This is a genomic window from Phenylobacterium sp. (genome assembly GCF_004297125.1).
GTDB lineage: Bacteria > Pseudomonadota > Alphaproteobacteria > Caulobacterales > Caulobacteraceae > Phenylobacterium.
In genome coordinates, this window is record NZ_SCVD01000030.1 from 55,506 (window position 1) to 111,277 (window position 55,772).

General features: G+C 70.3%; 54 protein-coding genes (1 of these 54 only partly in view). 30 read left to right on the forward strand and 24 right to left on the reverse strand.

What is annotated here, in order from left to right; translation table 11 throughout:
* Both EPO51_RS21780 and EPO51_RS21785 read left to right on the forward strand, forming a co-directional pair.
* On the forward strand, positions 1-158 hold the end of the coding sequence (locus EPO51_RS21780; protein ID WP_293354539.1) for a glutathione S-transferase family protein. It extends 754 nt beyond the left edge of the window; only the last 158 of its 912 coding nucleotides appear in the window; its start codon lies beyond the left edge, outside the window; the stop codon is at positions 156-158.
* Between the two features lie 10 nt (positions 159-168).
* The gene (locus EPO51_RS21785) at positions 169-1,026 is read left to right on the forward strand and encodes a crotonase/enoyl-CoA hydratase family protein (RefSeq protein WP_293354541.1); all 858 of its coding nucleotides are present in this window, start codon (positions 169-171) and stop codon (positions 1,024-1,026) included.
* 6 nt (positions 1,027-1,032) lie between these two features.
* Here the strand turns inward: EPO51_RS21785 and EPO51_RS21790 are convergent, their stop codons facing one another.
* Both EPO51_RS21790 and EPO51_RS21795 read right to left on the reverse strand, forming a co-directional pair.
* Complete coding sequence (locus EPO51_RS21790) at positions 1,033-1,311, reverse strand: hypothetical protein (protein ID WP_293354542.1); 279 nt, start codon at positions 1,309-1,311, stop codon at positions 1,033-1,035.
* Positions 1,312-1,573: 262 nt separating this feature from the next.
* Positions 1,574-2,317 carry an SDR family oxidoreductase gene (locus EPO51_RS21795; protein ID WP_293354544.1) on the reverse strand — a complete coding sequence of 248 codons (744 nt, stop codon included), beginning with the start codon at positions 2,315-2,317 and terminating at the stop codon, positions 1,574-1,576.
* Between the two features lie 63 nt (positions 2,318-2,380).
* Here EPO51_RS21795 and EPO51_RS21800 point away from each other — a divergent pair, with 63 nt between their 5' ends.
* Together EPO51_RS21800 and EPO51_RS21805 are read left to right on the forward strand one after the other, a co-directional pair.
* Entirely contained in the window at positions 2,381-4,387 is a 2,007-nt protein-coding gene (locus tag EPO51_RS21800) for a TonB-dependent receptor (protein ID WP_293354546.1), read from the forward strand.
* 41 nt (positions 4,388-4,428) lie between these two features.
* Positions 4,429-4,845 carry a hypothetical protein gene (locus EPO51_RS21805; RefSeq protein ID WP_293354548.1) on the forward strand — a complete coding sequence of 139 codons (417 nt, stop codon included), beginning with the start codon at positions 4,429-4,431 and terminating at the stop codon, positions 4,843-4,845.
* On the opposite strand, the gene EPO51_RS21810 is transcribed toward EPO51_RS21805, so the two are convergent.
* The 3 genes from EPO51_RS21810 to EPO51_RS21820 form a co-directional block, all read right to left on the reverse strand.
* Positions 4,842-5,657: an arylamine N-acetyltransferase family protein gene (locus EPO51_RS21810; protein WP_293354550.1), complete on the reverse strand. Its 816-nt coding sequence runs from the start codon at positions 5,655-5,657 to the stop codon at positions 4,842-4,844. The genes EPO51_RS21805 and EPO51_RS21810 overlap by 4 nt on opposite strands.
* 56 nt (positions 5,658-5,713) lie before the next feature.
* The gene (locus EPO51_RS21815; RefSeq protein ID WP_293354552.1) at positions 5,714-6,928 is read right to left on the reverse strand and encodes an LLM class flavin-dependent oxidoreductase; all 1,215 of its coding nucleotides are present in this window, start codon (positions 6,926-6,928) and stop codon (positions 5,714-5,716) included.
* A gap of 83 nt (positions 6,929-7,011) precedes the next feature.
* Positions 7,012-8,022, reverse strand: coding sequence for a DNA topoisomerase IB (locus EPO51_RS21820; RefSeq protein ID WP_293354554.1), 1,011 nt, complete (start codon positions 8,020-8,022; stop codon positions 7,012-7,014).
* Between the two features lie 71 nt (positions 8,023-8,093).
* Between EPO51_RS21820 and rlmJ the strand changes: the two genes are divergently transcribed.
* From rlmJ to EPO51_RS21850, 6 genes are all read left to right on the forward strand, one after another.
* Entirely contained in the window at positions 8,094-8,921 is an 828-nt protein-coding gene (rlmJ, locus tag EPO51_RS21825; protein ID WP_293354556.1) for a 23S rRNA (adenine(2030)-N(6))-methyltransferase RlmJ, read from the forward strand.
* A 70-nt stretch (positions 8,922-8,991) separates the two neighbouring features.
* Positions 8,992-9,537: a hypothetical protein gene (locus EPO51_RS21830; RefSeq protein ID WP_293354558.1), complete on the forward strand. Its 546-nt coding sequence runs from the start codon at positions 8,992-8,994 to the stop codon at positions 9,535-9,537.
* A gap of 31 nt (positions 9,538-9,568) precedes the next feature.
* Positions 9,569-10,132, forward strand: a complete 564-nt coding sequence (locus EPO51_RS21835; protein ID WP_293354560.1) for a sugar transferase — start codon at positions 9,569-9,571, stop codon at positions 10,130-10,132.
* A gap of 45 nt (positions 10,133-10,177) precedes the next feature.
* Positions 10,178-12,289 carry an AsmA family protein gene (locus EPO51_RS21840; RefSeq protein ID WP_293354562.1) on the forward strand — a complete coding sequence of 704 codons (2,112 nt, stop codon included), beginning with the start codon at positions 10,178-10,180 and terminating at the stop codon, positions 12,287-12,289.
* A 46-nt stretch (positions 12,290-12,335) separates the two neighbouring features.
* Positions 12,336-12,842, forward strand: a complete 507-nt coding sequence (locus EPO51_RS21845; RefSeq protein WP_293354564.1) for a c-type cytochrome — start codon at positions 12,336-12,338, stop codon at positions 12,840-12,842.
* A 2-nt stretch (positions 12,843-12,844) separates the two neighbouring features.
* Positions 12,845-13,516, forward strand: coding sequence for a cytochrome b/b6 domain-containing protein (locus tag EPO51_RS21850; RefSeq protein WP_293354566.1), 672 nt, complete (start codon positions 12,845-12,847; stop codon positions 13,514-13,516).
* Here the strand turns inward: EPO51_RS21850 and EPO51_RS21855 are convergent.
* A complete protein-coding gene (locus EPO51_RS21855; protein WP_293354568.1) occupies positions 13,513-13,845 on the reverse strand; it encodes a hypothetical protein in 333 nt (110 codons plus the stop codon). The genes EPO51_RS21850 and EPO51_RS21855 overlap by 4 nt on opposite strands.
* A gap of 173 nt (positions 13,846-14,018) precedes the next feature.
* On the opposite strand from EPO51_RS21855, the gene EPO51_RS21860 reads away from it, so the two are divergent.
* The 4 genes from EPO51_RS21860 (at position 14,019) to EPO51_RS21875 (ending at position 17,002) form a co-directional block, all read left to right on the forward strand.
* Entirely contained in the window at positions 14,019-14,774 is a 756-nt protein-coding gene (locus EPO51_RS21860; RefSeq protein ID WP_293354570.1) for a hypothetical protein, read from the forward strand.
* Positions 14,775-14,827: 53 nt separating this feature from the next.
* Positions 14,828-15,970 carry an L-lactate dehydrogenase gene (locus EPO51_RS21865; protein WP_293354573.1) on the forward strand — a complete coding sequence of 381 codons (1,143 nt, stop codon included), beginning with the start codon at positions 14,828-14,830 and terminating at the stop codon, positions 15,968-15,970.
* 111 nt (positions 15,971-16,081) lie between these two features.
* Positions 16,082-16,261, forward strand: coding sequence for a hypothetical protein (locus EPO51_RS21870; protein WP_293354576.1), 180 nt, complete (start codon positions 16,082-16,084; stop codon positions 16,259-16,261).
* 39 nt (positions 16,262-16,300) lie between these two features.
* A complete protein-coding gene (locus EPO51_RS21875) occupies positions 16,301-17,002 on the forward strand; it encodes a phosphatase PAP2 family protein (protein ID WP_293354579.1) in 702 nt (233 codons plus the stop codon).
* Here the strand turns inward: EPO51_RS21875 and EPO51_RS21880 are convergent.
* Entirely contained in the window at positions 16,999-18,279 is a 1,281-nt protein-coding gene (locus tag EPO51_RS21880) for an amidase (RefSeq protein ID WP_293354582.1), read from the reverse strand. The two genes, EPO51_RS21875 and EPO51_RS21880, sit on opposite strands and share 4 nt — an antisense overlap.
* A 46-nt stretch (positions 18,280-18,325) precedes the next feature.
* Between EPO51_RS21880 and EPO51_RS21885 the strand changes: the two genes are divergently transcribed.
* On the forward strand, positions 18,326-19,744 hold the full coding sequence (locus EPO51_RS21885; protein WP_293354585.1) for a malonate--CoA ligase: 1,419 nt from the start codon (positions 18,326-18,328) through the stop codon (positions 19,742-19,744).
* A 10-nt stretch (positions 19,745-19,754) separates the two neighbouring features.
* On the opposite strand, the gene EPO51_RS21890 is transcribed toward EPO51_RS21885, so the two are convergent.
* Positions 19,755-20,159: a hypothetical protein gene (locus EPO51_RS21890; RefSeq protein ID WP_293354588.1), complete on the reverse strand. Its 405-nt coding sequence runs from the start codon at positions 20,157-20,159 to the stop codon at positions 19,755-19,757.
* A gap of 156 nt (positions 20,160-20,315) precedes the next feature.
* Between EPO51_RS21890 and EPO51_RS21895 the strand changes: the two genes are divergently transcribed.
* The 4 genes from EPO51_RS21895 (at position 20,316) to EPO51_RS21910 (ending at position 26,649) form a co-directional block, all read left to right on the forward strand.
* Positions 20,316-21,134: an acyl-CoA thioesterase gene (locus tag EPO51_RS21895; protein WP_293354591.1), complete on the forward strand. Its 819-nt coding sequence runs from the start codon at positions 20,316-20,318 to the stop codon at positions 21,132-21,134.
* Between the two features lie 103 nt (positions 21,135-21,237).
* Positions 21,238-23,358, forward strand: coding sequence for a M13 family metallopeptidase (locus EPO51_RS21900; protein WP_293354594.1), 2,121 nt, complete (start codon positions 21,238-21,240; stop codon positions 23,356-23,358).
* Between the two features lie 5 nt (positions 23,359-23,363).
* Positions 23,364-24,176 carry a TrmH family RNA methyltransferase gene (locus tag EPO51_RS21905; protein ID WP_293354597.1) on the forward strand — a complete coding sequence of 271 codons (813 nt, stop codon included), beginning with the start codon at positions 23,364-23,366 and terminating at the stop codon, positions 24,174-24,176.
* A 70-nt stretch (positions 24,177-24,246) separates the two neighbouring features.
* A complete protein-coding gene (locus EPO51_RS21910; RefSeq protein WP_293354600.1) occupies positions 24,247-26,649 on the forward strand; it encodes an ATP-binding protein in 2,403 nt (800 codons plus the stop codon).
* Positions 26,650-26,729: 80 nt separating this feature from the next.
* On the opposite strand, the gene EPO51_RS21915 is transcribed toward EPO51_RS21910, so the two are convergent.
* Both EPO51_RS21915 and EPO51_RS21920 read right to left on the reverse strand, forming a co-directional pair.
* Positions 26,730-27,530: a DODA-type extradiol aromatic ring-opening family dioxygenase gene (locus EPO51_RS21915; RefSeq protein ID WP_293354603.1), complete on the reverse strand. Its 801-nt coding sequence runs from the start codon at positions 27,528-27,530 to the stop codon at positions 26,730-26,732.
* A 31-nt stretch (positions 27,531-27,561) separates the two neighbouring features.
* Positions 27,562-28,137, reverse strand: coding sequence for an NADPH-dependent FMN reductase (locus EPO51_RS21920; RefSeq protein ID WP_293354606.1), 576 nt, complete (start codon positions 28,135-28,137; stop codon positions 27,562-27,564).
* 237 nt (positions 28,138-28,374) lie between these two features.
* Between EPO51_RS21920 and EPO51_RS21925 the strand changes: the two genes are divergently transcribed.
* Positions 28,375-29,304 carry a LysR family transcriptional regulator gene (locus EPO51_RS21925; RefSeq protein WP_293354609.1) on the forward strand — a complete coding sequence of 310 codons (930 nt, stop codon included), beginning with the start codon at positions 28,375-28,377 and terminating at the stop codon, positions 29,302-29,304.
* 2 nt (positions 29,305-29,306) lie between these two features.
* Here EPO51_RS21925 and EPO51_RS21930 read toward each other — a convergent pair whose 3' ends face one another.
* The 3 genes from EPO51_RS21930 to EPO51_RS21940 all read right to left on the reverse strand — a co-directional run bounded on the left by EPO51_RS21930 (position 29,307) and on the right by EPO51_RS21940 (position 31,411).
* A complete protein-coding gene (locus tag EPO51_RS21930; RefSeq protein WP_293354612.1) occupies positions 29,307-30,137 on the reverse strand; it encodes a DUF6644 family protein in 831 nt (276 codons plus the stop codon).
* A complete protein-coding gene (locus EPO51_RS21935) occupies positions 30,134-30,748 on the reverse strand; it encodes a DUF6644 family protein (RefSeq protein ID WP_293354615.1) in 615 nt (204 codons plus the stop codon). Before EPO51_RS21935 ends, EPO51_RS21930 begins: the two co-directional genes overlap by 4 nt.
* A gap of 141 nt (positions 30,749-30,889) precedes the next feature.
* Positions 30,890-31,411: a CinA family protein gene (locus tag EPO51_RS21940; protein WP_293354618.1), complete on the reverse strand. Its 522-nt coding sequence runs from the start codon at positions 31,409-31,411 to the stop codon at positions 30,890-30,892.
* Positions 31,412-31,488: 77 nt separating this feature from the next.
* Between EPO51_RS21940 and EPO51_RS21945 the strand changes: the two genes are divergently transcribed.
* Positions 31,489-32,505, forward strand: coding sequence for an NAD(P)/FAD-dependent oxidoreductase (locus EPO51_RS21945; RefSeq protein WP_293354621.1), 1,017 nt, complete (start codon positions 31,489-31,491; stop codon positions 32,503-32,505).
* A gap of 2 nt (positions 32,506-32,507) precedes the next feature.
* Positions 32,508-33,677 carry an acyl-CoA dehydrogenase family protein gene (locus EPO51_RS21950; RefSeq protein ID WP_293354624.1) on the forward strand — a complete coding sequence of 390 codons (1,170 nt, stop codon included), beginning with the start codon at positions 32,508-32,510 and terminating at the stop codon, positions 33,675-33,677.
* 18 nt (positions 33,678-33,695) lie between these two features.
* On the opposite strand, the gene EPO51_RS21955 is transcribed toward EPO51_RS21950, so the two are convergent.
* A complete protein-coding gene (locus EPO51_RS21955) occupies positions 33,696-34,379 on the reverse strand; it encodes a TonB family protein (protein ID WP_293354626.1) in 684 nt (227 codons plus the stop codon).
* Positions 34,380-34,496: 117 nt separating this feature from the next.
* On the opposite strand from EPO51_RS21955, the gene EPO51_RS21960 reads away from it, so the two are divergent.
* Positions 34,497-35,345: a transglycosylase SLT domain-containing protein gene (locus tag EPO51_RS21960; RefSeq protein ID WP_293354629.1), complete on the forward strand. Its 849-nt coding sequence runs from the start codon at positions 34,497-34,499 to the stop codon at positions 35,343-35,345.
* Between the two features lie 24 nt (positions 35,346-35,369).
* Here EPO51_RS21960 and EPO51_RS21965 read toward each other — a convergent pair whose 3' ends face one another.
* From EPO51_RS21965 to EPO51_RS21980, 4 genes are all read right to left on the reverse strand, one after another.
* Complete coding sequence (locus EPO51_RS21965; RefSeq protein WP_293354632.1) at positions 35,370-35,756, reverse strand: response regulator; 387 nt, start codon at positions 35,754-35,756, stop codon at positions 35,370-35,372.
* A complete protein-coding gene (locus tag EPO51_RS21970; protein ID WP_293354635.1) occupies positions 35,753-37,090 on the reverse strand; it encodes a sensor histidine kinase in 1,338 nt (445 codons plus the stop codon). Before EPO51_RS21970 ends, EPO51_RS21965 begins: the two co-directional genes overlap by 4 nt.
* Before the next feature lie 114 nt (positions 37,091-37,204).
* Positions 37,205-38,401, reverse strand: coding sequence for a CaiB/BaiF CoA transferase family protein (locus EPO51_RS21975; protein ID WP_293354638.1), 1,197 nt, complete (start codon positions 38,399-38,401; stop codon positions 37,205-37,207).
* Between the two features lie 52 nt (positions 38,402-38,453).
* Complete coding sequence (locus tag EPO51_RS21980; protein WP_293354641.1) at positions 38,454-40,226, reverse strand: ATP-binding protein; 1,773 nt, start codon at positions 40,224-40,226, stop codon at positions 38,454-38,456.
* A gap of 172 nt (positions 40,227-40,398) precedes the next feature.
* Here EPO51_RS21980 and spbR point away from each other — a divergent pair, with 172 nt between their 5' ends.
* Together spbR and EPO51_RS21990 are read left to right on the forward strand one after the other, a co-directional pair.
* Entirely contained in the window at positions 40,399-41,550 is a 1,152-nt protein-coding gene (gene spbR / locus EPO51_RS21985; protein WP_293354644.1) for a SpbR family protein, read from the forward strand.
* 56 nt (positions 41,551-41,606) lie between these two features.
* Positions 41,607-42,410 (forward strand): NUDIX hydrolase, encoded by an 804-nt coding sequence (locus EPO51_RS21990; protein ID WP_293354647.1) that lies wholly within the window; start codon positions 41,607-41,609, stop codon positions 42,408-42,410.
* A gap of 5 nt (positions 42,411-42,415) precedes the next feature.
* Here EPO51_RS21990 and EPO51_RS21995 read toward each other — a convergent pair whose 3' ends face one another.
* The 3 genes from EPO51_RS21995 to EPO51_RS22005 form a co-directional block, all read right to left on the reverse strand.
* On the reverse strand, positions 42,416-42,877 hold the full coding sequence (locus tag EPO51_RS21995; RefSeq protein WP_465246621.1) for an Hpt domain-containing protein: 462 nt from the start codon (positions 42,875-42,877) through the stop codon (positions 42,416-42,418).
* A 95-nt stretch (positions 42,878-42,972) separates the two neighbouring features.
* Positions 42,973-43,749, reverse strand: coding sequence for an NAD kinase (locus EPO51_RS22000; RefSeq protein WP_293354653.1), 777 nt, complete (start codon positions 43,747-43,749; stop codon positions 42,973-42,975).
* A 50-nt stretch (positions 43,750-43,799) separates the two neighbouring features.
* On the reverse strand, positions 43,800-44,912 hold the full coding sequence (locus EPO51_RS22005) for a DUF2336 domain-containing protein (RefSeq protein WP_293354656.1): 1,113 nt from the start codon (positions 44,910-44,912) through the stop codon (positions 43,800-43,802).
* Positions 44,913-45,032: 120 nt separating this feature from the next.
* On the opposite strand from EPO51_RS22005, the gene glpK reads away from it, so the two are divergent.
* Positions 45,033-46,529 (forward strand): glycerol kinase GlpK, encoded by a 1,497-nt coding sequence (gene glpK, locus EPO51_RS22010; protein ID WP_293354659.1) that lies wholly within the window; start codon positions 45,033-45,035, stop codon positions 46,527-46,529.
* 56 nt (positions 46,530-46,585) lie between these two features.
* Here glpK and EPO51_RS22015 read toward each other — a convergent pair whose 3' ends face one another.
* Both EPO51_RS22015 and selD read right to left on the reverse strand, forming a co-directional pair.
* The gene (locus EPO51_RS22015) at positions 46,586-47,050 is read right to left on the reverse strand and encodes a hypothetical protein (protein WP_293354662.1); all 465 of its coding nucleotides are present in this window, start codon (positions 47,048-47,050) and stop codon (positions 46,586-46,588) included.
* A gap of 284 nt (positions 47,051-47,334) precedes the next feature.
* On the reverse strand, positions 47,335-48,375 hold the full coding sequence (selD, locus tag EPO51_RS22020) for a selenide, water dikinase SelD (protein ID WP_293354665.1): 1,041 nt from the start codon (positions 48,373-48,375) through the stop codon (positions 47,335-47,337).
* Positions 48,376-48,413: 38 nt separating this feature from the next.
* Here selD and mnmH point away from each other — a divergent pair, with 38 nt between their 5' ends.
* The 4 genes from mnmH to EPO51_RS22040 all read left to right on the forward strand — a co-directional run bounded on the left by mnmH (position 48,414) and on the right by EPO51_RS22040 (position 54,990).
* On the forward strand, positions 48,414-49,517 hold the full coding sequence (gene mnmH, locus EPO51_RS22025) for a tRNA 2-selenouridine(34) synthase MnmH (RefSeq protein WP_293354668.1): 1,104 nt from the start codon (positions 48,414-48,416) through the stop codon (positions 49,515-49,517).
* 11 nt (positions 49,518-49,528) lie between these two features.
* On the forward strand, positions 49,529-50,299 hold the full coding sequence (locus tag EPO51_RS22030) for a class II aldolase/adducin family protein (protein ID WP_293354671.1): 771 nt from the start codon (positions 49,529-49,531) through the stop codon (positions 50,297-50,299).
* A gap of 195 nt (positions 50,300-50,494) precedes the next feature.
* Positions 50,495-51,751, forward strand: a complete 1,257-nt coding sequence (locus EPO51_RS22035; RefSeq protein ID WP_293354675.1) for an efflux RND transporter periplasmic adaptor subunit — start codon at positions 50,495-50,497, stop codon at positions 51,749-51,751.
* Positions 51,751-54,990: an efflux RND transporter permease subunit gene (locus tag EPO51_RS22040; protein ID WP_293354741.1), complete on the forward strand. Its 3,240-nt coding sequence runs from the start codon at positions 51,751-51,753 to the stop codon at positions 54,988-54,990. The genes EPO51_RS22035 and EPO51_RS22040 overlap by 1 nt, the downstream gene beginning before the upstream one ends.
* A 240-nt stretch (positions 54,991-55,230) precedes the next feature.
* Here the strand turns inward: EPO51_RS22040 and EPO51_RS22045 are convergent, their stop codons facing one another.
* Positions 55,231-55,734: a c-type cytochrome gene (locus EPO51_RS22045; protein WP_293354678.1), complete on the reverse strand. Its 504-nt coding sequence runs from the start codon at positions 55,732-55,734 to the stop codon at positions 55,231-55,233.
* Between the last annotated feature and the right edge of the window lie 38 nt (positions 55,735-55,772).

A 55,772-nucleotide genomic window follows, 5' to 3' on the forward strand; every position in this document is an offset into this window, starting at 1 on the left:
CGGTGGTGGTCCAGGCCGACGACTATGGCCGCGACCCGGTGGAGGGGGTGCTGATACACCTCGGTCATGACCGCGTGACCCTGGCCCGCGAGTGCGGCGAGCTGGACGTGGTGCATGTGCATTTTCCGCGCGCAGGCTATGTGATCGCGCGCCGCTAGGAGAGACTCGATGAACGACCGCGTGAGCGTGGACATCCAGGACGGCGTCGCCGACGTCCGCCTGATCCGCACCGACAAGATGAACGCCCTCGACAACGCCATGTTCGAGGCCCTGATCCAGACGGGCGAGCGGCTGAAGGGCGAGCCTGGCCTGCGGGCGGTGGTGATGTCGGGCGAGGGCCGGGCGTTTTGCGCCGGCCTGGACATGGGCAACTTCCAACAGATGGCCTCGGGCGAGCGCGAGGGTGGCAAGGGCACGGCCGGGCCGCTGCTGACGCCCAAGCGCACACCGGGCGGCTCGAACCGGGCGCAGCACGCGGTGATGGTCTGGCGCGAGATCCCCGTGCCGGTGATCGCCGCGGTGCATGGCGTGGCGTTCGGCGGCGGCTTCCAGCTGGCCCTTGCGCCCGACATGCGGTTCGTCGCCTCCGACACCCGGATGTCGGTGATGGAGATCAAGTGGGGCCTGGTGCCCGACATGGCCGGCATGGTGCTGATGCGCGGCCTGGTGCGCGACGACGTGGCCCGCGACCTGACCTTCTCGGGCCGGATCTTCACGGGGGAGGAGGCGCTGGCCATGGGCCTGGCCACCCGCGTCTCGGAGCATCCGCTGGCCGAGGCGCTGGCCTTCGCCAGGGACGTGGCGGGGCGCAACCCGCACGCGATCCGCGCCGCCAAGCGGCTCCTCAACCTGGCGGCCGAAGGCGACCAGCACGAGGTGTTGCTCGAGGAAAGCCGCGAGCAAGCGGCGCTGATCGGCTCGGCCAACCAGATAGAGGCCGTGATGGCCAATATGGAGAAGCGGGCGCCGAACTTCGCCGAGGCCGAGGTCGAGACCCCGGAGCCGGTTCCGTTCGGCGCAGCTTAGGTCGGCTTAGCGCGAGGCCAGCTTGATGCCGGCGACGGAGGCCAGGGCCGGATCGTTGGCGCGGGCCACGGCGTCGGCCACGGCGTGCTTGTAGCAGGACGCGTACATTTCGCGCGGGAAGGACGCGCCGACAACGGCCTGCATGCAGACCTTCTTGGCCGCCTTGGTGATGTCCACGTGCAGCTGCTCGGTCGACTTGCCGGCGACCGCGACGCGCATCGATTGGGCGCTGGCGGGGGCGGCGACGAGGGCGGCGACGGCCGCGAGGGTCAGAATACGGATCATGGCGTTTGTTTCCGGGATCAGGGTTGAACCAACCCCTTTCCGGCGTTCCTCTCGACGGGCGTGGAGACTGGCGCTCCCGGTATCTCGTCCGTCGATGCGCCATGATTCCGCCCTCCTTCCCCTGACGCAAGCGTTAAGTTGCTGCGCCGCAGCAACAATGGTGCAATGCAAAGAGATCGACGGTAAGTTATCGCCGTTCGCTCTCGGGACGCCCTTAAATTAGGCGCCTTTCCATGGCCAAGGTTGCGACGCCCTGTCGCGCCTAGCCGCGCCCCACGTACGGCATCTGAGTCGCCATCACGGTCATGAACTGGACGTTGGCCGACAGCGGTAGGCCGGCCATGTAGAGAACCGCGTCGGCGACGGCCTGGACGTCCATCGTGGGCTCGACCTTCACCGAACCGTCGGGCTGAGGCACACCCTTGGCCATGGCCCGGGTCATGTCGGTGGCGGCGTTGCCGATGTCGATCTGCCCGCAGGCGATGTCGTAGGCGCGCCCGTCAAGGGAGGTGGAGCGGGTCAGGCCGGTGATGGCGTGCTTGGTGGCCGTGTAGGCGATCGACCGCGGTCGCGGCGCATGGGCTGAGATCGAGCCGTTGTTGATGATCCGGCCGCCGCGCGGGTCCTGGTCCTTCATCAAGCGGAACGCTGCGCGCGTACAGAGGAAGGCGCCCGTCAGGTTCACGTCGACGACCCGGCGCCAATGCTCGATGGCGTGGTCCTCGATGGGGGTGGGCGGCGCGCCGGTCCCGGCGTTGTTGAACAGCAGGTCGAGGCGGCCGAATCGCGCCTTCGTCGCCTCGAACAAGGCGTCGACGCTGCTGGGGTCCGCCACGTCGGACGGCTGGACCAACGTCGAGTCCGCATCCACCAGGGCGGCTGTTTCTTCGAGGACATTCGTCCGGCGTCCGGCGAGTGTAACGCTCCAGCCGGACCGAACGAGCGCCAAGGAAACCGCCCGCCCGATTCCGCTGCCCGCACCCGTGACGATGGCGACCTTTGCCATTGCGCTCTCCCTCTCGCCTGATTAGCCCTCGCGGCGCCCGCCGTACCAGCCTTACGAGTCATCATGCCCGATTTGCCGCCCCCTCCGGCCCCGGAAGTCGAGATCGTGGTCGTCCACCCGCCGCGGCTGGCGCCGCTGGGCGGGGAGGCGGCGTTCAGCGCGATGCAGATCGGCCCCGAGGTCCTGAAGGGCGAGCCGCGCCTGGACGAGGCCCTGAAGAGCGCGCCGGGCGTGTCGCTGTTCCGCCGCACGGGCTCGGGCGCGGCCAATCCAACGACGCAGGGGCTGTCGCTCAGGGCCATCGCGCCGTCGGGGGCGGGCCGGGCGCTGGTGACCCTGGACGGCGCGCCACAGAACGATCCCTTCGGCGGCTGGGTGATCTGGAGCGGCCTGCCGTCCGAGGGCATCGAGAGCGCCACGGTGGTGCGCGGCGCGGGCGCGGGACCCTACGGCGCCGGCGCCCTGACCGGCGTGGTGGCCCTGCAGGAGCGGGCGACGCCCGACGGCGTGGCGGCGACCGAGGTCTCGGCCGGCGGGCGGGGCAGCTATCGGGCGGCCGTGGCCGCGGGTGCGCCCGGCGTGCTGCTGACCGCCGCGGGGTCGCGGACCGACGGCTACTATGCGGTGCGGGGCCCGAGGCGCGGCGCGGCGGACACGCGGCTCAGGCTGGACGACGCCTCGGTGGCGCTCAGGCTCCAGCGCCAGTTGGGCGACGTGCAGGCGGCGGTCCGGGTCTCGGCCTTCCAGGTGAACCAGCAGGCGGGCCTAGTGGGCGCGCGCTCCAACACCACGGGAATGTCGGCGGCGGTGACCCTGGCGCAACCCGCGGCCGAGGGCGTGGGCGGCTGGCGGCTGCAGGGCTGGGTGCGTAGGAGCGACCTGGAGAACAGCTCGGTCGCCGTGGCGGCGGGCCGGGCCGCGACCACCCCAGCCAACGACCAGTACAACACGCCCGCCACGGGCTACGGCCTGAACGCGGCCTGGCAGGGCCGGCAGGGGCCGGTGGCCTGGGAGGTCGGCGCCGACATCCGCCTGACCGACGGGACCGAGCACGAGCGCTTCCGGTTCATGAACGGCGCCTTCACCCGCGACCGCGAGGCCGGAGGCAAGACCCTGGTGGCCGGCGCCTATGTGGAGGCCGCCCTGGACCAGGGCCCGTGGCTGCTGACCGGCGGCGTGCGGCTGGACCGCAGCCGCGCCTACGACGCGGTGCGCATCGAGCGCGACACGACCACCGGCGCGATCACCCTCGACCAGCCTTCGCCCAACCGCTCGGACACCACGCCGACGGGCCGGGTGGGGGTGCGCTACGCCCTGAACGAGGCGGTCTACCTGCGGGCGGCGGCCTATGCCGGCTTCCGCGCGCCGACCCTGAACGAGCTGCACCGGCCGTTCCGGGTGGGCAACGACATCACCGAGGCCAACCCGACCCTGAAGCCCGAGACGCTGCAGGGCGCCGAAGTGGGCCTCGGCGGCGACAACGGCTTCGCGCGCTGGTCGGCGGGGGTGTTCTACAACCTGCTGAAGGACCCGATCACCAACGTCACCATCGGCGTGGGACCGGGGACGTTCCCGGTGGCAGGCTTCGTGCCCGCCGGCGGCACCCTGCGCCAGCGGCGGAACGCCGGCGAGATCGAGGCGTGGGGCTTCGAGGGCGAGGCGTCCGGCGACCTGGGCGCGGCGCTTAGCTGGCGCACGGCCATGGCCTACACCGACGCCGAGGTGGATGGCGGGACCGCGGTCGCCCAGCTCACGGGCCTCAGGCCCGCGCAGACGCCGAAGTGGACCGTCACCGGCGGCCTCGGCTACCGGCCGCTGGACGCGCTGCGGCTCTCCGCCGACGTGCGCTACGAGAGCGCCCGGTGGGAGGACGACCTGAACAGCCGCCGTCTGTCGGCCGGGGTGCAGGTGGACGCCCGCGCCGCCTGGAGCTTCGCCCCGAACGCCGAGGTCTATGTCGCCGCGGAGAACCTCTTCGACGAGAACCTGGAGGTGGGCGAGACCGCGGACGGGGTGGAGAGCTATTCCGCGCCGCAGACGATCCGCGTGGGGTTCACCTACCGGCGATAGGCCGGCCGGGTTAGGGTGTCCGTCCGGACGCGGGGGCGGAGATGAAACCGATCGACTTCGGCAAGGCGGCGCTGGCCGGCCTGTTGGCCCTGATCCTGAACCTGCTGGCGACGACCGCCGTCATCTTCGCGTGGGCGATGCTGGTCGAGCCGGGCAGGTCGCAGGACTACTACAACGCCCTGGCGCCCCGGATCGGGGCGATCACCGGGCCGGCCGGCGGCGTGCTGCTGCTGTTCGGGGCGGCCTATCTGCTGGGCCGGCGGCGGCCGGAGCGCAACGCCATCGCCTTCGCCGCGGCCATCTGGGTTGCTTACGCCCTGCTGGACCTGGCCAGCGGCCTGCCGATGATGGCCTTGAAGGACCTCGTCACCATGCGGTTCGCCCTGTCGCTGCTCGCCGCCCTGGCCGCCGCGTTGACGGGCGGGGCCCTGGCCGCACGGCGCAATCGCTCAAGTTAGGTCGGCTGCGGCGCGAACAGTTCGTCGTGCCGGGCGACGATCCGGGGCCAGGCTTCGGCGGCTGCCGGCAGGTCGAGCTCGAACTCGCGCCGCAACAGGGCCACGAATTCATCGGCCGTGTCGATCAGACTCTCGGTCTTGGCGGCGGGCGTGAGCCGGCGGAAGGCGCGGCCGCGCAGCAGGCGGATCTCGTCACCCATGTGGCGCTGAGCGATGGCGGTCATGACGAACACCGAGGCCGGCGAGGTCTGCAACTCGTGGCACTTGGCCGCCAGCAGGGCCGGGTCGGCGGGCGCGAGGGTGAAGTCGAAGTTCGGCGCCCCGCCGGCCGGATGGTTGGTGAGGCGCCACCAATCGGGATCGACGCGGTCCAGCCGGTATTCGTAGCCGTCGGAGACGATGGGGCCTTCGCGAAGCGGGAAGGGGTCGCGCGACCCGTCGCCGAAACCCACGTCAGCGACCCAGGGCTCGCCGTCGAGGTCGACCAGCAGGACCAGGTGGTTGCCGACGGCCTCGTCGCCCCGGACCGAGCGCATCACGCCCCCGGCCAGGCGGGTCACCTTGAAGCCGATGTCGTCCAGCACCGCGCCCAAGACGCCGTTCATCTCGTAGCACCAGCCTCCGCGCCGGCGGTGGACGATCTTGTCAAAGGCGGCGGCCGGGTCGGTGGTCAGCGGGCGGCCGAGCTGGACGTCCAGGTTCTCGTAGCTGATCGCGAAGGCGTGCGCGCGGTGCAGCGCCTTCAGCGTCGCGAGGTCGGGGCGGGCGACGCCGGTGAAGCCGACCCGGTCGAAATAGGCCTGGATGTCCATGGCTGAGAGTTAGCGACCCCGGCCAAGCTCCGCCAGACCACTTCCGGCCCGGAGGCTCAGTCCGCTTTCGGGGGCGGCGCGGCCCCGCCCAGCATGGCGGCGAACTCGGGGCGGATGTCGGCCGCGCCCTTCTCGGCGATGTGCTGGGCGATGCGGGCGCCCATCGCGCCCATCACCTGGGCGGTGAATTCCGGCTTGTGCGCGCCGACCCAGGCGATGGAGGCGGTCCGGTTGTCGTTGAGCTGCTGGAACTGCGGGGCCACGTAGCGGGCGAACAGCTCGTAGGACTGCTTCTTCTGCGCCCAGGGCGCCCAGTTGTGGTCCATCAGCAGGAAGGCGCCGAAACCGCCGCTCTCGTCGACCAGCTGCTGGATGCGCGCCGCGGCGTCCTCGGGCGTGCCGATAACCGCCAGGCCGGTGTCGATCATGGCCTTCACCGGGTCCGGGCCCTCCGGGACGATGGGCAGGTTGGCGATCTCCTTGAAGTAGTAGATCCATTTCTCCAGGCCGAACTTCACGTCCTCCATGGCCTGTTCCCGCGTCGGGGCGATGTGCATGGGGCCGACCAGGCGCCAGCTCTGGCGGTCCATGGTCTTGCCGTGGTCGGCGGCGAGGTCGCAGGCGATGTGCCAGTTGGACGCGAGCGCGTTGAAGCCCGCCTGGCCGGTGGCGCCGATCGACAGCAGGCCCAGGCCGTGGCGGCCGGCAGCCCGCGCGCCGGTCGGCGAGACCTGGCTGGCGACGGCCATCTCCACTGAAGGGCGGGAATAGGGGGTCATCTGCAGGCGGGCCTGGTTCAGCTCGAACCAGTCGGACTTGTGGGTGACCTCCTCGCCGCGCATCAGCCGGACCAGGCAGTCCAGGGCCTCGTCCATGCGGTCGCGCTGGGCCGCCGGAGGGATGCCCATCATCATGGCGTCAGAGACCAGTGCGCCGGGTCCGACCCCGAACATCACCCGGCCGCGGGTCATGTGGTCCAGCTGGTTGATCCGGTCGGCCAGCATCATCGGGTGGTGGTAGGGCAGGGACGAGACGCCGGTGCCCAGCCGGATGTGCTTGGTCCGTTCGGCCGCTGCGGCGATGAACAGCTCCGGCGACGCGATCAGTTCGTAGCCGGCCGAGTGGTGCTCGCCGATCCAGGCCTCCTCGAAGCCCAGGTCGTCCATGTGCTGGACCAGCTCCAGGTCGCGCTGGATGGCCAGGGTGGGGTTCTCGTCCACCGGGTGAAAGGGCGCGATGAAGGCGCCGAAGCGCAGGCGCGGGCCGAACATATGGATCCTCCGAGGGCGCCGTCCCGCGCCTTAGCGAAGGTAGAATAGCCGGGGTTCACGAACGCCGCGAGCGTGCCGCCACGTCAGGGCGCCCGCTCGAGGAACCGTAGCACGGCCAGCTCGAAGGCGCGGTCCTCGCGGCCGGGCTTGAGGTCCAGCTTGCCCTCGGCATAGGCCTCCAGGATCGCCGGGTGGATATAGGCGCTGCGGGCCACGGCGGCGGTGTTGCCCAGCAGGCCGGCGACGGCCTTGACGCAGGTGTTGACGTTGCGCTTGGCGGCGCCGAGGTCGGCGCACTCCGGCATGGTCAGCGCCCGCGCCGCCGCGACCGTGCCGGCCCAGGTGCGGAAGTCCTTGGCCGAGAAGTCGTCGCCCAGGGTCTCGCGGATGTAGGCGTTGACGTCGGCGCTCTCGACCGCGCAGCGCCGGCCCTCGTCGTCCAGGTACTGGAACAGGCGCTGGCCCGGCAGGTCCTGGCAGGCCTTCACCACCCGGGCCAGCCGGCGGTCGCTGAAGCTGGTGCAGTGGGTCTTGCCGCTCTTGCCCCTGAACTCGAACGTCGCCTTGGCAGACCCGATCTTCGCGTGGCGGTCGCGCAAGGTCGTCAGGCCGAAGCTATTGTTCCGCCGGGCGTATTCCTCGTTGCCCACTCGGATCAGCGTCATCTCCATCACCTGGATCACGGCGGCCAGCACCTTCTCGCGCGGCAGGCCGCGGCGGGCCAGGTCCTCGTCCACGCGCTTGCGCAGCCGGGGCAGGGCGCGGCCGAAGGCGATGAGGCGGTCGTACTTGCCGGCGCCGCGCTCGGCCTGCCAACGCGGGTGATAGCGGTACTGCTTACGGCCCTTCACATCCCGGCCGGTGGCCTGGATGTGGCCGTTGGCCTTCGGGCTGATCCACACGTCGGTCCAGGCGGGCGGGATGGCGAGCGCGCGGATGCGGTCCAGGGTCTTCTCGTCGGCGACCGCCTTGCCGTCCCGGTCGAGATAGTTGAAGCCGTGGCCGCGCGCCGGCCTGCGGCGGATGCCCGGGTCCTGGTCGCTGACGTAGGCCAGGCCCTCCGGAACCGGCGTCGCGTTCATGTCCTTCGGCATCCCAGCCCTCCACCTGTTCGGCGGCAACGTGGTATGGCCACGCCGGTTCCTGCCCAAGCCCCTGGAGTCCCTTGAACTATCGCCACGCCTTCCACGCGGGGAACTTCGCCGACCTGGTGAAGCACGCCGCCCTGCTGCGCCTGCTGGCCGAGCTGACCGCCAAGGGGCCGCCGCTGACGGTGATCGACACCCACGCGGGCCGCGGCCTCTACGATCTGGCAGGCCCCGAGGCGCGCAAGTCCGGGGAGGCCGAGGCGGGGATCGTACAGCTCATGGCGGCGAGGGACGCGCCGGCCGATTTCTCGCCGCTGACGCGGGCGGTGGCGGCGGTGAACGAGGGCGCGGAGGTGCGGCGATATCCCGGCTCGCCATGGCTGATCGCCGGAGCCCTGCGCACGGCCGACCGCTATGTGGCCTGCGAACTGCGGCCCGACGAGCACGAGGCCCTGCGCGTGGCGATGCGCGGTCGGCAGAACGTCCGCACCCTGAACGTCGATGGCTATGCGGCGGCGGTCGCGGAGTGCCCGCGAGAGGGCCGCGTGCTGGTGCTGATCGATCCGCCGTTCGAGAAGCCGGACGACTACCGGCGGATCGTGGAGACGCTGGCGGCGCTGCGGCGGCGCAACGGCCAAGCGCGCGCCCTGGTCTGGCTGCCGGTCAAGGACCTGGAGACGCTGGACAGCTTCCTCCGCGACCTTGAGGACGAGGTGGCGGCGCCCATGCTGGTCGCCGAGACGCGGATCCGGCCGCTGACCGACCCGATGAAGATGAACGGCTGCGCCCTGCTGCTGCTAGACGGACCGGACCTGGAGGCGCCGCTTGCCGCCATCTGCGCCTGGGTCGCGCAAGCTTTGGGCGCCGGCGGAGGCGCACGGGTTTACGCGCTCTCGCCACAATAATTTCGCAACTGCGAAGTCGACGGGAGTGTTATGTTGCGGCGCACAATCTCGTGCCGACAGGAACTCTCCCATGGCGTCCTTCGACCTTCCCGAAACCTCGCAACCTCGCGTGAGCCCGGCGCTGCTGGTCGGCGTGGCCTCGCCCCTCTGGTCCTATTTCGCCGCCGCCGCCGCCGGGGGCATGGCCTATTGGTGGATGACCCAGTGGGCGCGCCCGGTGAACCTGGAGGCGATGTTCGCCCGCAGGAAAGCCCTGCCGGCTTCCCCGCCGGTCCCTGCGCCGCTGGTCGAGGCCGCCGAGGCGGTCGCCGAGGCCGTCGTGGAGGTCCCGGAGACCGTCGTCGAAGCCATCGTCGAGGCCGCCCTCGAAGAGGCGCCGCTCGCGGTGGGCGGCGAGTCCGCGCCCGTCAGCCCCGTGTTGGAAGCCTCGCCCCTGCCGGAGACGGAGCCTGAGCCTGTCGTAGAGCCCGAGATGGAGCCCGAGGTCGTCTTCGCCGTGGCCCCCGAACCCGTGATCGACGAGCCCGCGCCGGTCGCCGCGGAGAGCGCCGCCGAGCCTGCGTCGAAGTCGCGCGGGAAGAAGGCGTCGCCGCCAACTTCCGAAACCGACGCCTGACAGGGCGCCCGGCGGGCGCTAACAACGGGCGGTGCGGAAGCGGGCCTTCGATATCGTCGTGGCGGTGGCCGGGCTGGCCGTGGGCTGGCCCGTGCTGCTGGCGATCGGCCTGGCTGTGCGGCTGACCAGCCCGGGGCCGGCGATCCACTGGTCGCGCCGGGTGGGCCGCGGCAACCGCGAGTTCGCCATGCCCAAGTTCCGCTCGATGCGGACGGACACGCCGGACGTCGCCACCCACCTGCTGGAAGATCCTGCCCGCTGGGTGACGCCGCTCGGGCGGGTTCTGCGCCGGTCCAGCCTGGACGAGCTGCCGCAGCTCTGGAGCGTGCTGGTGGGCGATATGAGCCTCGTCGGACCCCGGCCCGCGCTGTTCAACCAGCACGACCTCGTGCAGTTGCGCACCGCCGCCGGCGTCGAGCGGCTGCGTCCCGGCGTCACCGGCTGGGCCCAGGTCAACGGTCGCGACGAGCTGCCGATTCCCGAGAAGGTGAAGCTGGACCGGGAATACCTGGAACGGCAGTCGTTCGGCTTCGACCTGGCGATCATCCTGGCCACGGCGCGGCAGGCGGTCAGCGGCCGCGGCGTAAGCCACTAGAAAATTCTGGGGAAACGGACGCTGTCGCGACGCGTTGAAGCGCCCGTGAGCCAGCAACCCGTTCCATCCGCCAAGCCCGCCCGCGGGCCCCAGCCGCGACGCCAGCCCCCCGGGGCCCGCCGCCCGCTGCGCGAGCGATTGGCGCATCCCCGGCTGACGCCGCCGACGTTCACGCCGCCGACCCGCAAGGCGCTCGGCTGGACCGGCGCGATCCTGGCGATCATCGCCATCGCCATCACGGTCCTGGTGCTCATCTGGGACTGGAATTGGTTTCGCGGACCCCTGGAGCGCGTCGCCTCGGGGCGGCTGCACCGCGAGGTGACCATCGCCGGCGACCTGAATGCGGACGTGTGGTCCTGGCGGCCCAGCGCCACCGTCGACGGCGTATCCATCGCCAACCCCTCTTGGGCGGGAACGGGCAGGATGGGCGCCATCGACCGGCTGCACGTGCGCGTGCGGCTGGTCCCGTTGCTGTGGGGCAAGGTCGATATCCGCGTCCTGGCGGTGGACGGGCCCAACTTCAGCCTGCTGGCCGACTCCAAGGGCCGCAAGAACTGGGACTTCTCCGACGGACGGGTGAAGGAACCCATGAACCTGCCGCCGATCCAGCGGTTCGTGATCCGCGACGGCAAGCTCAAGTACCTCGACGCCCGGCGCGACCTCCGGTTCGCCGGCACGATCAACGCCCGCGAGAAGCTGGGCGCCGACAATCGAGGGTTCGAGCTCATCGGCCAGGGCACGATCAATGGCGCGCCGTTCAAGGCCGAGGTGGTCGGCGGCCCGCTGCTGAACATCGATCGCGACAAGCCCTATCCGTTCGACGTCGATCTGAGGGCGGGCCAGACCTACATCACCGCCCGTGGCGCGGTGCCGAAGCCCTTCGACATGGGCCGGTTCTACATGAACGCCACGGCGCGCGGTCCGGACATGGCGCAGCTGTTCCCGCTGACCGGCGTGGCGCTGCCGAACACCCCGCCGTACAGCCTGCGCGGCCGGCTGTCGCGTGAGGGGCTGGTGTGGAAGATCGACAATCTGGGCGGCCGGGTCGGCGACAGCGACCTGTCGGGCGACGTTTCGGTGGACACCGGGCGCGAGCGGCCCTTCCTGAAGGCGAACCTCACCTCGCAGAGCCTGGACTGGGACGACCTGGGCGCCCTGTTCGGCGCGGCGCCCAAGGCTGGGCCGGGCGAGACCCTGTCGCCCGAGCAGGCGGCGATCGCGAAGAAGATGGTGGCCCAGCAACGGCTGCTGCCGGACGCCCCGCTGGATGTGAGCCGGATCCGCGCCATGGACGCCGACGTGACCTACAGCGCCCGTTCGATCCGCGACACGCCGGTGAAGCTGAACTCGGCCTCCGTACGGGTGCGCCTGGACGACGGGATGCTGCGGGCCCAGCCGCTGAAGTTGGAGCTGCCGCGCGGCGAGGTGGCCGGCTACGTGAACCTCGACGCCCGCAAGGCCGTGCCGGTTACCGACCTAGACCTGCGCATGACCAATGCGCGGATCGAGCAGATCATCCCGATGCAGTTCAACGGCTCGTCGCCCCTGACCGGTTCGCTGGTCGGCCGCGCCAAGCTGACCGGCACGGGCGACAGCGTTCACAAGGCCTTCGCCAGCGCCGACGGCGAGGTGATGCTGGTGGCGCCGGGGGGCGAGATCCGCGAGGCGTTCGCCGAGCTGATGGGCGTCAATATCGTCAAGGGCCTTGGCCTGCTGAACAAAACGGACACGACGCCGATCCGATGCGCCGTGGCCAACTTCCAGACCAAGGGCGGCGTCATGACCGCCAGCAACATCGTGTTCGACACCGGGCCGGTGCTGGTCACGGGCAAGGGCACGGTTAACCTCGGCTCCGAGCGGATGAACCTGCAGCTGCGCGGCCACGACAAGAAGTTCCGGCTGGTCCGGGTGTTGGTCCCGATCACGGCCAAGGGCCCGCTGATGGCTCCGAAGCTGGGCGTGGAGCCGGGCGCCGCGCTGGCGCAGGGCGGGGCAGCGGTGACCATGGGCGCTCTGCTCACGCCGCTGGCGGCGATCCTGCCGTTCATCGACGCGGGCCTGGCCAAGGACGCGAACTGCGCCGCCCTGCTGGCCGAAGCGCAAACCCAGGGCGCGCCGGTCAATTCCGCGCCGAAGCCGTTGACGGCCAAGCGCTGACGTCCTCAATCTCTACCGTAGCAGTTGGGTCAAAGAGGTGAGCTCCATGGCGTCGGTGATGAGCAAGGGTTGGGCGCTGGCGCTCGCCGTCGGGATCGGCGCGGCGGTGGCCGCCGGGGGCGCAGTGGCCCACGACGACAAGATGCCGGCCAACGCCAGCCCGGCGACCAAGGCCGCCTACGCTCGCCACGCCAACTTCGAGAAGATGGGCGGCGCCTTCAAGGCGCTGAACGACGAGCTGAAGAAGGGGGAACCCAGCAAGACCGTGGTGGCGACCAACGCCAAGACGATCGCGACGCTCGCCGGCGCGCTGCCCTCCTGGTTCCCGCGCGGCAGCGGCGTGGAGGCCCGGGCGATGAGCGAAGCCAAGCCGGACATCTGGCGAGACGCCGCCGGCTTCTCGACCGCCGCCTCGAACCTGCAGGCGCAAGCGACCAAGCTGAACCAACTCGCCGCCGCCGGCGACATCGGTGGCGTGAAGGGCCAGGTCCGCAACACCGGCATGGCCTGCAAGGGCTGCCACGACAAATACCGGGTCGAGAAGAAGGACTAGGCGTGGCCCACCCCTCGGGCGCCGTCCGCGTCAAGCTCTGGGACGGCCCGGTGCGGATCGTCCACTGGCTGTTGGTCGTCCTGATCGGCTTTTCGTGGTGGGCCTCCGAGGACCACCTGAACTGGCACCGCTGGAGCGGCTACACGATCGTCGGCCTGGTGCTGTTCCGCATCTATTGGGGCTTCGCCGGCGGCGGGGCGGCCAGGTTCTCCAGCTTCGTGAAGGGGCCGAAGGCGGTGGCCGCCTATGCCGCGACGGTGGGTAGGCGCGATGTCGCCACGACGCCGGGCCACAATCCGCTGGGCGCGCTCAGCGTGCTGGCGATCCTGGCCGTCCTGCTGGCGCAGGTGGGCACGGGCCTGTTCGCGGTGGATGTCGACGCCTTCGAAGCCGGACCGTTCTCGGACCGCGTCAGCTTCGAGCTGGGCCGCAAGATCGCCGAGTGGCACGAGCTCAGCTTCCGCGTCCTGCAGGCGCTGGTGGTGCTGCACGTCGCCGCGGTGCTGTTCTACTGGGTCTGGAAGCGCACCAACCTGATCGGCGCGATGATCACCGGCAGCCGGGCCCTACCCAGCGACCCCGGTCTGGCCGGGGCGCCGGTCTGGCGGCTGATCGTCGGCGTCGTGCTGGCCGCCGCGATCGCCTGGGTGCTGTCGAAGGGCCTGCGGTTCTAGCTGCGGTTCGCCGCGTCGCGCAGGCAGTTGAGCCAGGCGTCTTCCCGCAGCTTCTCGGCGGCGCGCAGGGCGGCCTCCGCGTCACGGACGCCGGCGTCGTGCTTGCGCCACTCGGACACGGCGCCCTCACGAGCCTCGCGCGCGGCTTCCAGCGAGCCGAAGCGGGCCAGCACAGCGCGGGTGGAGTAGTTGACTGGCGGGCCGACCGTCTCGCGGTCCGGATAGAAGCCGGTGATCGAGTCGGCGGTCTCGCTGTCGATGTGGAACACGTCGGCCCAGCCCGCGTGGTGGCGCATCAGGGCCCAGGGTCGTTCGATCCGGTCACTCACCGATAGTCTCCGTCGAAGATGTCCGATTCCGCCAGGGCGGTTGTCACATGCCCTTTAGCGCGACCCTTGGTCCCGTCCAACGCGGGATGTTCGGTTTTCGGCTTCCATGGCGTTGCGTAAGCGTGAGAAAGCCCACCCATTGCCTTCGATCCATTCCCTGTGAGCCTTCGATTTTGAGCAAGATCACGATCGGCCGCCAATTCTGCGGCCCGCCGAACTCCGGCAATGGCGGCTACGTGTGCGGCATCCTGGCGGACGGCCTGGACGGCCCGGTCACCGCCGTGCTCCGCGCGCCGATCCCGCTGGACGTGGGCCTAGCCCTCGAAGCGCGCGACGGCGGCAATGTGCTGCTGGGCGAGGCCGACGCCCTGATCGGCCAGGGCGGGCCGGCGACGCAGGAACTGCCCGAGCCGCCCGCGGCGCCCAGCCTCGAGGCGGCGCGCGCCGCGGGCTTGCGCCACATCGGCCTGACTCAGCGGATTCACCCGATCTGCTTCACCTGCGGCGCCGAGCGCGAGGACGGCGACGGCCTGCGCGTCCTGCCCGGCCGGCTCGAGGGCGCCGAGACCGGCGTGGTCGCCTGTACCTGGACGCCGCACGCCAACTTCGCCGACGCCAAGGGCGCGGTCGCGCCGGAGGTGGTGTGGGCGGCGCTGGACTGCCCGGGCTACTTCGCCTGGGTCGAGACGGAGGGCCGCCACGGCGCGCTGCTGGGCACCATGACCGGCGAGATCGCGGCGCCGGTGAAGGCCGGCGAGGAATATGTCGTGGTCGCCTGGCCGATCCTGAAGGACGGCCGCAAGGAGATCGCCGGGACCGCGCTGTTCGACCGCGCGGGCCGGCTGATGGCCCGGTTCCATCAGGTGTGGATCGTCCTTGGGCCGCGCCCGATGGCGTCGGCCCCGGCGGCGGAGGCGGCTTCGGCCTGACGCTTGCGTCGCGCGCCGCGGGCCGCCACAACGCGCCGCGCGGGGAGGCACTCATGAAGGCGGCTTCGGTCTCGGACTTTCGTGAACTGGCGCGGCGCAGGCTGCCGAACATCTTCTTCGAGTACATCGACGGCGGCTCGTACGCCGAGGAGACGCTGCGTCGGAACGTGGCCGACCTGGAGGCGATCGCGCTCCGCCAGCTGGTCATGCGCGACACCACCAAGCTCAATATGACCGTCGAGACCCTGGGCCAGACGCTGCAGATGCCGGTGGGCTTGTCACCGGTAGGCATGGCCGGGATGTACGCCCGACGCGGGGAGGTCCAGGCGGCGCGGGCGGCGGCGGAGGCCGGGGCGCCGTTCTGCCTGTCGACGGTGGGCGTCTGCTCCGTAGAGGAGGTGGCCAAGGCGGCCGCGCCGCCCTGGTTCCAGCTCTACATGCTGAAGGACCGCGGCTACATGCGCGAGCTGCTGCAGCGGGCCAAGGCCGTGGGGTCGCCGGTGCTGGTGTTCACCGTGGACCTGCCGACGCCCGGCTCGCGCTACCGCGACATCCGCTCCGGCTTCACGGGCGCGACTCCCCTGCAGGCGGCGCTCACCCAGGCGTGGGACGGGGTCACCCATCCGGGCTGGACCTGGGACGTGTTCGTACGCGGCCGGCCGCACACCCTTGGCACCGTGGTCGGGGCGGTCACGGAAGGACGGCGCGTGACCGACTTCCTCTCGTGGATCGCCCGGAACTTCGACCGATCCGTGACCTGGAAGGACATGGACTGGATCCGCGAGACCTGGGACGGGCCGATCGTGGTCAAGGGCGTGCTGGACGCCGCCGACGCCCGCGACGCGGTGAAGGCCGGCGCGCAGGGCCTGGTGGTGTCGAACCATGGCGGCCGCCAGCTCGATGGCGTGAAGTCGTCGATCTCGGCCCTGCCCAGGATCGCCCAGGCCGTGGGGGGCGACCTGGAGATCTACATGGACGGCGGAATCCGCTCCGGCCTGGACGTGCTGAAGGCGCTGGCGCTGGGGGCGAAGGCCTGTTTCGTCGGCCGGCCCTGGGCGTGGGCGCTGGGCGCCGGCGGACAGCCGGCGGTGACGAAGATGCTGGACATCCTGCGGGCCGAACTGGCCGTCGCCATGATCCTGACAGGCTGCACAAATGTCCAAGACGCGGGCAGGAGCCTGCTGGACGAAGGCTAGGTCGCCTTCCGCGCGAGCGGAATTCACCATCACGCGAACTCTATTGTGCAGTGCGAAACATTTTGCTCTGCTGCGAGTTCTGAACCCGATCGGTAAATCCGGAGGACGGGTATGCGTGAGTTGAAGTGCCTGGCCTATTCGCTCAGCCATGACGAGGACGTCTGGCGCTGGAGCGTCTATGACGAGGACGGCGTAACGGTCGCGGACGGCGCCCATGCGACGCAGGCCGCAGCGCAACAAGCGGTGGAGATCACCTTGCGATCGGCCGGCGGCGAGAGCCTGTCGGCCTAGGTTGCCGGACGCGGAGCGCGGCCCTAGCCTCAGGTGATGGTGAAGGCCGCGCTTGCGCGCATCTGGCGGTTCGTGAAGCGTTTCGAGGCGCGGGTCCTGATCGGGCTGGCGCTGGCCGCGGGCGCCCTATGGGCGTTCCTCAGCATCGCCGACGAGATGGCCGAGGGTGAGACCGGGGTCGTCGACCGCCGCATCATCCTGATGCTGCGCGAGCCGGGCGACCTGACCGATCCGGTCGGATCGAAGAACGTCGAGGAAGCGGTTCGCGACATCACCGCCCTGGGCGGAACCACGCTCGTGGTCCTGGTGACGGTCGTCTCTGTGCTGGCCTTCGTGTTTCACAAGAAGCGCGTCCACGCCGCCGTGATGGCCGGGGTCATGCTGGCGGCCTGGGGTTCTAGCCAGGCCACGAAGGCCCTGTACGGCCGGCCGCGGCCGGACCTGGTGCCTCACGAGGCCTATGTCTATTCGGCGAGCTTCCCCAGCGGGCACTCGACCATGTCCACGGCGGCCTTCCTGACGCTCGCCATGCTGGTTGCGAGCCTGGAAGCGCGACGGCGCAGCAAGGGCCTGGCCTATGTCATGGCGGGCCTGGTGGTGGTGGGCGTGGGCTTCAGCCGGGTCTATCTGGGCGTGCATTGGCCGACCGACGTGCTGGCGGGCTGGTTCCTGGGCGCGACCTGGGCGCTGCTCGGCTGGATCGCGCTCCGGGCCCTGAACGCGCCGACCCGCGGGACCTAGACCGCGAAACCCGATAGATCGGGCGTGCGGCCATTCCAGCCGGAAACCTTCTCGAACGCCGCGCCGATGGCGACCACGGAGGCCTCGTCGCGTGGGCGGCCGAGGATCTGCAGGCCGGCCGGGAAGCCAGCGTCGGTGAGGCCGCAGGGCACGCTGATCCCTGGAAGGTCCAGGTAGTTGGCGGCGCGGGTGAGGCGGCTGAGCGGGGAGACGGTCTCGTCGACGGTGTCGATCGGCGGGGCCGGGATCGGGCAGGTGGGGCTGAGCAGGCCGTCGTAGCCGGCCAGCCAGGCGTGGAACGCGGCCTGGTCGGCCGCCCGGCGCAGGTGCGCCTCGGCCAGGCGCTCGTCCGAGATCTCGCGGCCGGCTTCGAAGCGGCGGACGATCCAGGGGTCCATGACTTCGGCGTGCGCCTGGATACGGTCCTTCCAGATGCGCCAGCCCTCGCCGGCCATGAGCATGCCGTTGGGGGTGAACGAGTGGTCCAGGGTCTGGGGCGGTTCGATCATCTCGACGCCGAGGCCGGCGCCGCGCAGGCGCTCCAGAGCCTCAAGGTAGAGCCGGCCGATCTCTGGATCGACCTCCCCCAGGGCGTCCAGCGGGATGGCGGCCAGGCGGCGGCCGGTGGCGTCGGTCGTCAGGGCGGCCTCGGCGTCGAACGGACCGCGCGTGGCGGTCTCGCCGTCCGGGCCGGAGATGACGGCGAGCGCGCGGGCGGCCGTCGCGACGTCGCGCGCCAGGACGCCCACGGTGTCGAGGGCGGGGCTGAGCGGATGGACGCCCCTCAGGCTGACCAGGCCGCGGCCGGGTTTGAGGCCGATGACGCCACAGGTCGCGGCGGGGATGCGGACCGACCCGCCCGTATCGCTGCCCAGCGCCACATCGCAGAGGCCCGCCGCCACCGCGACGGCGGAGCCGGAGGACGAGCCGCCGGGCGCGCGGTGGATCGTGGAGTCCCACGGGTTCCAGGGCGCGCCGACCGCCCGGTTGGTGCCCCAGCCGCCGTAGGCCAGCTCGACGGTGTGGGTCTTGCCGACCGCGACGTAGCCCGCCTGCAGCAGGCGTTCGACGACGACGGCGTGATGGGCCGGGCTGGGGTCGAGGGGCACGCGCGCCCCGCCGCCCGTGGGGACGTCCGCGACGTCGAACAGATCCTTGATGGCGAGGGTCGGGCCGGTTGCGACGTCGCCGGCCAGGGGCGGGTCGAACACCTGGACGAAGGCCTTCAGCGCGCCATCGTAACGGCGAATGCGGGCGAGGGCTTCGTCGGGCGTCATATCCCAACTATCGCGCGGCGCGTCTGGTCAGGCTAGGGAGGCGGACATGCCAAATCAGACTTCCGCGAACCTCTACGAGCTGTTGGCCAGCCGGTTTCCGTCCGACCGTTCGAAGCCCTGCTTCCTGCTGAGCGACGGGCGCGCCATCAGCTATGGCGAGCTCGAGACGGGCGCGGCGCATGTCGCGGGCCGGCTCGTCGCCGAGGGCGTTCGACCCGGCGACCGGGTGGCGCTGCAGGCGGAGAAGAGCGCCGAGGTCATCATGGTGTACCTGGGGGTGCTCAAGGCGGGCGCGGTCTTCCTGCCGTTGAACAGCGCCTACACGCCGGCCGAGGTGGACTACTTCCTGGGCGACGCCGAGCCCAAGGTGTTCGTCACCGATCCTCCGGCCTGGGTGGCCGAGGCGGCGGAGCGCGCGCCGTTGGACACGACCGTTCCGCGCGCCGCTTCCGATCTGGCCTCGCTGATCTACACCTCGGGCACCACCGGCCGCTCCAAGGGCGCGATGCTGAGCCATGGGAACCTGGCCGAGAACGCCCTGGCCCTGCACGCGGCCTGGGGCTTCACGAGGGACGACGTGCTGCTCCACGCCCTGCCGATCTTCCATGTCCACGGTCTGTTCGTGGCCCTGCACTGCGCGCTGCTGAGCGGCTGTTCCATGGTCTGGCTGCCGAAGTTCGCCGACGCCGAGGTGTTGGCCGGCCTGAACAGGGCGACGGTGATGATGGGCGTGCCGACCTTCTACACGCGCCTGCTGGCCAATCCAGGGTTCACGAAGGCCAAGGCCGGGGGCGTGCGTCTCTTCGTCTGCGGCTCGGCCCCGCTGCTGCCGTCCACCTTCGCCGAGTTCGAGGAGCGCACCGGCCAGCGGATCCTGGAACGCTACGGGATGAGCGAGGCGGTGATCATCACCACCAATCCGCTGGAGGGCGAGCGGGTCGCGGGCTCGGTGGGCTACCCGCTGCCGGGCGTGGAGCTGCGGATCGCAGGCGGCGAGGAGACAGGGGTCATCGAGATCCGCGGGCCCAGCGTGTTCCGCGAGTACTGGCGGATGCCCGAGAAGACCGCGGAGGAGTTCACCGCCGACGGCTTCTTCATCACCGGCGACGTGGGGCGGCGCGACCCCGACGGGCGGGTCTGGATCTCGGGCCGGGCCAAGGACCTGATCATCTCGGGCGGCTACAATGTCTATCCCAAGGAGGTCGAGCTGGTGCTCGACGAGCTGGCCGGCGTGGCCGAGAGCGCAGTGATCGGCGTGCCCCACAGGGACTTCGGCGAGGGCGTCGTCGCCGTCGTCATCGGTCAGGGCGACGAGGCCGCGATGATCGCCGAGGCGCGGACCCAGCTCGCTGCCTACAAGGCGCCCAAGCGGATCGTGTTCGTGGACGAACTGCCGCGCAACGCGATGGGCAAGGTGCAGAAGAACCTGCTGCGCCAGCGTTACGCGGACCTGTTCGCAGGCTGAGGGCGACCGGCTAGCGGCCCGCCTCGGTGGCGCGGCGGCCGCCGGGGCGGACGTCGCCCTGCTGAACCTGGCGCAGGCGGGCCACATAGATCGGGCCCGTGGCCATCAGCACGCCCAGCACGTCGGCGGTGACCTTGACCGGCGAGATCAGCTCGCCGGCGACGCAGGGCGCCAGTTCGGCCAGCAGCACGACCCAGGCCGCCACCAGCGGGATATCCCCTCGCCGGACATAGGGCATGAGCGCATAGGCCAAGGCGGTGCCCACGTAGAACAGCAGCACCCGCGCCGCGAAGCCGTCGGTTAGGGAACTGAGCGACAGGGCAAGCACGACGCCGCCCATGGCGCAGCCGATCGGCACGTAGAGCGCGCGTGGAAGGCCGGTCGGCGCCGGCAGGGGGAGGGATGATCCGAACATCGCGACATACACCGTAAACGGCGGGCGTCACTTCACGCTTAATGTTCGTGGTTATGCGGAAGTGATCGAGTTCTCGCAAGGCGTGTATGTTGTCGGGTGACACGTCAGGTGAGACGCGCCTTGCGCCCGGTGGTGCGACGCGCTTTCAGAGGGTTGATGGACAAGCTCTTCTTCGACCTCAAGGCCACGCACAATCCGCACCGCTGGCACCTCCCGGTGGACCCGTCGATCTGCGTGGGGCCGCCAGGCAACGTCTTCATGTTCGGCGGGGTCGGCCTGGCCTCGGCGGTGGCGGCGCTGGAGCGGACGACCGGCCGTCCGCTGATCTGGGCCACGGCGCAGTACCTGGGCTTCGCGCGACCGGGCAGCGTGGTGGACATCGACGTCTGGACGCCGGTCCAGGGCAAGTACAACACCCAGGCCAACACCAAGGGCCACGTCGACGACAAGGAGATCATCTCGGTCAGCGCCGCCTTGGGCGCCCGGCCCAGCGAGCTGTCGGGCCAGTGGACCGACCGGCCGGACGTGCCGCCTCCCGAGGACTGTGATCCGGCGGAGCACTGGCGCGCAGCCGAGGGCGGCCTCCACAGCCGCATCGAGGTGCGGGTGGCCAAGGGACGCTACGGCACGGCGAGGAGCGGCGCTCCGGAGGCCGACGGCCGCTCGGCGCTCTGGGTGCGTCCGCGGGAGCGGATCGCCATCGACAGCGCGATGCTGGCCATCATGGCCGACTTCGTTCCGTCGGGCATCGGGGCGGCGCTGGGCAAGAACGCCGGCGGCAACAGCCTGGACAACACCCTGCGCATCCGCCGCATCGTGCCGACCGACTGGGTGCTGTGCGACATCCGCATCGCCGGCGTGCATGGCGGCTTCGGGCACGGGGCGATGCATCTCTACGCCCAGGACGGCGAGCTGATGGCGACGGCCAGCCAGTCGCTGATCGTGCGTGTTCGTGAGACCGCCGAAGACCGTTGAGCAGCATGACAAAGCCGTAACGATCGCTCGCCGTTACGCCGGGTGTAAGAGGCGGCGACACGAGGCGCGGACCGAACCCGCGCCCAAGGGAGCGTACCTTCGCATGACCATCCGCCTGTCCTGGCTCGCCGCGGCGTCGTCCGCGGCCCTGCTGTCCGCCTGCGCCACGATGCCGCCGCCGCCGGTCGCCGAGGCGCCGCAGCCCGCGCCGGCCCCCGCGCCGTCGCCCAGGCCCAGGGCGCAGGTGGGGACGTTCGGGTTCGACGTCTCCGGGATGGACACCTCGGTGGCCGCCGGCGACGATTTCTTCCGCTACGGCGTCGGCAAGTGGGTGGACCGCACCGAGATCCCCGCCGACCGCTCGAACCTGACCAGCTTCGCCGTCATCGGCGAGATGGCGGCGGCGCGGACCCGGGCGATCATCGAGGACTCGGCCAAGACCACCGCGCCGGCCGGCTCCGAAGCCCAGAAGATCGGCGACTATTTCGCCAGCTTCATGGATGAGGCGCGGATCGAACAACTGGGCGCCGCGCCATTGAAGCCGGAGCTTGAGGCGATCGCCGCGATCAGGACCCGCAAGGACCTGGCGCGGGTGCTGGGCGGCAGCGTGCGGGCCGACACCGACGCGCTGAACGCCACCAATTTCGTCACCGAGCGGATCTTCGGCGTCTGGGTGGCCGAAGACCTGAACGACACCTCGATCTACCGGCCCTACCTGATGCAGGGCGGCCTCGGCATGCCCGACCGCCAGTACTATCTCGGCGACAGCCCCCGGTTCGTGGAGTTGCGGGCCAAGTACCTGACCCACATCGCCGTCATGCTGAAGCTGGCCGGCTATTCCGACGTCGAGGCCCGGGCCAAGCGGGTCATGGCGCTGGAGACCGCCATCGCCAAGGCCCACGTCTCGGTGGACGAGAGCGCCGACGTGGCCAAGTCCAACACCGTCTGGACCCGCGCCGAACTGCCGAAGAAGGCCCCCGGGCTCGACTGGGACACCTTCCTGGCGGCTGCGGGCCTGGCCGATCAGCCGCGGTTCGGGGCCTGGCAGGCGAGCGCGATCAGCGGCGTCGCCAGGCTGGCGGGCAGCCAGCCGATCCAGGCCTGGCAGGACTATCTGGCCTTCCATACCGTCGAGCGGGGCGCGCCCTATCTGGCGAAGGCGTTCGTCGACGAGCACTTCGCGTTCAACGGCCAGGCCCTGTCGGGCACGCCCCAGTTGCGGGAGCGTTGGAAGCGTGGCGTCGACTTCACCTCGAACGCCGTGGGCGAGGCGGTCGGCAAGCTCTACGTCGAGCGCCATTTCCCGCCCGCGGCCAAGGCCGAGGCCAAGGAGATGGCCGAGAACGTGCTGAAGGCGTTCGGCCAGCGGATCGACAAGCTGGACTGGATGACGCCGGAGACCAAGGCCCAGGCCCGGCGCAAGCTGGCCAACTTCCGCATCCAGGTGGGCTATCCCGACACCTGGCGTGACTATTCCGGCCTGGAGATCGTCCGTGGCGACGCCTATGGCAACCAGTTCCGGGCCAGCCTGTTCGAGTACCAGCGCAACGTCGCCAAGCTGGGCAAGGCGGTGGACCGCGGCGAATGGTTCATGAACCCGCAGACCGTGAACGCGCTGTTCGCCCCCAGCCAGAACTCGATCACCTTCCCGGCGGCGATCCTGGAGCCGACCTTCTTCGATCCCAACGCCGACGCGGCGGTGAACTACGGCGCCATCGGCGGCGTCATCGGCCACGAGGTGAGCCACGGCTTCGACGACACCGGCGCGCTGTTCGACGAGAACGGCAACCTGCGCAACTGGTGGACCGCCCAGGACATGGCCCGCTTCCGCGCGGAGACCAAGAAGCTGGCCGACCAGTACAGCGCCTACGAGCCGCTGCCCGGCCTGCACATCAACGGCCAGCAGGTGCTGGGCGAGAACATCGCCGATGTGGCGGGCCTCGCGACGGCCTATGACGCCTACATCCTGTCGCTGAAGGGCGCGGCCCCGCAGACCCTCGACGGTTTCACGGCCGATCAGCGGTTCTTCCTGGGCTGGGCTCAGAACTACCGGGCCAAGTTCCGCGAGCCGTCGCTGCGGCGCACCGTCGTGACCGACGTCCACTCTCCGGGGCCCTGGCGGGCGCTGACGGTGCGCAACCTGGACGCCTGGTACCCGGCTTTCGACGTGAAGCCGGGCCAGAAGCTGTACCTGGCGCCCGCCGACCGCGTGAAGATCTGGTAGCCGGCTTGCCCAAGATCCTCCGGATCGACGACGCCGGCGATCCGCGCCTGGAAGCCTATCGCGCGGTGCGCGAGCGCGACCTGGCCGGCCGCGACGGCCTGTTCGTCGCCGAGGGGCGCGTGGTTCTGGAGAAGGCGGTGGTGGCCATGCCCGGAGCCATCGCCTCGGTCCTGGTGGCCGAGCACCGGCTGGCGGCCCTGGCCGACGTGCTGGCGGCGCTGCCCGGCGATACGCCCGTCTATGCGGCCGGGCAGGTGGCGATGGACGAGGTTGTGGGGTTCCCGATCCACCGTGGGATCCTGGCGGTCGGCCGGCGGCCGACGCGCGACGCCGCGGAGATGATCGCGGCGCTGCCGGCGGACGCCCTGGTCGTCGGCCTCGTCGGCATCGCCAACCACGACAACATCGGCGGGATCTTCCGCAACGCCGCCGCCTTCGGAGCCGATGCGGTCCTGTTGGACGACACCTGCTGCGATCCCCTGTACCGCAAGGCGATCCGGGTCAGCGTCGGCGCGGCCCTCACGGTCCCGTTCGCGCGGGCCGGCGACGCCCTGAGCCTGCTGCGGGCCCTGGACGCGGCCGGTTTCGAGAGCGTCGCCCTGTCGCCACGGGGCGAGACCGAACTGGGCGACGTGCGGCCGGGACGCCGGGTCGCGGCGCTGTTCGGCGCCGAGGGGCCGGGCCTGCCCGAGGCGGCCCTGGCGCGCTCGCGGGCGGTGCGGATCGCCATGGCCGGCGGGTTCGATTCCCTCAATGTCGCCACCACCAGCGGGATCGTCCTGCATCACCTGGCCACGCGCCGCGAGGGGCCGGTTTAAAGAGGCGCTTAACGCAAACCGGCGATACTTGGGCTGGGACCGTACAAGCGGGCGGACCCTGGGGGAGTGAATGGTTCGGGAGCCGGCGCGAAACGCAGCGACGACGCCGATCGACCTGGAGGGATCCAGGGCGGTCTTCGACCGCGCCACGCGGCTGGCCAGAGCCCTGTTCGGCGACGTCGACAGCACGATCACCCTGAAGCTCGAGAGCGGCTTCTGGCGCAGCCGAAGCAATGAAACCGTCGCCGACGCGGCGTCCATTCGCGAGGTCATGCGCCGGGGCGAGGTGGTCTGGTCCGAGGACTGCGCGAAGGATCCGCGCTTCTGCAACGAGGCGGCCGTCATGAACGCGCCGCATGTACGGTTCTATGCGGGGGCGCCCATCCGCCTGGCGGACGGCTCCACGCCCGGGGCGCTGTCGGTGCTGGGTCTCACGCCGCGCGCATATGACGCCAGCTTGGCGCGCCGCCTACAGGATCTCGCCGACTTCGTCGCCGACGAGTGGGCGCGGGTGAACGCCGAGCGTGGTCAGATGGGCGCCGAGCACACCATGGGCGCCATCGTCGACGCCATGCCGGTTTCGGTGGTCCTGACGGATCGCGACGTGCGCGTGCTCTACGCCAGCCCGGCCTGGATCAAGGCGCGCGGGCTCGAAGGCGTGGACGTGGTCGGCAAGACCCTCTTCGAACTGCGCCCCGAGATCTTCGAGCCGTGGCGAGAGGGCATCTTCAACTGCATGGACGGCCACAGCCGCTCGCTCGAGCGCGTGCCGTTCCCGCAGAACGACGGATCGCAGGGGTGGGCCAAGGTCGAGCTCGCGCCCTGGCTGGACGTCGACGGCGCCGTCGGCGGCCTGATCGTCAGCTCGTACGACATCACGCATTTCGTCGAGGCGTTGGACCGGATCGAGCGGTCCGAGGAGCGGTTGCGCGTCGGCCTCGAGCTGGCCGAACTGCACGTCTACGAGATGGACTATGTCCGCGGCGAGCTCTTCAAGGTCGGCGCCGAAGACAGCTTCTACGAGAAGCCGATGACCTACCCCGACCTGGCGAAGGACATCTGGGTCGGCATCGACCCGCGGGACAGGGCTCGCGTGAAGGCCGAATGGGCGCGCCATGAGCACGAGGGCGTTCCGTACCAGCCCGAGCACCGCGTCGCCCGCAGCGACGGCCAGGAAATCTGGGCCGCCGGCACCGCCAAGCTGATCACCGACGAGGCCGGCAGGCCGCTGCGGCTGGTTGGCGCGCTGCGCAACATCACGGCGCGCAAGGCTTCCGAACAGGCCCTGGTCCAGGCCAAGGACGAGGCGGAGGCCGCCAACCGCGCCAAGAGCGCCTTCCTCGCCACCATGAGCCACGAGATCCGCACCCCGCTCAACGGGGTGCTGGGCATGGCCCAGGCCATGGCCGCCGACGCCGATCTGAGCGAGACCCAGCGGGGACGGATCGAGGTGATCAAGCAGTCGGGCGAGACCCTGCTGACCATCCTCAATGACGTGCTGGACCTGTCGAAGATCGAGGCCGGAAAGCTGGATCTCGAAACGGCGCAGTTCGAGCTGGACGATCTTGCCCGCTCGGTCCACGCGACCTTCCAGGCCATCGCCGACACCAAGGGGCTCGATTTCGAACTCAGTGTCGATAAGGCCGCCCAGGGCGTCTACGAGGGCGACCAGGTGCGGATCCGCCAAATCCTCTGGAACCTGGTCTCCAATGCCCTGAAATTCACCGACAAGGGCGGCGTGAAGGTCCGGATCGGCCGCGAACGGGACGCGCTCTCGCTGACCGTGTTCGACAGCGGCATCGGCATGACCGCCTTCCAGCTCGCCGGCCTGTTCCGCAAATTCGCCCAGGCTGACGCCTCGACGACGCGGAAGTTCGGCGGCACGGGCCTGGGCCTGGCCATCTGCCGCGAGCTGGCGGAGGCGATGGGCGGCACGGTCAGCGCCACCAGCGCGCCAGGCATGGGCTCGACCTTCACCGCCATCCTGCCGCTCAAGAAGGTGGCTCGCGCCACGCCGAAGCCGAAGAAACCGGCGAGGGCCAAGGCGCGGTCTCGACCGGCCGAGGACCGTCCGGTGCGCGTTCTGGCGGCCGAGGACAACGCCATGAACCAGCTGGTCCTGAAGACCCTGCTGAGCCAGGTCGGCATCGAGCCCGAGATCGTCGGCGACGGCCGCGCGGCGCTGGAGGCCTGGGAGCGCGAGGCCTGGGACGTGATCCTGATGGACGTGCAGATGCCGGTGATGGACGGCCCGACCGCCACCGCGATGATCCGCGCCCGCGAGCGGTCGGAGGGGCGGGCGCGGACGCCGATCGTGGCGCTCACGGCCAACGCCATGCCGCACCAGATCGCCGAGTATCTGGAGTCCGGGATGGACGCCTTCGTCGCCAAGCCTATTGAGGCCCAGAGGCTTTACGAGGCGTTGCAGATCGCGGTGGATGGGGTCGCAGACGCGAGGACGGCGGCGGCTTAGCGAGATCCGGAGATCCTCATCGGCGGGTGTGTGCGCGCCGGGGGAGTAAGGAGGATCTCCGGTCCCTCTCGCTAGAGAGCTTAGGCGGCTCGGCCGAACTCCACGGCTGAGACCACCACGTCCATGACGGTGTCGCGGAAGGCGACGACCGCCGGTTCGCCCGGGGCGGCGCCGGCGGCCACCATCAGGGGCAGAAGGTGTTCCTCGCGCGGGTGGGCTTCGCGGCCGTAGGGCGCTGCGTCCCAGCGGGCGAGGACGGCGTCGCGGTTCGGGGCGTCGGTGACCGCGCCTTCGAGCCAGGCGTCGAACTTCGCCGAGCGCTCGGTGAAAGCCGGCGAGAAGCCGCGCATGTTGTGCCAGCTCATGCCCGACCCGACGATCAGGACGCCCTCGTCCCTTAGCGGCCGTAGCGCCCGGCCGGCGGCTAGATGGGCCTCAGGGTCCAGATCGGCCTTCAGCGAGAGCTGGACGACCGGGATGTCGGCGTCCGGCGTCACCAGCTTCAGCGGCACGAAGACGCCGTGGTCCCAGCCGTGCTCGTCGTCCTCGGCCGAGGCGATGCCCGCCTCGCCGAGGAGCCGGCGGACCCTGCGCGCCAGGCCGGGGGAACCCGGTGCGCTGAAGGTCAGCTCGTAGGTGTGCGGCGGGAAGCCGAAGTAATCGTAGTCGAGCTGCGGCCACTTGCCGGTTGCCACGGTGAAGACCGGGGCTTCCCAGTGGCCCGAGACCACGAGGATGGCCTTCGGGCGTTCGGGCAGGCTGGCGATCAGGCCCTGGAGATAGGCCGCGGTTCGGTCCCAGGTGTCGGCCGGACCCCGACCCCACTCCATGAAGAAGCAGGGGCCCGCGCCGTGGGGGAGGAAGACGGTGGGCAGGGTCATGGCTTTACCTGGGACCTTCCGGGGGGCTCGGTCAGGCCGCTTTCGCGGCCGGGATTTCGTGGACGATCTTCTCGATCCAGGCCGAGAACTGGGCGCCGTAGGACTTGAGGAACTCGGTCGTGCCTTCGTTGATCATCTCGCCGGCGTCATCGAACAGCGCGAACGCGTTGCCGATGTAGGCTTCCTGGCTGAGCAGCGGCACGTTCAGGAACACCAGCGACTGGCGCAGGTGGTGGTTGGCGCCGAAGCCGCCGATGGCGCCGGGCGAGACGCTGATCACCGCGCCGGGCTTGCCGTTCCAGACGCTGGAGCCGTAGGGGCGCGAGCCCACGTCGATGGCGTTCTTGAGCGCGCCAGGGACCGAACGGTTGAATTCCGGCGTGACGAACAGGACGGCGTCCGCCGCGGCGATCTCGCTGCGGAACCGGACCCACTGGGCCGGCGGATCGGATTCGAGGTCCTGGTCGAAGTGCGGGAGGTCCGCGATCTCGACGATGCTGAACTTCAGGTTCGGGTTGAGCGCGGCGAAGGCCTTGGCCAGCTTACGGCTGACGCTGTCCTTGCGGAGCGAGCCCACGACGACGGCGACGTTACGGACTTGGGTCATGACGATTTCCTTTGCGAGAGGGGGTGTTCGAGGTTCAGGCGCCGGCGATGACGCAGAGCCCTTTGATTGCCTGGGGGGCGGACCGGCCGGGCGAGATGGTTTGCGACACGGGAAGACTCTTTCTGATCTCGTTTCCGCCGGCCGGTGGCCTCGGAATGACGGGAAGATGGGCCTTGTCTCGACAGTTGATAATCCGGGTCGTTTGAAGGACTGTCTGTCCAAACAGGAAACAATCGAATGGACCGTCTGGACGAGATCCGCGCCTTCGCGGCCGTGGCCGAGGCGCGCAGCTTCACGCAAGGTGCGCGCAAGCTGGACGTCTCCGGCGCCCAGGTCTCCAAGCTGGTGGCCCGGCTGGAGAACCGGCTTGGCGCGCGACTGCTGAATCGCACGACGCGGGACGTGTCGCTGACCGACACGGGCCAGGCCTACCTCGAACGGGCCCGCGACCTCCTGGAGAGCTTCGACGCCCTGGAAAGTTCGGTCCGCGACCAGAGCGGTCCATCGGGCAACCTGAAGGTCTCGGCGCCCGTCTCGTTCGGCAGGAACCAGCTCACCCCCGCGCTGCTGGAGTTCGCCACCGGCTGCCTGGCGGTATCGCTTGACGTCACCTTCTCGGACCGGATGGTGAACCTGGTGGAAGAGGGCTTCGACGTGGCCGTCCGCATCGGCCACCTGACCGACTCGTCCCTGGTGGCGCGGCGACTGGCGGCGGTGCGGATGATCACCTGCGCGTCGCCCAACTATCTGGCCGGGGCGGGAATGCCGCTCACGCTGGAGGACATGGCCGGGCACGAGGTGGTCCTGGACACCAACGCCCGCGACGCCACCCTGTGGCGCTTCGGACGCAAGGGGGACGCCCAGGAGGTGCGGGTGCATGGCCGGTTGCGGTTCAACGGCGCCGAGGCCTGCGTCGAGGCGGCGGTCCGGGGGTTCGGCATCGTGCGCACCCCGGCCTTCGCGGCGGCGGAGGACCTGCGATCAGGCCGCCTGGTCCCGATCCTGTGCAACTTCGAGCCCGAGGAGATCCACGTGCACGCGGTCTATCCGCACGCCAGGCACCTGGCGGCCAAGGTGCGCGCCTTCGTGGACTTCCTGGCCAAGCGCTACGCCGGCGAGCCGGAGTGGCACCAGGGCTGGGGCGACAAGCACCCGCCGGCTGCCTAGGTTCAGGCGAACGCGATCCAGCGCCCCGCGGCGGCGGTCGTGACCCAGACCAGTATGGCGGCGTAGGCCAGGGCCTTGGTGGCGGGGCCGGCGCCGGATTGGCTGCGCCCGGCGCTGACGATCTGCACCGCGGCGGCGGCCAGGATCCAGGCCAGGTAGACCAGGATCATGATCTTGTTGGCCGGATCGAGGTGGGCGTAGTCGTCGGGCTTGTAGATCAGCTGATGCAGGGCGAGCTGGGTCGCCATCAGGGCCAGGAGACCGACCAGGTAGACGATCCGGGTCAGGCCCCTGGTGACGAACAGCACGATCAGGGACCCCGCGATGATCACGTGCCAGAGGCCGGGGTTCACCAGCTTGGCGACTGCGAAGACGCCGATGCAGAGCCCGAAGAGGGCGAGGCCGATAGCGGCGGAGACGCCGGCGCCCGCGCTGAGCCGGCCGTCGCGCCGGGCCGCCGGCAGGCTGACGCCGTAGGTGAGGAACAGCGCCGCCGCCAGGCCCAGCATCTTTGCCGTGAAGGCCTCCGAGGTATAGAGCCGCTCCGGGTTCGACGTGCCGATCAGGATCCCGGTCACCAGCACGCCTAAGACGCCCAGGTTCAGCCAGGGCAGCACGCCGCGGCGCACCTCGGACGGGCTCTCATCCGTGAGGCCCGAGCCGATAAGGCGCAGGTTGAGCAGGATGCTGGCGCCGCCCAGCAGCGCCAGCGACAGGATGTGCAGCACCTCCCATTGGGCGAAGTACGGCTTGATCTGCGCGCCGGGGAAGGTCTCGTCGAGCTGGCTGACCCAGGGTGCGAGCTGCGGGAAGAAGTCCTGCGGACTGATCACTTCGTCATCTCCGTGAGGTCGACGGCGCCGCGTTCGGAGATCGCGCATTCCTGGGCCGCGTTGGCCCAATGGGGGAGCGCCTTGCCGCACTCGTACCAGTCGTAGGCGATGAAGCGACCGAACATGATCACGAGGATCCAGGAGAGGATCGAAACCACGGCGGAGAGCCGCACCTTGCCCGGCGGCTTGACCGCCGTGTCCCACTGGTCGCGGTCCTTCTGCACCTTGTAGTGGAAAATGAAGATGTTGATGACCGCGACCGCCAGGAAGATCAACTTCAGGCGGAACCAGAGATTATGATAATAAAGCAACGGCTTGGCGTAGAAGAGCAAGAGCCCGGTCACGACCATGAGCGCGAAGCCGAAGACGGTCAGCGGCAGGACGCGGTCGCTGATGACCGAGATCGGCGTCTTCTTGAAGCCGACGCCCAGCAGCCGCAGGTCCACCAGGAAGATGGTGCCCGCGAACAGCATCAGCGACAGGACGTGCGAGCCTTCGAGCAGGCCCCAGACATTCAGGGTGGAAGCGAGCCCCTCGCTCCAGGACGGATCGTACTCGCCGGGGCCTTTCCCCACCTGGGTGGCCAGCCAGACCAGGAAGTCGCGTATCAACTAGAGTTCCCCCACCAGCATACCGGCTCTTCTATAGGGCCCGGCATGCGAGTCCATTGCGCGTTTGCTACGCGGACGCAACATGGTCTCGCCGTGGGTCGCGAGGCTACGGGCGCCCGCGGAACCCCGCAATCCGGGAAATCAGGCGGCGCGGGCCCGTGGGTTCAGGCTGGCGCGCAGCAGCTTCAGTCCCACGCGCAGCGCCGCCAGCCGCACCTCTGCCCGGCCGACGTCGCCAAAGCGCTCCATCCGGTGGCGGGTCGCCCCGCCGCGGCGCGCGCAGGCGAAATGGACGAGGCCGGCCGGACCGTCCGGGGCGGCTTCGGCGAACCCGGTGATCGAGACGGCGAGGTGAGCGCGGGAGGCGGCGAGGGCGCCTTCGGCCATTGCGCGCGCGGCGGCTTCCGACACGGCTCCATCCCCTTCGAGGATCGCCCGGGAGACGCCCAGCAGCTCATGCTTGGCCTCGTCGGAATAGGTGACGAAGCCGCGCTCGAAGGCGTGCGACTTGCCGGGGATGTCGGTGAGGAGGGAGGCGAGGAGGCCGCCGGTGCAGCTCTCCGCCGTGGCGAGCATCACCTCACGGTCGCACGCCTGCGCCAGCACCTCCTGCGCCAGGCGCTCGATGTCGTCGGGGATGGCGGGATCGAGGGCTTCGGCCATGTCGAGCGTGAGAACCCCTCCGGCCAAGCTCGGGTTCCGGGCCTTGATTTTCCCAACCGCAACGGGTCGTTAGGGGCATGAGCGGATCCCCCCGAGTCACTGTGGCCGGCGCCGGCGTGCTGGGCCTGACGACGGCGCTTGCGCTGGCGGACGCGGGCTGCGAGGTCACCGTCTGCGACCCCGGCGGGCCCAACGCCTCCAGCATCGCCGCCGGAATGATCGCCCCGGTGTTCGAAGCGGTGCTGGACCAGAGCGCGCGACCGCACCTGGACCTGTTGATGCTGGCCCGCGACCTGTGGCCGGGCCTGGCCCAGCGGGCGGGGATCTTCCTGGATCGTTCCGGCGCCCTGGCGGTGGGCGACGAGCCCTGGCTGGAGAAGGTGGCCGCGGGATTCTCCGCCCTGCAACTGCGGCCGATGGACATCGGCGGCGAGGCCGCGCGGGGCTTGGCCCCAGGTCTGTCCGACGCCTTCGACGAGGCCCTGCTGTCGCGCGAGGACTGGCGGGTGGACGCTCCGACGAGCCTTGGCGCGCTGGCGAGCGCCGCGAGGGCGGCGGGGGTGACGTTCCAGCGCAGGATCGTCCGCGGCCGCGGCGACGCCGACGTGCTGGTGATCGCGACCGGCGCCAAGGAGGGGCTCGAGGATGTGGCGCCCGAACTGGCGCGCCTCTCTCCCATCAAGGGCCACATCGTCCGCGTGGCGGCGGAGTCGGCGGGGGCGACCGTGCGCGGAGAGGGCGTCTACGCCGCGCCGGGCTCGGGCCTGGCGTTCGGCGCGACCATGGAGCCGGGACGCGGCGACGTCGCCATCGAGGAAGGTCAGGCCATGCCCCTGCTCGCGGCGGGCCTGCGGCTGTTCCCGGGCTTGCGCGGCGCCCCGATCCAGATGGCGGCGGGCGTGCGGGCGACGACCCCAGATGGCTTGCCTATGGTGGGCGCCGGCGCCGCGCCTGGCGTGATGCTGGCGGTGGGGTCGCGCCGCAACGGCTGGCTGCTGGCGCCCCTGGTCGCGACCATGGTGGCGGCTTGCGTGACCGGGCGTGATGCGGGGCCATATGCCGCCGCGCTGGATCCCGCGCGCTTCGGGGCATGACGATGAACGGCTTCTGGCTTTCGGACGAGCAGCAGGCGATCCGCGACGCGGTGGTGCGGCTCTGCGAGCGGTTCGACGCCGACTACTGGCGGCGCACCGACGAGACGGGTGAGTTCCCCGAGGCCTTCGTGGCCGCCATGGTCGAGGCGGGCTGGCTGGGCGTGGCCATGCCGACCGAGCTGGGCGGCTCGGGCCTGGGCCTGACCGAGGCGGCGATCGTCATGCAGGCGGTGGCGGAGAGCGGCGCTGGCTTCTCCGGGGCCAGCGCGATGCACTTGAACATCTTTGGGCCGATGCCGGTGGTGAAGTTCGGCAGCGACGAGCAGAAGAAGAGGCACATCCCGCGGCTGATCTCGGGCCAGGACAAGATGTGCTTCGCGGTCACCGAGCCCGACGCCGGCCTCGACACCACCCGCCTGACCACCAAGGCGATCCGCACCAACGACGGCTACGTCATCTCCGGCCGCAAGATGTGGACGACGAACGCCCAGCGGGCCGACAAGATGCTGATCATCGCCCGCACCACGCCTAAGGACGAGGTCAAGCGGCCGACCGAAGGCCTGAGCCTGTTCTATACGGACTTCGACCGCAGCCGGATCGAGGCGACGCCGATCCCGAAGATGGGCCGCAAGGCGGTGGAATCGAACGCGGTCTTCATCGACGACCTGCACGTGCCGGCCGAGGACCTGGTCGGCGAGGAGGGGCGGGGGTTCTACTACCTGCTGGAGGGGCTGAATCCCGAGCGGGTGTTGATCGGGGCCGAGGCGGTAGGCCTGGGCCGAGCGGCGCTGAAGCGGGCGGCGGGCTACGCGAAGGAGCGGATCGTGTTCGGCCGGCCGATCGGCCAGAACCAGGGCGTGGCCCATCCGCTGGCGAAGTCGTGGGCCGAGCTGGAGGCCGCGAACCTGATGGCCTTCAAGGCCGCGGCCCTGCACGACGCCGGGCGCGATTGCGGCGCCGAGGCGAATGCGGCCAAGTACCTGGGCGGCGAGGCCGGCTTCCGCGCCTGCGAGGCGGCGGTGCTGGCCCATGGGGGCATGGGCTACGCCAAGGAATTCCACGTGGAGCGCTACTTCCGCGAAGCCATGATCGCGCGGATCGCGCCGGTCAGCCGCGAGATGATCCTGAACTACATCGCCGAACGCGTGCTGGGCCTGCCCAAGAGCTACTAGGACAGGCCCGGGCCGTGGCTACTTCGGCAGGCGGAAGGTGATCGGGATCGAGACCTGGGCGCCGCCGACGGCGCGGCCGTCAACCGTCTGCGGACTCATCCTAAAGTACTTCGCGAGCTTCAGCGCCGCGGCGCCGAAGCCCATGTCGCTGGGTGTTTCCGACGCTACCCGGCAGGCGGTCACGGCCCCGGCGTCAGTCACCTCGCAGGAGATGATCGCCTGGCCCTCGGCGTCCATGCGAACCGCTCGGTCCGGATAGAAGCGCGCCATCTCGTCGCCGCCGGGCTTCTTCAGCCAGGTGGGATTGCGGATGTCCGGGGGGCTCGGCGGCGCCACGGGCGTGGGCGGATCGACGGCGACCGGGCCTGGTGTCGGTACGGGCTCGATGACCGGGGCGATCGGCGTCGGCGCGATCGGAATTGGCACGCTGGTGATCACGGGGGGCCGCGGCGAGACGACGCGCTGTTGCGGGACCTTTGGCGGCGGGGGCGGAGGCTCGACCTTCTTGGGCAGAATGTCGACGATGACCGGCGGGGCATCCTCGACGGGCGCCGCCTCGGGCGGGGCGAACTGCATCATGGCGAGGTAGGCGGCGACCAGTGCATGGAGGCCGAGGGAGCCTGCGACCACAAGGCTGGTCGTGCGCGACATGCGGCGACGCGGTGCGACGAAATCGAAGGGTGTAGGCTGGCGAATGACCATAGCGTGCTCCATGGCGGATTACGCATGTAAGTTCGCGATCGGATTACAGCGGTAATATGGCCGTGCTGTGGAGCTATGGCGGCAAGGTTCGTCAACAGGGTTAGCCGGGTGTTAACCATGATCGACGACCACTGGCGCATGGCCGTCCAGGGAATCCGGGGCATCGTCGAAGCCGCCATCCAACGCGCCTCGCAGGCGACGGGGGTGGATTTCGGATTCCTGATGAAGACCGCGGGCCGCGAAAGCAGCTTCAACCCGCGCGCCCAGGCCTCCACATCCTCCGCAGCCGGCTTGTTCCAGTTCGTGGACCAGACCTGGCTGTCGACCCTGAAGCAGCACGGCTCCAAGCACGGCTACGCCCGCTACGCCGACCTGATCACCAAGGGCTCGGACGGCCGCTACCGCGTGGATGGCGGCGAAGCGCGCCGGGCGGTGATGGACCTGAAGCTGGATCCGCACGCCGCCTCGCTGATGGCCGGCGAGCTGACTGCCGACCATGCCGCCTATCTGACCGGCCGGGTGGGGCGCTCGCCGACCTCGGGCGAACTCTACGTGGCCCACTTCCTGGGCCCGGCCGGTTCGGCCAAGCTGATCAAGGCCGCCGAGAGCCAGCCCGGCGCGTCGGCCGCCTCGCTGTTTCCCGACGCCGCGCGCGCCAACCGCTCGATCTTCTATCGCGACGGGCAGTCGAAGACGGTGGGCGAGGTCTACGCCAACCTGACCAGGTCGGGGGGCGGCCAACCGGCCATGGGACCCCGGGCCACGGAGCCCGACCCGGTGGACGGCGGCTTTATCCAGTATGCCTCGACCCGACGCACCGTGCGCGAGCGCGAGCAGGACGCCCTGGTGGCGATGATCCTCAGGGGTTCGCAGCCCGCCGACCAGGCCGGCGTCGGCAGCCGCCTGACCGGCTCGCTGTTCACCAGCGAAATGCTGAAGATGCTGTCGGACGGCCGCGAGGGCTGATCCGCGGCGGCGCCGGTCGCGGCCCTACGCTTCGGAATCCGCCGGAAAAAGAGCGGCCGCGATCTCCCGACCGAAGCTGTTGGGCTTGAACGGCTTCGAGATCGTAGGCCGCGCGCCGTAGGCTCCGTCGAGGCCATGTCGCCCATAGCCGGTGACGAAGGCGAAGGGCACGCCAACCTTGGCAAGGGCGTCCGCGACAGGATAGGCCGTCTCCGATCCCAGGTTCACGTCGAGCACCGCGCCGTCCAGGCTCTCATCGACCAGTGCGAGCCCCTGGGCGACGGTCGCCGCCGGACCGACGACGGCGCATCCGGCTTCCAGCAACAGCTCCTCCACGAGCATGGAGACCAGCGGCTCGTCCTCGACGACCAGGATCCGCAGGCCGGCCAATGTCTTTGGCGTCTTCGTCACGTCTCACTCGTCAGCAGCGGGAAATCGATCTCGCAGGACACGCCGCCGGGATGGAACGCCAGCCGCGCAACGCCGCTCAGGCCCTGCACGCTGCGCTCGATCAGCCGGGTGCCGAACCCGCGGGTGTTCGGCGCCTGGACGGGCGGCCCGCCGCGTTCGGTCCAGACCAGGCGCAACCATTTCGCGCCGTCGATCTCGTGCAGAGCCCAATCGACCTCGACCGTGCCGCCGTCGGACAGCGCGCCATACTTCGCCGCGTTCGTCGCGAGCTCGCCCATCACCATGCCCAGGGTCACCGCCCGGTTGGGGCTCAGCATCACGTCCGGCCCCGTCAGCCGAAACCGACCTTCGACCCCCCGGCCGTAGGGGCTGAGTTGCTCCAAGGCGACGTCGCGGACCAGGGCTCCGCCCCAGTCGTTGCGGGTGAGGACGTCGTGGCTCTGCGACAGGGCGGCGAGCCGCGCGGTCAGCGCCTCGGTGAAGGCCTCCGGGTCCCTGGCCGTCCTGAGCGTCTGGTGAACGATCGCCTGGACGCTGGCCAAGGTGTTCTTAACCCGGTGGTTCAGTTCCCTGATCAGGAGCGCCTGGCGTTCCTCGCCCTCGCGGCGGACGGTGACGTCGCGGATCACGCTGGATATCAGCCCGCCGTCGCTGCCCGGCAGGAGGTTGAGGTTCGTTTCGATGGGGAACTGCGAACCGTCCTTGCGCAGGCCGAACAGGTTGCGGCCGTAGCCCATGCGCCGCAGCCGCGGCGCGGCCAGGAAGGCGGCGATCCGTCCCTGGTGGCCACTTCGAAACTCGTCGGGCATGAGCTTCGTGATCGGTTGGCCGATCAGGTCTGCCCGGGCGTAGCCGAACATCCGCTCGGCCTCGGTGTTGACGAGGACGATCTGCTCGTCCCGGTCCGCGATGACCATGGCGTCCGGGGCGGTCTCCAGCAGGTCGCGGAAACGCGCTTCGCCGGCGCGGAGATGGTCGTTGAGCTCGCCGATGCGGGCGAGCGACCTCTTCAGCGCGGAGTTCGTGACCAGCAGGGTCGAGATGATCGCCACGTCCAGCAGCGCGACGAAGATGAACATCAACGTCGCGGATGTCGCCTGCGCCGCGGATTGCGCCGGGACCGGTATGAGAGTGGAGGCCGCCGCCGCAGCAGCGACGGCGACGAGGCCAGGGGCTGTCCCGAAGAGCAGGGTCACCAGGATCACTGCGGGAAAGAAGGTGATGAACTGGGCGCCGATCAGCCACGGCGATATCGCCTGGCGCAGCAGGAGCGCGACGAGGACCGCCGCTAGGCTCGCCGCGACGCCGACAAGCGCGTTCGTGCGGGGGTTCAACCTGCCGCCCAAGAGACCTGCTTGCATGAGGAAGGAGGCGAGGCGCCGAACCGGAAGCATGACTTAGTTCGGCTGGCGGGGGCGTTCAGGCATTGATCCCGGTCAATACCGCGATCAGGCCGCCGCGCCGTCCGCGAACATCGCCTCGATTTCCGCTTCACCGTAGCCGACCTCGGCCAGGACCTGGCGGGTGTGCTCGCCCAGTTTCGGCGCGGCTGGGCGACGATCGAGGTCGGCGCCGGGGAATCGGGCCGGAGCGGCCGGCGAGCGGTAGGTCCCGCCCTGGCCGTCTTCCACCTCGACGAAGGCGCCGGCGGCGGCCACCTGTGGATCGGCGGCCACCTCGGCGGGAAGCTGCATGGGCGCCCAGGCGAGGTCGGCGGCATCCAGGCGACGTGCGATCTCTTCGAACGGAAGGGCGGCGAAACCCGCATCCAGTTCGGCGGCAAGCAGGGCGGCGTTCAGGCGGCGGGCCTTGCCGGTGGCGAAACGCTCGTCGGTGATCAGGTCGGCGCGGCCGGCGGCCGCGCAGAATTTCTCCCAGCCGCCGCCGGAGCCGCGCGGATTATGTACGAACCAGCGACCCTCCACGCTGCGATAGTAGTTGGCCAGCGCGTTGATGGGGTTGGCGCGGGGCCGCACCGACGCGACCCGGCCGAACTTGAGCTGCACCGCCAGGTCGGAGCCCGTCAGATAGACGCCCGACGCCAGCAACGAGGTCTGCACCAGGCGTCCCTCGCCCGTGCTGTTCCGCTCGTACAGCGCCGCCAGAATCGCCGAGACGGTGGCCAGGGATGTGGCGTGGTCTCCCACCCCGGAGGTGCGCAGGAACGGCTCGGCCCCCTTCGGCGCGGTCATGTAGCCCACGCCGGCGCGGGCCCAGAAGGCGGTCACGTCGAAGCCGGGCAGGTGCGCGTCGGGCCCTTCCAGGCCGTAGCCGGTGATCACCGCATAGACGAGCCGGGGATTGGCCTTGCGCAGGGTCGCGTCGTCCAGGCCATACTTCTTCAGCGAGACGGGCCGCACGTTGGTCAGGAAGACGTCGGCGCCGGCGGCCAGCCTGGCCAGGGCGTCGCGGCCCGCCGGCTTGGCGATGTCAAGGACCACGCCGCGCTTGCCGCGGTTGTCGAGCTCGAAGGTCGGGTTGGCGCCCAGGTCGTTGGCGAGATCCTGGAAGACGTGGCGCATGTTGTCGCCGCCGGGGCGCTCGACCTTGATGACCGACGCCCCCCAGTCGGCGAGGATCCCGCAGGCGCCGGGCCCGGCGATATAGGCGGAGAAATCGACAACCTTCAGACCTTCGAGCAGCACGCGGACACTCCCTTTTTGGGGGCGCACCGTAGCGGAGGTGACCGGGCGGCGCCTATGCCGCCGAACGATCGTTCGCCGGCGCCTTGGCCGGCAGGCCCGTGGACAGGGCCTCGGCGATGGCCCGCGCCGCGGCGGTCACGGCCACGGGCCGGCGCAGCAGGGCGTCGGCGCCCGCGGCAAGCGCGGCCTGGCACTCGCCGGCGTCGCCGGTGGTGAGGGCCACGACCGGGGTCCGGGCCGCGGCGCCCGTCAGCCCGCGCAGCGCCGCGATGGTGTCCGCCCCGTCGGCGACCACGAGGTCCAGGTCGCAGATACGGGCGAGATCGACGGCGCGGCTCCCGTCGGCGGCATGGACCACCTGGTGGCCCAGTTGCTCCAGACTGGCCCGCAGCATGGCGGCGGCCAGGGTGTCGGTCTCCACGGTGAGGATGCGCAGGCGCCGGCCGGCGCGCTCGAGGGCAGGTGGGGGCGGCGGCTCGGCGGCCCCCATCCGTACGGCGGGGTCGAAGGGCAGCTCCAGGGTGAAACAGCTCCCGACGCCCGGGGCGCTCTCGGCGCGCAGGTCTCCGCCCATCAGCCGGGCGAGCTGGGTCGCCAGCGGCAGGCCCAGGCCGGCGCCGCCCGCCCCCGCGCTGGTGCGGGCGACACGCTCGAACGGGCGCAGGGCCGACGCCAGCTCCGGGTCCGTGAGGCCGGGCCCCGTGTCGGCCACCGCGGCCGCGATGCGATCCCGCGCCGGCAGCGAAAGGCGGACTTCGACCCGGCCCCGGACGGTGAACTTCACGGCGTTGCCGATCAGGGCGGCCAGGACCTGGCGGACCCGAGCGGGATCGGCGATGGCGGCGCCCCCGCCATCGGCGAGGGCGGCGTCGACATGGACCGCCAGTTCCAGCCCCTTGGCGGCGGCGGCCGGCCGATGCAGCAGGATGAGGTCGCGGGCGACGGCGGTGAGGTCCACCGGCTGCGGCTCCACGGTCAGGCGGCCGGCCTCCGCGCTTTCGGCGTCCACGGTGGTCTCAAGCACTGCCAGCAGGTCGTTCACGGCGTCGAGGGCGGCGGAGATCTGCTGGCGCGAGGGCGCGGCGCGGCCCCGCCCGACAGCCGAGGCCAGCACATGGGCGACGCCGGTCAGGCCGTTGCGGATCTCGTCGGACAGGGTCGAGACCAGGTCGGACTTGGAGCGGGCCAGCCGGCGGGCCGCCTCCGCCTGCTCGACGCGCTCGGCGATCAGCACCTCGCGCTCGGCGGCCAGGGCGAACTGGCTGCGCAGGATGCGGTTGACCAGAAGGGCCAGCGCCAATCCCAGCGCCGCGGCGGCCAAGGCCAGGCGGGCCATCGCCGGGTTCCCGCCTCCGACGAAGAGTGCGACCAGGGGGCCGGCGATGGCCACGGGCGCCACAATCAGCAGGCTGGGCAGCCATGGGGTGGCGAAGACCACGCAGATCATGGCCGCGCCCAGGGTGAGCAACAGCAGGGTTTCGCGCACGGGGCCGGCGAAGTGGGCGAACAGGGCCAACTGGGCGATCGCCAGCGCCCAGACGAGGCCCGAGATGACATGCACCTGCGCACGCCTGCGTAGATCGGTCGCAGCCGGGGTCTTCAGCCAGTTCACGGCCGCATAGAACACGCCCCAACCCACCGCGAAGGCCGCGAAGCTGAGGCTCATCCAGGCCACGTTCGCCGCATGGCTGGCGACCCAGACGAAGATCGGCAGGCAGACGCCAAACGCCAGCAATGCATAGGGAAGCAGGGCGGTCTGAACGCTCATCCCCTGCGCGTCGGCGGTGAGGCCGAGGCCCGGGTCGGGCGACTTGGTGGCGGCCACAGACGGGTCCCTTCGCATGCGAGGGAGCACGATAGGAAGCCAGCCGTTGGCGCGCCGTTACGCGAGATCCTTAATCCACAGATTCGGTCGGCAACCTCCCGTTAAGCTTCGCGGCGCAAATGTCGAATCGCGGGACTCCGAAGCTGCTTCGGATGGGGGATGAGAGACGGGGATGGCGACGACGCGATCAGCGCTGACGGATGAGGATATCCGTACGCTGGTGAAAGGCGCGACGCCGGACGAGCGCGCGCTCGCGGCCCGCAAGCTTTGCCAGAACATGGATCGTGCGCCGCTCAGCGACGAGGATCGGGCGCTGGCCGCCGACATCCTGCGCGTCATGGCGGCCGATGCGGCCGAACTGGTGCGCAAGGCCATCGCCGAGACCTTGAGGTCCTCGCCCGTCGTGCCGCGCGATGTCGCGGTGCAGCTTGCGCGCGACGTCGAGGGCGTCTGCCTGCCGCTGCTCAGCTTCTCGCCGGCCTTCACGGACGCCGACCTGGCCGAGATCGTCCGCCTGGGCGGGCCCGTGCGCCAGGTGGCCATCGCCAAGCGGCCCGAACTGAGCCGCACCGTCACCGACAGCCTGGCCGAGCATGGGGGGGAGCGCGCCGTGGCGGCGGCCTGCGCCAATCCGGGCGCGGATTTCGCCGAGAGCAGCCTGAGTCGCGTCATCGACCGGTTCGAGGTTTCCGAGCGCGTGCTGGCGGCGGTGGCATACCGCAACGTCCTGCCGCTGGCGATCACGGAGCGGCTGATAAGCCTGGTCACCGACAAGGTCCGGGACCATCTGGTCACCCACCATGCGGTCACGGCCGAGACCGCCCTGGAGGTCGTCACCGGCGCGGCCGAGCGGGCGACCGTCGACATCGTCGACCAGGCGGGCCGGACCGCGGACGTGCGCGGCCTGGTCACGCACCTCAACGCCGAAAGGCGCCTCACCGCCTCGTTGCTGCTTCGGGCGCTGGCGAACGGGCACATGACCTTCTTCGAGTGGGGCGTGGCCGAGCTGGCGGGGGTGCCGCATCACCGCACCTGGCTGATGATCCATGACGCGGGGCCGCTGGGCCTGCGCGCGATCTACGAGCGGGCCGGCCTGCCCGCGCGGCTGTTCCCGGCGTTCCGTGCGGCGGTGGATACCTTCCATTCCATGGAATTCGATGGCGGCGCCAAGGACCAGGAACGGTTCCAGGAGCGCATGCTGCAGCGGTTCATGACCCAGCCGGAACAGGCCTCGCGGGAAGACGTGGACTATCTGCTCGCCCGCATGGACCGGACGGCCGGGGCCCCGCGCGAGGCCGAACGCGAAGCGGTGATGATCGGCTGATCCGCTTCCCTCGGGTCAGTCTTGCCTGCGCCGGAGCCGCGGCCCAAGCTGACGCGATGAGCGAAACGCCGAAGACGGAGCCGGCCGAGACGAAGCCGGCCGCGACGATCCTGCTCCTGCGGGACGAACCGGAATTCGAAGTCCTGATGGTCAAGCGCCATCACCAGATCGACTTCGCATCGGGCGCCCTGGTGTTCCCGGGCGGCAAGACCCATGCGGGCGACCAGGACCCGGCCTGGGCCGGCTACACCATGGGCTGGGACCAGTTCGACGAGGAACAGAGAACCCTCCGCATCGGCGCGATCCGCGAGGCCTACGAGGAGGCCGGCATCCTCCTGGCCGAGGGGCTGGACGGGTCCGACTTCGCCGAGGTGTGCGACCCGGACGTGCGCTCGGCGGTGGACCGGGGCGAGCGGGCGTTCATCGACGTGGTGCGCGAGCTGGGCGTGCGGCTGCGCCTGGACGCGCTGGCGGTCTTCGCGCGCTGGATCACGCCGACCATGATGCCGAAACGCTTCGACACCTGGTTCTACGCGGTCCGTGCACCGGCCGACCAGGTGGCGGCGGCCGACGGGCGCGAGGCGGTGGACGCCGAATGGATCGCGCCGGCCGAGATCCTGCGGCTGGCCGACGCCGGCGAGCGGACGGTGATCTTCCCGACGCGGATGAACGTGCAGCTTCTGGCCGAGGCGTCGAGCGCCGGGGACTGCGTGGCGCGCGCGCGGGCGCGCACGCTGGTCACCGTGTTGCCGAAGATGGAGACGCGTGCGGACGGACGGTATCTGGTCCTGCCGCCGGACGCCGGCTACGGCGCGGTGGCCGAGCCGATGGACCGCGCCGCTCTGGCGATGAAGGTCTAGGGACCCTAGGCGCCGAATTCCTTGATCCGGCCTTCGAGCTCCTGGACCAGGATCTTGCCGATCGGATGGTCCTCGGTCTTGATCTCGTCCCGCGCGGCCGCCTTGATGGCGTCGATATGCGCCTCGATCAGGCCCACAGGCGCCTGCAGGCGCTTGGACTTGTCGTCGATCAGGCGGCAGAGCAGGCCGGCGATGCGGGTGATCAGCGGGAAGCCGTAGGTGGCGCCGAGACCCTTCAGGTCGTGGGCGCGCAGGTAGAGGCTTTCCATGTTCTCGACGGTGGCGCCTTCGGCGCGGACGGTCTGGCGGGCGCCGTCGAGCTTGGTGATCTCGTCGTTCAGCCACTGGGTGAAGTTGCCCGAGAGGCTCTTCAAGGCCGCTTCAGCCTTGGCGATGGCCGCCGGATCGATGGCGCCGAGACGGCCGCCGCCCACCTTCAGACGAAGGGCGCTGGGGGCCTGGATCATCTGGCCGGACTTGGGTTCGCTCACGTGACACTCCCGAACGATCGCCCGTCGAAAGTAAGGTGAACCCGTTAACAACGGGTATTGGCCCGCGCGGGTCAGACCGAGAATTGTTCCGCCAGAACACGCTCTTCCAGGCTGCGGCCGGCGTCGAACAGCATGACCAGCGACACGTCGCGGTCCTCGGCGATGTAGACTTCCACCACGTTGGGAGCCTCGAAGTTGTCGGCCACGGCGCTGACCGGCCGCTTCGGCGCCTCCAGCACCTCGAGGCGCAGCCGAGCAGTGTGCGACAGCAGGGCGCCGCGCCAGCGGCGGGGGCGGAAGGCGCTGATCGGGGTCAGGGCCAGGATCTTCGCGTCCAGGGGGATGATCGGCCCGTGCGCCGACAGGTTGTAGGCGGTCGAGCCCATGGGCGTGGAAATGAGGGCGCCGTCGCAGATCATCTCCGACAGCCGCACCTTGCCATCGACCGAGATGCGCAGCTTCGCCGCCTGGCGGGTGGTGCGCAGCAGGCTGACCTCGTTGAAGGCCAGGGCCTCGTGGGTCTTGCCGTCGACGTCCACGGCCTGCATCCGCAGGGGATGAATCTCGGCCTGTTCGGCGGCGTTGATCCGGCCCAGCAGGTCCTCGTCGTGGTGGTCGTTCATCAGGAAGCCGACCGAACCGCGGTTCATGCCGTAGATCGGCTTGCCCGCGTCCATCAGTTCGTGGACCGTTTCCAGCATGAAGCCGTCGCCGCCCAGGGCGACGATAACCTGGGCCTCGTCGAGTCCGGCGTCGCCATAGCGCGCGACGAGTTTCTCCCGTGCCTCCTGGGCTTCCGGCCGGTTGCTGGCGACGAAGGTGAGGCGGGTGACGAACGACTTTTTCATCGGCCGCCAGAAACGCTGAAGCTCCGCGCCGTGTCAAACGGCGGTTCGAGTCAGATGTGCGACAGCGCCCGGGCGGCCTGGCGGAAGGCCGCGCCCGCCACCTCGGCGGTCACCGGGGCGAAGGCTACCGACGCCTTGCGCGCGCCTTCGGCGCCGCCGCCCGGCCGGCCCTCGTTGAGCTTGCGCGTCATCTCCAGGATGTCGGGGAAGACGCTGCGGTCGATGCCGACCGCGGCGCAGGCGAGCGCCAGCAGTTCCGGCCGGTCCGAATCGAGGGTCGCCTGGACGTGGTTCGAATCGAAGCGGCCCAGCATGGCGAGCGAGGTGGCGAAGAGGCCGAGACGGCCCTCCCGCAGGGCGCGGATCAGATAACCCGGCCGCAGCTGGCCGGCGGAGTGCAGCTTGTCGATCAGCCGCTGCTCCATCACCTCGCGCTCGCCCTCGCGCGCGGTGCGCGGCTGGGCCTCGGTGGAGACGCCGTTCTGGGCCTCGTTCATGGAGGCGGCGAGCGCCTCGTCCAGCACGGTGACGTCGAGGCGGAACCGGTCGGCCAGGCCCTGGCGGAGGGCGAGGCCCACCCAGAGGTACAGGCGCTTGGCGAGCTGGCCGGTCAGCTTGGGGTGCTGGGACAGCGGGGTGCGCAGGGCGGCGATCTGGCGCGAGGCCTCGACCAACTCGTCCATGTCGCTGAGCGTCAGCTCCGCGGTGGGGTTGCCGGCGAGGGCCGTGAGCACCGCGGGCTCGCCCTGTTCCAGGATCGCGGACACCACCGCGTGCGTGAGCCGGGGCCGGCGCGCCACCTCGATCTGATGCTCGATGGTGGCCTCGACCAGCAGCCGGATCAGGTCCAGCTCCTTGAGCACCGGGCTTTGCGAGATGATCGGGCGGGCGATCTCGATGTCGTCGAGCGCCAGCACATTGACGAGGGCGTTCGGCGCCCAGTCGGCGGCGGCCAGCTTCTCGGACAGGCGATGGCGGATGTCGCGCTCGGCCTCGACCACGAGGCTCATGAAGATCGAGGAAAGCAGGGCCTGGATCGCCGGACCCTTCATGGCTTCGCCGGCGTAGGGAGAATCGCAAAGATCCGCGATCGCCAGGAGCAGGCGTTCACGGTCCGCCGGCTGGCGGCTCTTGGCGAGATCGAGCAGGCTTTCGCTGCTCATCGCGAGACTCAACGCCGGATCTCCCATTTCTACAGTACGAACGCGGCTATAGCTGACTCTGGGCTTGCCGGGTGAAGACATGCTTAAGGGTTAAGCCCGGCCGGGAGGAATTAAGGACTTATGGACCAACCCCTGATCCTCGCCTTGGACCAAGGTACAACCTCTACGCGCGCCATCCTGTTCTCGGCGGACGGCCAGCCGCTGGCCGAGGCCGGCGCGCCGCTGCAGCAGCATTACCCGCGGGACGGCTGGGTCGAGCACGACGCCGAGGAGATCTTCCAAGCCTCCGTGGCCGCCCTGAAGGGCGCCGTGGAAAAGGCGGGCCGGGCCCTGGCCGAGGTGGCGGCGATCGGGATCACCAACCAGCGCGAGACCCTGGTGGTCTGGGAGAAGGCCTCGGGCCGCCCCATCCACAAGGCCATCGTCTGGCAGGATCGCCGCACCGAATCCGAGTGCGCCCGGCTGCGCGACCAGGGGCGGGAAAAGCGGGTGACGGAGATCACCGGCCTGCTGCTGGACCCCTATTTCTCAGGAACCAAGCTGGCTTGGCTGCTGGACCATGTGGCCGGAGCGCGGGCCGCGGCGGCGGCCGGCGAACTACTGGCCGGGACGATCGACACCTGGGTGATCTGGAAGCTGACCGGGGGCAAGGTCCACGCCACCGACGCCACCAACGCTTCGCGCACGCTGCTCTACGACATCCGCGCCGGCGAATGGTCGCCGGAGATGGGCGACATGCTGCAGGTTCCGCTGGGACTATTGCCCGACGTGCGCGACTGCGCCGGCGACTTCGGCGAGACGGATGCGGCGATCCTGGGCCGGGCGATCCCGATCCGCGGTGTGGCCGGCGACCAGCAGGCGGCCCTTATGGGGCAGGGCTGCATCCGCCCGGGCGAGATGAAGGCCACCTACGGCACCGGCTGCTTCATGCTGATCAACACGGGCGAGGCGGCGCCGGTCTCCGAGGCGCGGCTGCTGACCACAGTGGCCGCGCGGGTCGGGGGGCGGACGACCTATGCGCTGGAGGGCGCGATCTTCATCGCCGGCGCCGCGATCCAATGGCTGGGGGAAGGACTCGGCATCGACGGCGGACCCCAGGCGGCCGAGCGCCTGGCCATGGAGGCCAACGATGAGCTCGGCGTCGTCCTCGTGCCGGCGTTCACGGGCCTGGGCGCGCCGTGGTGGGACGCCAACGCCCGCGGCGCGATCTTCGGCCTGACGCGTGACGCCGGGCTGGCGGAAATCTCCCGGGCGGCCTTCGACGCCTGCGCGCTGCAGACCCGCGACCTGATCGAGGCCATGCGGGCCGACGCCCCCCAGGCGTTCAAGGGCGACGTCGAGCTGCGGATCGACGGTGGCATGTCGCGCAGCCCCTGGTTCAGCCAACGGCTGGCCGACCTCACCGGCGTAGGGGTTTGCCGCGCGACCTACCAGGAGACCACGGCCCTGGGCGCGGCCCTGTTCGCCGGTGTCGGGGCGGGCGTCTATCGCGATGTCGAGGAGGCTGCCGGCGCCAGGCCGAGGACCGAGGCCTATCGTCCCGCCATGGCGCCCGATCCTCGCGAGCGCGCCTACGCCCGCTGGCTGGACGCCGTGAACCGCGTCGGGACGATCTAGCCGATCCGGCCAGCGTCCGACTCCCCGGTGGAGGGCCGGCAGCCGTGGCATGCGTCTCAGTCCTGGTCCCAGGACGGGTCCCGCTTCTTCTTCCGAGGTGCAAACAAGCCGGGGTAGGGCGCCTTCCCGATGCGATACTCGCACCAGGCATCGTCCTTCGGGCATTCGAAGGTCTTGTCGAACACCTTCTTGAGCTTGGGACTGATGACGGCGTAGGTCGGCGCGTTCTCAGCCCCCTTGGCGAGCGCCTCGTCGCAGGCCGCCCGCTCGGCCTTTGTCAGCGCGAGAAGGTCGGCGGTCCGGCACCCCAGCTTCGCCCGCAAGGACGCGCGCGTCCCGGCGGCCTCCGGAGCTTCGGAGGGACGGACCCGCCAATCCAGGGCGGGCGTTTCCCTTGCCGCATTCTCCCTGGGCTGGACGGCAGGAGCTCTGGCGCCTGCGGCGGCCGCTTTCGCAGGCGTTGGTGCGGTGCGGGGCGTTGGCTTCGATCGTGGCGTCAGCTGCAGAAGCGTGACCTGCATGGCGTGGGGTTCGGGGACCTGTGGCGTCACCCGCGAAACCACGAAGGCCGCAAGGAGCGCGTGGAGAAGCACTGCGGCGATGAGTGCTGCGGACCGGCGCGAAAGAGCGGATTGTCGCAATGAGGCGCCCCCACGCGGCCCCGGCTGGCCCGCGGGAGGGACTTAGGTCGGCAGTGCGGCCGACATGTTGCCGGCGTGTATCCAAGCAGGCGAAACTATGTGTCGCCGAGCGCTGGCCCGGGAACTGTCCGTCGGCGCATCCGGTCTACTGAGAAGAGGTCGATCTAAACCAGCCGCACGCCCGGCGCCCCGGCGATGAGCCGCCCCACGATGGCGGCGCCCTCGAAGCCTCGGGCCTTTGCCAGGGCGAGCAGAGCGTCGGCCTCCTCCGGGGCGACCGCGATCAGGAGGCCGCCGCTGGTCTGGGGGTCGGTCAGCAGGTCGCGGCGCCAGGCTGGAATCCCGGGGTCTTCGACGGCGTCGCCGTAGCTCTCCCAGTTGCGGCCGGAGGCGCCGGTGCGGACGCCGGCCTGGAGCAGTTGCTCGACGCCCGGGAGCCGGGCGGGGGCGTCGGCGGCGAGCTCGGCGGTCAGGCCGGCGCCGCGGGCCATTTCCAGGGCGTGGCCGATCAGCCCGAAGCCGGTGACGTCGGTCACGGCGTGGACGCCGGCGACGTCCGACAGCGTCTGGCCCAGGACGTTGAGCTGCGTCGTGCTGGCGATGAGCGCATCGTAGCCAGCAGGGTCGAGCCGCTCCTGCTTGAAGGCCGCGCTGAGCACGCCGACCCCCAGCGCCTTGGTCAGGATCAGCACGTCGCCGGCGCGTCCGCCGCGATTGGTCAGCACCCGGTCGGGGTGGACCAGTCCCAGCGCCACCAGCCCGTAGATCGGCTCGACGCTGTCGATGGAGTGCCCGCCGGCGACGGGGATGCCGGCCGCCGCGCAGACGGAGGCTCCGCCTGAGAGGATCTTGCCGATCGTGTCGGGGCTGAGCTTGCCGACCGGCATGCCGACGATGGCCAGCGCCAGGATGGGCGTCGCCCCCATGGCGTAGACGTCGGACAGGGCGTTGGTCGCCGCGATCCGCCCGAAATCGAAGGGGTCGTCCACCACCGGCATGAAGAAGTCGGTGGTCGCCACCAGGGCCTGCTGGTCGTTGAGCCGCCAGACTGCGGCGTCGTCCGAGGTCTCGGTCCCGACCATCAGGTTCGAGAACGTGGCGGCGGCGGGCATCCGGGCGATAATGTCCTGGAGGACGGCCGGGGCGAGCTTGCAGCCGCAGCCGCCGCCGTGGGCGAGAGAGGTCAGGCGAATGGTGTCCGGCATGGGCCCTCCAACGGCGCGAACCGGGCTATAGCACCGCCATGGCCCTGGAGTTCACAGAGGATGCGTCGGCCGGCGCCTTGTCGCAGTTCGACATGGTCATCGACGTGCGCAGTCCCGGCGAGTTCGCCGAGGACCACCTGCCGGGCGCGGTGAACCTGCCCGTGCTGTCGGACGCCGAGCGCGCGCAGGTGGGCACGGTCTACGTCCAGCAGTCGCGGTTCACGGCGCGCCGCCTGGGCGCGGCCCACGTCGCGCGAAATGTCGCCCACCACCTCGAAACGGCCCTGGCCGACCGGCCGGGCGGGTTCCGGCCGCTGGTCTATTGCTGGCGCGGCGGCATGCGGTCGAACGCCATGGCGACGATCCTGTCGCAGGTGGGCTGGCGCACCACCGTGCTCGCCGGCGGCTATCGGACCTACCGCCGCCTGGTGGTCGAGCGGCTGTACGACAGCGAGCTGCCGCTGGATTTCGTACTGCTGGACGGCCAGACCGGCTCGGGCAAGACCGAGGTGCTGGGGCGGCTGGCGGGCCTGGGCCTGCAGACCCTGGACCTGGAGGCCCTGGCCGCGCACCGCGGATCGCTGTTCGGCGCCCTGGCGGGCCGCGCGCAGCCCAGCCAGAAGCTGTTCGAGAGCCGACTGCTGGCCGCCCTGGACGGGTTCGAGCCCGGCCGGCCGGTCGTGGCCGAGGCGGAATCCAGCAAGATCGGCGACCGGATGGTCCCCCCGGCGCTCTGGAGCCGCCTGGCCCAGGCGCCACGGATCGAGCTGGAAGCTCCGCGGCCCGATCGCGCGCGCTACCTGGTGGCGACCTACGGCGACCTGATCGCCGACCGGAGGGCGCTTGACGCGGCGTTCGTGCGCCTCCCGGTGCGGCCCAGCGCCGATCGGCTGGCCAAATGGCGCGCCATGGCCGACGCCGGCGCGTTCGCCGAGCTCGCCGAGGCTATCATGGGCCTGCACTACGATCCCGCCTACGACCGGTCGCGGCGCAAGCACGCCCGGCCGCGGCTGGCCGCCGTGCCGGTGGTTCCGACCGAGGGGGCCAGCCAGGCCGACGCGGCCGCCGAGATCGTCCGGTTGCTGGCGCGCTTGACGCCCGCATCGCGCGGCGCGACTCTTGAGAGTGAACAACGATCATAGGGAGAAGCGGCATGGCTGACGGTTCGGTCGCCGGCGTGACCTCGCTCAAGGGCAAGGTGAGCGCAGAGGAGTGGCAGGCGCGGGTGGATCTGGCCGCGCTCTACCGGCTGGTGGCGATGCACGGGTGGGACGATCTGATCTACACCCACATCTCGGCGCGGATCCCCGGGCCCGAACACCATTTCCTGATCAATCCCTACGGATTGCTGTTCGAGGAGATCACCGCCTCGTCGCTGGTGAAGATCGACCTGGACGGGAACATCCTCCAGGAGACCCCCTACTTCATCAATCCGGCGGGTTTCACGATCCACTCGGCGATCCACGCCGCGCGCGAGGACGCCAAGTACGTGATGCACCTGCACTCCGACCAGGGCGTCGCGGTGGCGGCCCAGAAGGAGGGGCTGTTGCCGATCTCCCAGCACGCGCTGATCGTGCTGCCGCGGCTGGCCTACCACGACTACGAGGGCATCGCCCTGAACCACGACGAGCGGGAGCGGCTGGTCGCCGACATCGGCGACAAGACGCTGATGTTGCTGCGCAATCACGGGACGCTGTCGGTGGGGGACACCGCCGCCAACTGCTGGATCGGCATGTACTACCTTGAGCGGGCCTGCACGATGCAGGTCATGGCGCTGGCGGGCGGCCGGGAGAACATCCTGATCGCCCCGGAAGCGTCGCAGGCCGAGGTGAGGTCCCAGGTTTCCCGCGGCATCGGCGGGGCGCTGCCGTGGCCTGCCTGCCTGCGCAAGCTGGACCGCGAGTCGCCCGGCTACGACGCCTAGCTGACGCAACGACTACGGCTTGTGCAAACGGGCGCCCCGTTACGGGCGCCCGTTTCAGTGTCTGGGAGAAGTTTCAGCGCCGCAACGCACAGCCATCCTGCTGTCACTGGACCGCGTATATGGAGCCATCCTAAGAGCGCTGCCGACTTTACTAGTAATACGCCTGCGTTCGCGCGGGTGATGGGGACCCGTAGTTTGATCCGACGCCACTTCTTCCTCGTTGCGGCCCTTGTGGTCCTGGTCGTCATGGTCGTGGCCGGCGGCTTCAAGGTGCTGACCAAGAGGTCGGTCGGCGCCGGCCCGGGCGGCCAGGCCACCATGACCCAGGGGGGCGGCGCCGGGGGAGGCCAGGGCATGGGCGGGGCCCGTCGTGGCGGCGCGTTCGGCGGCCCGACGCTGGTCTCCATGGCGACGGTGCAGCCGCGCGTCTTCGAAGACACGATCGAGGTGCTGGGCGTGGCCAAGGGCCGTCAGTCGGTCACCCTGACCGCGGCGACGACCCAGCTGGTGGACCGCGTCCGGTTCAAGGACGGCCAGCGCGTGGCGCGCGGCGCGGTCCTGGTGGAGCTGAAGGACACCGAACAGAACGCGGGCACGGCCCAGGCCGAAGCTCGGCTGGTCGAGGCCCGGCGCGCCTACGACCGCTACAAGACCCTGGGCGAGCAGGGTTGGACTTCCAAGGCGCAGGTCGAACAGTACGAGGCCGCCTGGCGCTCGGCCCAGGCCGACGTGGCGGCCGCCAAGGCCCGCCAGGGTGACCGCACCATCCGCGCCCCCTTCGCGGGCGTTGTGGGCCTCTCGGACGTCGCGCCTGGCGCGCTGGTCAACCCCGGCGCGCCGATCGTGACCCTGGACGACGTCTCGGTCATGCGCGTCGATTTCCAGGTGCCGGAGCGCTACCTGGGACAGCTCCGCGAGGGCCAGACGCTGCTGGCCACGGCGGACGCCTATCCTGGTGAAACCATCGCCGGGCGCATCGCCCAACTGGACACCCGCGTGGATGAGCGCACCCGCGCCATCACCGCCCGGGCCGAATTCCCGAACGGCTCCGGCAAGCTGAAGCCCGGCATGCTGGTGCGGGTCGGCGTCTCCCGCGGCCAGCGCACCAATCCCAGCGCGCCGGAATCGGCGATCTCGGTCCAGGGCGACGGCGCCTTCGTCTTCCTCCTGCACACCCGGCCGGCGGGTGCGGGACAACCGGGCGGGACCATGGTCGAGCAGCGGCCCATCGTCACCGGCCTGCGGCAGAAGGGTTTCGTGGAGATCACCGACGGCGTGAAACTGGGCGACCGGATCGTCGCCGACGGCCTGAACAAGATCCAGCCCGGCCAGCCGGTGCGCATCGCCGGCCCCGGCGCGCGGCCCGCCCAGGCCGGCGCGCCAGAGCTCAAGACCGCCAATCCCCAACCCACGTCAGGAGCGCGGCCCGCCGGTTCGCGACCCGCGGCATGATGCTTTCCGACATCTCGGTCCGTCGCCCGGTCTTCGCCGCCGTCGCGGCGATCATCCTGTGCGTGGTGGGCATCGCATCGTTCAGCGCGCTGACGGTGCGCGAACTGCCCAGCGTCGATCCGCCCGTGGTCGGCATCTCCACCACCTACCGCGGCGCCTCGGCCGAGGTGATCGAGGAACGGATCACCGAGCTGATCGAACGCCAGGTGGCGGGGATCGAAGGCATCGACCGGGTCCAGTCCTCCTCGCGCGACGGCTCCTCGCGCATCAACATCTCGTTCAAGCTGGATCGCGACCTGGACGCCGCCGCCAACGACGTGCGCGATGCGGTCAGCCGAGTGACGGCGCAGTTGCCGGAGCAGGCCGATCCGCCGCAGATCCAGAAGGCGAACGCCGACTCCTCGCCGATCCTGTTCCTGAACTTCACCTCGCAGACGTTGAACCGGCTGCAGCTGTCGGACTACGCCCAGCGCTACCTGGTGGAACGGCTCTCGACCGTGCCGGGGGTCGCCACCGTGGGCGTCGGCGGGGCCCAGTTCTATTCGATGCGGATCTGGCTGAACCCCGACGCCATGGCGGCGCGTGGGATCACCGTAGAGGACGTCGAGGCGGCCCTCACCAGCCAGAACGCCGAGCTTCCGGCCGGTTCGCTGGAGGCTCCGGCGAAGGACTTCACCATCCGCGTCGCCCGCGGCTACGCGACGCCCGAGCAGTTCTCGCGCATGCCGATCGTGGCCTCGCGCACGGCCACCGCGACCCAGAACTCCGCGGCCCTTGGCGGCGCGTCGGCCACCGCGGGAGCGGCCCAAGGCGCGATGCGCGACGTGGTCGGCGCCTCGGCGGCCCAGGGCTACATCACCCGCCTCGGCGACATCGCCCGGGTGGAAGAGGGGCCTGACGAGCGCCGGCGGCTGTTCCGGTCGAACGGCAAGGACATGGTGGGTATCGCCATCACCCGTCAGAGCCAGGCCAACGACCTGGAGATCTCGGACGGCGTCCGCGCGGCCATCAAGGAGATCAACGCGACCCTGCCGAAGGGCACTCAGCTCGGCGTCTCGGTGGACTACACCGAGTTCACCCGCCACGCGATCGAGGAAGTCTGGGTCACCATGGCGATCTCGCTGGGGTGCGTGGCCCTGGTGAACTTCCTGTTCCTGGGCACCTGGCGCGCGGCGATCATCCCGACGGTCGTGGCGCCGATCTGCATCCTGTCGACCTTCATCGTGCTGGCCCCGCTGGGCTTCTCGATCAACCTGCTGACCCTGCTGGCCCTGGTGCTGGCCATCGGCCTGGTCGTCGACGACGCCATCGTCGTGGTCGAGAACATCCAGCGACGCATCGACGATGGCGAGCCGCCGATCGTCGCCGCCCAGCGCGGGGCGCGGCAGGTGTTCTTCGCCGTGGTCGCGACCACCATCGTGCTGATCTCGGTGTTCGCGCCGCTGATGTTCCTGCCGGGCTTCATCGGCCGGCTGTTCGTGGAGCTGGCGGTCTCGGTGGCCGCAGCCGTGGGCTTCTCGGCCATCCTGGCGCTGTCCCTGTCGCCGATGCTGGCGTCCAAGCTGCTGCGGCCGGCGCACGGCGAAGGCTGGCTGGCCCGCCACATCGACGCGGGCATGCACAAGCTCAAGACCTCGTACCACGCCTCCCTCGAAGGGATGCTGGGCCGCCGCGCGGTGTCGTTCGGCGCCTCCGGCCTGGTCGTGGTCCTGGCCGTGGTCGCCTTCGGCATCTTCAGCGTCCTGCCGCGCGAACTGACTCCGGAGGAGGATCGTCGCCGGGCGCAGGTGTCGTTCTCTGGTCCCGAGGGCGCGGGCTTCGACTACACCCTCGCCGCCAGCCGGCAGGTGGAGAAGATCCTCACCAAGCACCTGAACGATGGCACGCTCGAGCGCTACGTCTTCTCGATGCCCAGGTTCGGCAACAACTCGTTCAACTCGGGCGGCGGCAACGCCATCCTGTCGGACAAGACCAAGATCACCGCCCCGGAACTGGCGGCGACGCTGAACCGCGAACTGGCCTCCGTGACTTCGGTGCGCGCCATCGTCTCGCCCGAAGGCGGGCTGCAGCGTGGCGGCCCCGGCAGCGGCGGGGGCGGCGGCGGCACCAGCATGCAGATGATCGCCACCGGCACCGACTATCCGGAGATCTCGCGCTGGATTCAGCCGATCCTGTCGGCCGCGAACAACAATCCCGGGCTGGCGCGTCCGCGCCTGGACTACGAGCCGACCAGCCCACGGGTGATCGTCAACATCGACCGCGAGAAGGCGGCCGCCCTCAACGTCTCGGCCCAGACCATCGGCCGCGCGCTGGAGACCCAGTTCGGCTCGCGGCGGGTGACGACCTACATCAAGAACGGCCAGGAGTACGACGTGCTCCTTCAGACCGATCGCGAGCGCCGGCAGACCGAGCAGGACCTGAACAAGCTCTACGTCCGCGCCGGCTCCGGCGAGGCGATACCGCTATCCTCGGTGGTGACAACCCAGGTACGGGGCGACACGCCCGACCGTCCGCGGGTCGACCGGTTGCGCTCCATCAGCCTCTCTGTGCAGCTCAACCCGGGCTATTCCATGGGCGAGGCCATCGCGTTCTTCCGGGCCGAGGCGGCCAAGCAGCCGGGCGCGGTGACCGTGAAATGGGGCGGCGGCGCGCGGGACTATCTCGAGGCGTCGGGCTCGGTCGGGCTGGCCTTCGGCATGGCGCTGCTCCTGGTGTTCCTGGTGCTCGCGGCCCAGTTCGAGAGCTGGATCCACCCGGCCGTCATCATGCTGACCGTACCGGTGGCGGCGGTCGGCGGGCTGTTCGGCCTCCTGCTCGTGGATTCCTCGATCAACACCTACAGCCAGATCGGCCTGATCATCCTCATCGGCATCGCCGCCAAGAACGGCATCCTGATCGTGGAGTTCGCCAACCAGCTGCGCGACGAGGGCCTCTCGATCCGCGAGGCGGTGATCGAGAGCGCCAGCCTGCGCCTGCGCCCGATCATCATGACCTCGATCTCGGCGGCGGCGGGCGCGATCCCGCTGATCGTCTGGGGCGGCGCGGGCGGCGAGGCGCGCAAGACCATCGGCGTCACCATTTTCTTCGGGGCGATCTTCGCCACCCTGGTGACATTGTTCGTGGTGCCGGTGTTCTACAACATGCTGGCGCGCTTCACGAAGTCTCCCATGGCCACCGCCCGCCGCATCGAGGCCTTCGAGGAAGCCGAGAAGGCCCGCGTCGCGAACGCAGCCGAATAGCGCCGGGGATCCCGTAGAGCCCCAGGGAAATCCGGCGCCCGCCGTCCGGCCGGCGCCAGGGATCCTGTAAAAGGGGGGGTGTCAGGTCCCTGGGCCCGGCCGGCGACGGGGGGCGTCGCCCTTCGGATTGGGGTGTCGATCCAGACAGATGCTCTTCATCGACACCCGCAACATGGCGGGTGTGGTTCTGCGCGTCAAGGTTGTCGGTGCGCGAAATATTGCGCCCTGCGGGCGAGCTGCCTACTGCGCCTTGTGGCCGGTCTCGACCATCAGGTAGCCGATGAGGTCGGTGCGGTCCTTGGCGTCCTTCAACCCCGCGAAGGACATCTTGGTGCCGGGCAGGAAGGTCATCGGCTTTTCCAGCCACTGGTCGAGGTGGCTTGCGTCCCACACCCAGCCGGCGTTCTTCAAGGCGTCGGAATATTTGAAGTCCGGATTGCTGGCCGACTTCTTCCCGAACACGCCGTGCAGGTTGGGGCCGGTCATATTGGCGCCGCCGGGGGCGATGGTGTGGCAGGACTGGCAGAGCGCGAACTTCGCCTTGCCGTTGGCCAGGTCGGCGGTGTTGTAGGGCGCGGGGTACGACGCCAGGATCGCCTGCTTGTCGGCGTCGCTGAGCTCGGGCGCGGCGGGCGCAGCCGGGGCCGAGGCGGTGTCGGGCGGCGAGGCGCTCTCCTGGGGCTTGCTGCAGGCCGCGGCGAGGGTGACGAGAGCGGCGGCGGCGAGGATCGGTCCCAGGCGCATGGAAATCTCCGGCTACGAAATCGGCGGCAAACTAGCTG

Excerpts from the sequence above, each read along its gene's own strand:
- EPO51_RS21785 (WP_293354541.1), top strand. The coding sequence starts at position 169 with ATGAACGACCGCGTGAGCGTGGACATCCAGGACGGCGTCGCCGACGTC.
- EPO51_RS21790 (WP_293354542.1), bottom strand. The coding sequence starts at position 1,311 with ATGATCCGTATTCTGACCCTCGCGGCCGTCGCCGCCCTCGTCGCCGCC.
- EPO51_RS21795 (WP_293354544.1), bottom strand. The coding sequence starts at position 2,317 with ATGGCAAAGGTCGCCATCGTCACGGGTGCGGGCAGCGGAATCGGGCGG.
- EPO51_RS21800 (WP_293354546.1), top strand. The coding sequence starts at position 2,381 with ATGCCCGATTTGCCGCCCCCTCCGGCCCCGGAAGTCGAGATCGTGGTC.
- EPO51_RS21805 (WP_293354548.1), top strand. The coding sequence starts at position 4,429 with ATGAAACCGATCGACTTCGGCAAGGCGGCGCTGGCCGGCCTGTTGGCC.
- EPO51_RS21810 (WP_293354550.1), bottom strand. The coding sequence starts at position 5,657 with ATGGACATCCAGGCCTATTTCGACCGGGTCGGCTTCACCGGCGTCGCC.
- EPO51_RS21815 (WP_293354552.1), bottom strand. The coding sequence starts at position 6,928 with ATGTTCGGCCCGCGCCTGCGCTTCGGCGCCTTCATCGCGCCCTTTCAC.
- EPO51_RS21820 (WP_293354554.1), bottom strand. The coding sequence starts at position 8,022 with ATGCCGAAGGACATGAACGCGACGCCGGTTCCGGAGGGCCTGGCCTAC.
- EPO51_RS21830 (WP_293354558.1), top strand. The coding sequence starts at position 8,992 with ATGGCGTCCTTCGACCTTCCCGAAACCTCGCAACCTCGCGTGAGCCCG.
- EPO51_RS21845 (WP_293354564.1), top strand. The coding sequence starts at position 12,336 with ATGGCGTCGGTGATGAGCAAGGGTTGGGCGCTGGCGCTCGCCGTCGGG.
- EPO51_RS21865 (WP_293354573.1), top strand. The coding sequence starts at position 14,828 with ATGAAGGCGGCTTCGGTCTCGGACTTTCGTGAACTGGCGCGGCGCAGG.
- EPO51_RS21870 (WP_293354576.1), top strand. The coding sequence starts at position 16,082 with ATGCGTGAGTTGAAGTGCCTGGCCTATTCGCTCAGCCATGACGAGGAC.
- EPO51_RS21880 (WP_293354582.1), bottom strand. The coding sequence starts at position 18,279 with ATGACGCCCGACGAAGCCCTCGCCCGCATTCGCCGTTACGATGGCGCG.
- EPO51_RS21885 (WP_293354585.1), top strand. The coding sequence starts at position 18,326 with ATGCCAAATCAGACTTCCGCGAACCTCTACGAGCTGTTGGCCAGCCGG.
- EPO51_RS21890 (WP_293354588.1), bottom strand. The coding sequence starts at position 20,159 with ATGTTCGGATCATCCCTCCCCCTGCCGGCGCCGACCGGCCTTCCACGC.
- EPO51_RS21895 (WP_293354591.1), top strand. The coding sequence starts at position 20,316 with ATGGACAAGCTCTTCTTCGACCTCAAGGCCACGCACAATCCGCACCGC.
- EPO51_RS21900 (WP_293354594.1), top strand. The coding sequence starts at position 21,238 with ATGACCATCCGCCTGTCCTGGCTCGCCGCGGCGTCGTCCGCGGCCCTG.
- EPO51_RS21910 (WP_293354600.1), top strand. The coding sequence starts at position 24,247 with ATGGTTCGGGAGCCGGCGCGAAACGCAGCGACGACGCCGATCGACCTG.
- EPO51_RS21915 (WP_293354603.1), bottom strand. The coding sequence starts at position 27,530 with ATGACCCTGCCCACCGTCTTCCTCCCCCACGGCGCGGGCCCCTGCTTC.
- EPO51_RS21920 (WP_293354606.1), bottom strand. The coding sequence starts at position 28,137 with ATGACCCAAGTCCGTAACGTCGCCGTCGTCGTGGGCTCGCTCCGCAAG.
- EPO51_RS21925 (WP_293354609.1), top strand. The coding sequence starts at position 28,375 with ATGGACCGTCTGGACGAGATCCGCGCCTTCGCGGCCGTGGCCGAGGCG.
- EPO51_RS21940 (WP_293354618.1), bottom strand. The coding sequence starts at position 31,411 with ATGGCCGAAGCCCTCGATCCCGCCATCCCCGACGACATCGAGCGCCTG.
- EPO51_RS21945 (WP_293354621.1), top strand. The coding sequence starts at position 31,489 with ATGAGCGGATCCCCCCGAGTCACTGTGGCCGGCGCCGGCGTGCTGGGC.
- EPO51_RS21950 (WP_293354624.1), top strand. The coding sequence starts at position 32,508 with ATGAACGGCTTCTGGCTTTCGGACGAGCAGCAGGCGATCCGCGACGCG.
- EPO51_RS21955 (WP_293354626.1), bottom strand. The coding sequence starts at position 34,379 with ATGGTCATTCGCCAGCCTACACCCTTCGATTTCGTCGCACCGCGTCGC.
- EPO51_RS21960 (WP_293354629.1), top strand. The coding sequence starts at position 34,497 with ATGATCGACGACCACTGGCGCATGGCCGTCCAGGGAATCCGGGGCATC.
- spbR (WP_293354644.1), top strand. The coding sequence starts at position 40,399 with ATGGCGACGACGCGATCAGCGCTGACGGATGAGGATATCCGTACGCTG.
- EPO51_RS21990 (WP_293354647.1), top strand. The coding sequence starts at position 41,607 with ATGAGCGAAACGCCGAAGACGGAGCCGGCCGAGACGAAGCCGGCCGCG.
- EPO51_RS21995 (WP_465246621.1), bottom strand. The coding sequence starts at position 42,877 with ATGATCCAGGCCCCCAGCGCCCTTCGTCTGAAGGTGGGCGGCGGCCGT.
- EPO51_RS22000 (WP_293354653.1), bottom strand. The coding sequence starts at position 43,749 with ATGAAAAAGTCGTTCGTCACCCGCCTCACCTTCGTCGCCAGCAACCGG.
- EPO51_RS22005 (WP_293354656.1), bottom strand. The coding sequence starts at position 44,912 with ATGAGCAGCGAAAGCCTGCTCGATCTCGCCAAGAGCCGCCAGCCGGCG.
- glpK (WP_293354659.1), top strand. The coding sequence starts at position 45,033 with ATGGACCAACCCCTGATCCTCGCCTTGGACCAAGGTACAACCTCTACG.
- EPO51_RS22015 (WP_293354662.1), bottom strand. The coding sequence starts at position 47,050 with ATGCAGGTCACGCTTCTGCAGCTGACGCCACGATCGAAGCCAACGCCC.
- selD (WP_293354665.1), bottom strand. The coding sequence starts at position 48,375 with ATGCCGGACACCATTCGCCTGACCTCTCTCGCCCACGGCGGCGGCTGC.
- mnmH (WP_293354668.1), top strand. The coding sequence starts at position 48,414 with ATGGCCCTGGAGTTCACAGAGGATGCGTCGGCCGGCGCCTTGTCGCAG.
- EPO51_RS22030 (WP_293354671.1), top strand. The coding sequence starts at position 49,529 with ATGGCTGACGGTTCGGTCGCCGGCGTGACCTCGCTCAAGGGCAAGGTG.
- EPO51_RS22040 (WP_293354741.1), top strand. The coding sequence starts at position 51,751 with ATGCTTTCCGACATCTCGGTCCGTCGCCCGGTCTTCGCCGCCGTCGCG.
- EPO51_RS22045 (WP_293354678.1), bottom strand. The coding sequence starts at position 55,734 with ATGCGCCTGGGACCGATCCTCGCCGCCGCCGCTCTCGTCACCCTCGCC.